At 75.5% G+C, this 41,228-nt stretch carries 45 protein-coding genes; 32 read left to right on the forward strand and 13 right to left on the reverse strand.

The annotated features are described in order from the left end of the window. The first annotated feature begins 57 nt into the window (after positions 1–57). Complete coding sequence (locus ACI78U_RS17295; RefSeq protein WP_456876621.1) at positions 58–1,182, forward strand: DNA recombination protein RmuC; 1,125 nt, start codon at positions 58–60, stop codon at positions 1,180–1,182. 156 nt (positions 1,183–1,338) lie between these two features. Beyond that, positions 1,339–2,172: a DUF6542 domain-containing protein gene (locus tag ACI78U_RS17300; protein WP_456876622.1), complete on the forward strand. Its 834-nt coding sequence runs from the start codon at positions 1,339–1,341 to the stop codon at positions 2,170–2,172. A 175-nt stretch (positions 2,173–2,347) separates the two neighbouring features. Here ACI78U_RS17300 and ACI78U_RS17305 read toward each other — a convergent pair whose 3' ends face one another. After that, positions 2,348–3,319: a 4-hydroxy-3-methylbut-2-enyl diphosphate reductase gene (locus ACI78U_RS17305; protein ID WP_456876623.1), complete on the reverse strand. Its 972-nt coding sequence runs from the start codon at positions 3,317–3,319 to the stop codon at positions 2,348–2,350. 145 nt (positions 3,320–3,464) lie between these two features. Between ACI78U_RS17305 and ACI78U_RS17310 the strand changes: the two genes are divergently transcribed. Genes ACI78U_RS17310 through ACI78U_RS17320 form a run of 3 tightly spaced genes read left to right on the forward strand, consistent with a single transcriptional unit; the run spans position 3,465 to position 6,364 of the window. Beyond that, positions 3,465–4,877 (forward strand): hypothetical protein, encoded by a 1,413-nt coding sequence (locus tag ACI78U_RS17310; protein WP_456876624.1) that lies wholly within the window; start codon positions 3,465–3,467, stop codon positions 4,875–4,877. 51 nt (positions 4,878–4,928) lie between these two features. Then, complete coding sequence (xseA, locus tag ACI78U_RS17315) at positions 4,929–6,149, forward strand: exodeoxyribonuclease VII large subunit (RefSeq protein ID WP_456876625.1); 1,221 nt, start codon at positions 4,929–4,931, stop codon at positions 6,147–6,149. Beyond that, complete coding sequence (locus ACI78U_RS17320; RefSeq protein WP_456876626.1) at positions 6,146–6,364, forward strand: exodeoxyribonuclease VII small subunit; 219 nt, start codon at positions 6,146–6,148, stop codon at positions 6,362–6,364. The genes xseA and ACI78U_RS17320 overlap by 4 nt, the downstream gene beginning before the upstream one ends. Before the next feature lie 3 nt (positions 6,365–6,367). On the opposite strand, the gene ACI78U_RS17325 is transcribed toward ACI78U_RS17320, so the two are convergent. Next, positions 6,368–6,991 carry a DUF4245 domain-containing protein gene (locus tag ACI78U_RS17325; protein ID WP_456876627.1) on the reverse strand — a complete coding sequence of 208 codons (624 nt, stop codon included), beginning with the start codon at positions 6,989–6,991 and terminating at the stop codon, positions 6,368–6,370. A gap of 131 nt (positions 6,992–7,122) precedes the next feature. Between ACI78U_RS17325 and glpX the strand changes: the two genes are divergently transcribed. Further along, complete coding sequence (gene glpX, locus ACI78U_RS17330; RefSeq protein WP_456876628.1) at positions 7,123–8,187, forward strand: class II fructose-bisphosphatase; 1,065 nt, start codon at positions 7,123–7,125, stop codon at positions 8,185–8,187. Between the two features lie 52 nt (positions 8,188–8,239). Here the strand turns inward: glpX and ACI78U_RS17335 are convergent, their stop codons facing one another. Beyond that, on the reverse strand, positions 8,240–9,280 hold the full coding sequence (locus tag ACI78U_RS17335) for a hypothetical protein (protein ID WP_456876629.1): 1,041 nt from the start codon (positions 9,278–9,280) through the stop codon (positions 8,240–8,242). A 139-nt stretch (positions 9,281–9,419) separates the two neighbouring features. Then, on the reverse strand, positions 9,420–9,965 hold the full coding sequence (locus ACI78U_RS17340) for a hypothetical protein (protein WP_456876630.1): 546 nt from the start codon (positions 9,963–9,965) through the stop codon (positions 9,420–9,422). A gap of 205 nt (positions 9,966–10,170) precedes the next feature. Between ACI78U_RS17340 and ACI78U_RS17345 the strand changes: the two genes are divergently transcribed. The 4 genes from ACI78U_RS17345 (at position 10,171) to ACI78U_RS17360 (ending at position 15,221) form a co-directional block, all read left to right on the forward strand. Next, entirely contained in the window at positions 10,171–11,565 is a 1,395-nt protein-coding gene (locus ACI78U_RS17345; RefSeq protein ID WP_456876631.1) for a class II fumarate hydratase, read from the forward strand. 93 nt (positions 11,566–11,658) lie between these two features. Beyond that, the gene (locus tag ACI78U_RS17350; RefSeq protein ID WP_456876632.1) at positions 11,659–12,975 is read left to right on the forward strand and encodes a citrate synthase; all 1,317 of its coding nucleotides are present in this window, start codon (positions 11,659–11,661) and stop codon (positions 12,973–12,975) included. Positions 12,976–12,986: 11 nt separating this feature from the next. Further along, positions 12,987–13,178 (forward strand): hypothetical protein, encoded by a 192-nt coding sequence (locus ACI78U_RS17355; protein ID WP_456876633.1) that lies wholly within the window; start codon positions 12,987–12,989, stop codon positions 13,176–13,178. A gap of 162 nt (positions 13,179–13,340) precedes the next feature. Further along, entirely contained in the window at positions 13,341–15,221 is a 1,881-nt protein-coding gene (locus ACI78U_RS17360; RefSeq protein WP_456876634.1) for an NlpC/P60 family protein, read from the forward strand. A gap of 72 nt (positions 15,222–15,293) precedes the next feature. On the opposite strand, the gene ACI78U_RS17365 is transcribed toward ACI78U_RS17360, so the two are convergent. The 9 genes from ACI78U_RS17365 to ACI78U_RS17405 form a co-directional block, all read right to left on the reverse strand. Beyond that, positions 15,294–16,058 (reverse strand): hypothetical protein, encoded by a 765-nt coding sequence (locus tag ACI78U_RS17365; RefSeq protein ID WP_456876635.1) that lies wholly within the window; start codon positions 16,056–16,058, stop codon positions 15,294–15,296. Further along, positions 16,055–16,396, reverse strand: coding sequence for a hypothetical protein (locus ACI78U_RS17370; protein ID WP_456876636.1), 342 nt, complete (start codon positions 16,394–16,396; stop codon positions 16,055–16,057). Before ACI78U_RS17370 ends, ACI78U_RS17365 begins: the two co-directional genes overlap by 4 nt. A 148-nt stretch (positions 16,397–16,544) precedes the next feature. Beyond that, complete coding sequence (locus tag ACI78U_RS17375; protein WP_456876637.1) at positions 16,545–17,639, reverse strand: flagellar biosynthesis protein FliA; 1,095 nt, start codon at positions 17,637–17,639, stop codon at positions 16,545–16,547. Between the two features lie 38 nt (positions 17,640–17,677). After that, a complete protein-coding gene (locus tag ACI78U_RS17380) occupies positions 17,678–18,079 on the reverse strand; it encodes a hypothetical protein (protein ID WP_456876638.1) in 402 nt (133 codons plus the stop codon). 215 nt (positions 18,080–18,294) lie between these two features. Continuing rightward, positions 18,295–18,600 carry a carbon storage regulator CsrA gene (gene csrA, locus ACI78U_RS17385; RefSeq protein WP_456876639.1) on the reverse strand — a complete coding sequence of 102 codons (306 nt, stop codon included), beginning with the start codon at positions 18,598–18,600 and terminating at the stop codon, positions 18,295–18,297. A gap of 72 nt (positions 18,601–18,672) precedes the next feature. Then, positions 18,673–19,077, reverse strand: a complete 405-nt coding sequence (gene fliW / locus ACI78U_RS17390; protein WP_456876640.1) for a flagellar assembly protein FliW — start codon at positions 19,075–19,077, stop codon at positions 18,673–18,675. After that, complete coding sequence (gene flgL, locus ACI78U_RS17395; RefSeq protein WP_456876641.1) at positions 19,074–19,952, reverse strand: flagellar hook-associated protein FlgL; 879 nt, start codon at positions 19,950–19,952, stop codon at positions 19,074–19,076. Before flgL ends, fliW begins: the two co-directional genes overlap by 4 nt. 5 nt (positions 19,953–19,957) lie before the next feature. Continuing rightward, positions 19,958–21,388 carry a flagellar hook-associated protein FlgK gene (gene flgK / locus ACI78U_RS17400; RefSeq protein WP_456876642.1) on the reverse strand — a complete coding sequence of 477 codons (1,431 nt, stop codon included), beginning with the start codon at positions 21,386–21,388 and terminating at the stop codon, positions 19,958–19,960. After that, positions 21,385–21,879, reverse strand: coding sequence for a flagellar protein FlgN (locus ACI78U_RS17405; RefSeq protein ID WP_456876643.1), 495 nt, complete (start codon positions 21,877–21,879; stop codon positions 21,385–21,387). Before ACI78U_RS17405 ends, flgK begins: the two co-directional genes overlap by 4 nt. Positions 21,880–22,049: 170 nt before the next feature. Here ACI78U_RS17405 and ACI78U_RS17410 point away from each other — a divergent pair, with 170 nt between their 5' ends. From ACI78U_RS17410 to ACI78U_RS17515, 22 genes are all read left to right on the forward strand, one after another. Then, on the forward strand, positions 22,050–22,982 hold the full coding sequence (locus ACI78U_RS17410; protein WP_456876644.1) for a sigma-70 family RNA polymerase sigma factor: 933 nt from the start codon (positions 22,050–22,052) through the stop codon (positions 22,980–22,982). 129 nt (positions 22,983–23,111) lie between these two features. Next, a complete protein-coding gene (locus tag ACI78U_RS17415) occupies positions 23,112–24,290 on the forward strand; it encodes a flagellin N-terminal helical domain-containing protein (protein ID WP_456876645.1) in 1,179 nt (392 codons plus the stop codon). Between the two features lie 128 nt (positions 24,291–24,418). Beyond that, positions 24,419–25,768, forward strand: coding sequence for a flagellar filament capping protein FliD (fliD, locus tag ACI78U_RS17420; protein ID WP_456876665.1), 1,350 nt, complete (start codon positions 24,419–24,421; stop codon positions 25,766–25,768). Between the two features lie 52 nt (positions 25,769–25,820). Beyond that, positions 25,821–26,204 (forward strand): flagellar export chaperone FliS, encoded by a 384-nt coding sequence (gene fliS / locus ACI78U_RS17425; RefSeq protein ID WP_456876646.1) that lies wholly within the window; start codon positions 25,821–25,823, stop codon positions 26,202–26,204. Then, complete coding sequence (locus tag ACI78U_RS17430; protein WP_456876647.1) at positions 26,201–26,545, forward strand: hypothetical protein; 345 nt, start codon at positions 26,201–26,203, stop codon at positions 26,543–26,545. Before fliS ends, ACI78U_RS17430 begins: the two co-directional genes overlap by 4 nt. A 350-nt stretch (positions 26,546–26,895) precedes the next feature. After that, on the forward strand, positions 26,896–27,243 hold the full coding sequence (locus ACI78U_RS17435; RefSeq protein ID WP_456876648.1) for a flagellar basal body rod protein FlgB: 348 nt from the start codon (positions 26,896–26,898) through the stop codon (positions 27,241–27,243). Beyond that, complete coding sequence (gene flgC, locus ACI78U_RS17440; RefSeq protein WP_456876649.1) at positions 27,240–27,644, forward strand: flagellar basal body rod protein FlgC; 405 nt, start codon at positions 27,240–27,242, stop codon at positions 27,642–27,644. The genes ACI78U_RS17435 and flgC overlap by 4 nt, the downstream gene beginning before the upstream one ends. A 2-nt stretch (positions 27,645–27,646) precedes the next feature. Then, entirely contained in the window at positions 27,647–27,976 is a 330-nt protein-coding gene (fliE, locus tag ACI78U_RS17445) for a flagellar hook-basal body complex protein FliE (protein WP_456876650.1), read from the forward strand. Next, a complete protein-coding gene (fliF, locus tag ACI78U_RS17450; RefSeq protein WP_456876651.1) occupies positions 27,976–29,568 on the forward strand; it encodes a flagellar basal-body MS-ring/collar protein FliF in 1,593 nt (530 codons plus the stop codon). The genes fliE and fliF overlap by 1 nt, the downstream gene beginning before the upstream one ends. Further along, on the forward strand, positions 29,565–30,644 hold the full coding sequence (gene fliG / locus ACI78U_RS17455; protein ID WP_456876652.1) for a flagellar motor switch protein FliG: 1,080 nt from the start codon (positions 29,565–29,567) through the stop codon (positions 30,642–30,644). The genes fliF and fliG overlap by 4 nt, the downstream gene beginning before the upstream one ends. Beyond that, positions 30,628–31,452, forward strand: a complete 825-nt coding sequence (locus tag ACI78U_RS17460; protein WP_456876653.1) for a FliH/SctL family protein — start codon at positions 30,628–30,630, stop codon at positions 31,450–31,452. Before fliG ends, ACI78U_RS17460 begins: the two co-directional genes overlap by 17 nt. Next, the gene (locus tag ACI78U_RS17465; protein ID WP_456876654.1) at positions 31,452–32,750 is read left to right on the forward strand and encodes a FliI/YscN family ATPase; all 1,299 of its coding nucleotides are present in this window, start codon (positions 31,452–31,454) and stop codon (positions 32,748–32,750) included. The genes ACI78U_RS17460 and ACI78U_RS17465 overlap by 1 nt, the downstream gene beginning before the upstream one ends. Before the next feature lies 1 nt (position 32,751). Next, positions 32,752–33,216 (forward strand): flagellar export protein FliJ, encoded by a 465-nt coding sequence (locus ACI78U_RS17470; RefSeq protein ID WP_456876655.1) that lies wholly within the window; start codon positions 32,752–32,754, stop codon positions 33,214–33,216. After that, positions 33,204–34,169, forward strand: coding sequence for a transglycosylase SLT domain-containing protein (locus tag ACI78U_RS17475; protein ID WP_456876656.1), 966 nt, complete (start codon positions 33,204–33,206; stop codon positions 34,167–34,169). The genes ACI78U_RS17470 and ACI78U_RS17475 overlap by 13 nt, the downstream gene beginning before the upstream one ends. Further along, the gene (locus ACI78U_RS17480) at positions 34,166–35,491 is read left to right on the forward strand and encodes a flagellar hook-length control protein FliK (protein ID WP_456876657.1); all 1,326 of its coding nucleotides are present in this window, start codon (positions 34,166–34,168) and stop codon (positions 35,489–35,491) included. The genes ACI78U_RS17475 and ACI78U_RS17480 overlap by 4 nt, the downstream gene beginning before the upstream one ends. A gap of 12 nt (positions 35,492–35,503) precedes the next feature. Further along, positions 35,504–35,923: a flagellar hook assembly protein FlgD gene (locus ACI78U_RS17485; RefSeq protein ID WP_456876658.1), complete on the forward strand. Its 420-nt coding sequence runs from the start codon at positions 35,504–35,506 to the stop codon at positions 35,921–35,923. A gap of 42 nt (positions 35,924–35,965) precedes the next feature. Beyond that, positions 35,966–37,201 carry a flagellar hook protein FlgE gene (locus ACI78U_RS17490; RefSeq protein ID WP_456876659.1) on the forward strand — a complete coding sequence of 412 codons (1,236 nt, stop codon included), beginning with the start codon at positions 35,966–35,968 and terminating at the stop codon, positions 37,199–37,201. A 285-nt stretch (positions 37,202–37,486) separates the two neighbouring features. Continuing rightward, on the forward strand, positions 37,487–37,777 hold the full coding sequence (locus ACI78U_RS17495) for a flagellar FlbD family protein (RefSeq protein WP_456876660.1): 291 nt from the start codon (positions 37,487–37,489) through the stop codon (positions 37,775–37,777). Positions 37,778–37,780: 3 nt separating this feature from the next. Further along, on the forward strand, positions 37,781–38,551 hold the full coding sequence (locus tag ACI78U_RS17500) for a motility protein A (protein WP_456876661.1): 771 nt from the start codon (positions 37,781–37,783) through the stop codon (positions 38,549–38,551). Next, positions 38,548–39,453: a flagellar motor protein MotB gene (locus ACI78U_RS17505; protein ID WP_456876662.1), complete on the forward strand. Its 906-nt coding sequence runs from the start codon at positions 38,548–38,550 to the stop codon at positions 39,451–39,453. Before ACI78U_RS17500 ends, ACI78U_RS17505 begins: the two co-directional genes overlap by 4 nt. Then, on the forward strand, positions 39,450–39,926 hold the full coding sequence (locus tag ACI78U_RS17510) for a flagellar basal body-associated FliL family protein (protein ID WP_456876663.1): 477 nt from the start codon (positions 39,450–39,452) through the stop codon (positions 39,924–39,926). Before ACI78U_RS17505 ends, ACI78U_RS17510 begins: the two co-directional genes overlap by 4 nt. A 178-nt stretch (positions 39,927–40,104) precedes the next feature. Further along, positions 40,105–41,073, forward strand: coding sequence for a flagellar motor switch protein FliM (locus ACI78U_RS17515; RefSeq protein ID WP_456876664.1), 969 nt, complete (start codon positions 40,105–40,107; stop codon positions 41,071–41,073). Positions 41,074–41,228: the final 155 nt, after the last annotated feature.

Below are 41,228 nucleotides of genomic sequence, written 5' to 3' on the forward strand. Positions count from 1 at the left end.
GGCACCTCCTGGAGGTGCCGACATCGCGACAAGGGCACTGCCTCCCGGGAGATGTCGGTGGCGTCCTGCACGCTGCTCGCCGTGGACGCCGCCTCCCTCCTGCTCGGCCTGCTGCTCGGCGCGCTGCTGGGGGCCGCCGTCGCGCTGGGCGTCGTCGCGCTGGTGTCGCGCCGCCGGCCGGCCGACGACGGGCTCGAGCCGGTGCACGAGTCGCTCGACCACCTGCACCGGCTGCTGGCCGGCATCGAGCGGGACCGGGCCACCGCCCACGGCGAGCTGCGCGAGCAGATGGGCGCCGTCGGGCAGACCAGCGCGCTGCTGCGCCAGGAGACGGCGGCGCTGGTCACCGCGCTGCGCACCCCGCACGTCCGGGGCCGCTGGGGCGAGGTGCAGCTGCGCCGCGTCGTCGAGGTGGCGGGCCTGCTCGAGCACTGCGACTTCGTCGAGCAGCCCTCGTCCACCAACGACGAGGGCGCCGGCGTCCGGCCCGACCTCGTGGTCACCCTCGCCGACGGCCGGCAGGTCGTGGTCGACGCGAAGGTGCCCTTCACCGGCTACATCGAGGCGGTGCAGGCCACCGACGAGGCCGTCCGCGTCCAGCGCGTCGCGGCGCACGCCCGCCAGCTGCGCGCGCACGTCGACGCGCTGTCCGCCCGCCGCTACCCCACCGCGTTCCGGCCCGCGGCTCCGTTCACCGTGCTGTTCGTCCCCTCCGACGGCTTCCTCACCACGGCGCTGGAGGCCGAGCCCGCGCTCCTGGAGTACGGCTTCGGCCGCGACGTCGTCATCGCCACCCCCAGCACGCTGCTCGCCCTGCTGCGCACGGTCGCCCACTCGTGGCGGCAGGAGCGGCTGGCGCGCGACGCCGACCAGGTCATCGAGGTCGGCCGCCGGCTGCACGCCCGCCTCACCACGCTGTCGGGGCACCTGACCCGGCTGGGCGCGGCCCTGGGCACCACGCTCACCCGCTACAACGAGACGGTCGGCTCCTACGAGCGCTCCGTCCTCGCCGCCGCCCGCCGCTTCGACGACCTCGGCGTGGGTGAGACGGCGGTGCCGTCCCCGCCCGAGGTGGAGGCGGTGGTCCGGCAGCTGCGCCCGGCCACCGACGACCCGGACGACGACGCCGCCCCCGCCGTCGACGACGTCCCGCTGCGCTGGCGGCTCACCGACGGCGGCTGACCGGCCGGAGCACGTGGCGGCCGGCGTCCCGGCGGTCGCTGTGGACCCCTCCGTCACACCGACCCCACCCCTGCACCAGAGTTGCCAAATCGACACGGCGACCTGTCGTGGATCGACACCGCGCGGTGCCCCTGCGGGCGGGGTCCCCTCGCTACCGTGAGCACGACACCGGCCCGGCACGGGCAGGCCGGACCGAACGGGGAGGTGGCCATGGCCTCGGCGAGCGCAGCCGACACCTGGCACGACAGCGGGAGCCGCCGCCAGCGCCCCCTCGCCGGCGCACCGGCCCCGCGCCCGGACCTGCCGCGGCTGGACGCGACGCCCGCCCGGGCCTCCCGCATGTCGCTGCCGCCGGTGCCCCCGCCGCACCCGCGCGGCCGCCCCGCAGGACCGGGCCACGGCGCGGGCGCCGGTCACGGGCGGCCGGTGCCCGACGGGCGGCCCCCGGCGGCCCGCCCGTCCCAGCGCGTCCCGGTCCCCGTGCCCCCGGTCGCCGACCGTGACGCCGTCGCGGCCCCGCCGCGCCACGGCCGGCCGGCCGACCCCGCACCGGCCCGCGAGCCCGGCCGCGCCGGGGGCCCCGCCCGCGGTCCGCGCGGCTCGTCCCGCGGCACCCCGCCCGACGCCGGTCGCGCGAGCGGGTTGCGCGGCAGCCTCGCCGTCCTCGGCGTGTTCGTCATGACGCTGGCCGGCGGCGCCGTCGACTCCTTCCTCGCCGTCGGGCTCGGCACGCTGACGCTGGTCACCCTGGTCGCGGCCGCCGCCGTCGGCACGCTGCTGGTGCGCCGGCGCGACCTGCTGACCGTGGTCGCCTGCCCGCCGCTGGTCTTCGTGGCGGTCGCCGCGGTCAACATCGGCCTGGCCCCGTCGGCCACCTTCAGCGTGCCGACGATCGCCACCGTCCTCATCCGCGGCTTCCCCACCATGGCCGTCGCCACCGCCGTCGCCGCGGTGCTCGCCGTCATCCGCTGGGCCGCCCGCGGCCGCTGACGGCCCCGGACACGAGAAGGGGGCCCGCCGCCCCCCCCCGCGGGGCGCCGCCGTGCGCGCGCGGGTGGGCGCGGCGGTCACCCCCCGCCCTGCCCGGCCCTCCCCCCCCCCCCCCCCCCCCCCCCCCCCCCCCCCCCCCCCCCCCCCCCCCCGCCCCCCCCCCCTTCTCGTTCGCTCAGCGGGTGGGACGGGCGGACTCGCCGCGCCGTGGCCGCAGCTCGTGCGGCAGCGCGAACACCAGCCGCTCCTCGGCGGCCTTGACCGTCTCGACGTCGGGGTAGCCGCGCTCGGCCAGCCAGTCGAGGACCTCACCGACCAGCACCTCGGGCACCGACGCGCCGCTGGTGACGCCGACCGTGGACACGCCCTCGAGCCACGCCGGGTCGATCTCGCTGGCGTAGTCGACCAGGTGCGCGGCGCGGGCGCCGGCCTCCAGCGCCACCTCGACCAGGCGCACCGAGTTCGACGAGTTGGTGGAGCCGACGACGACCACCAGGTCGCAGGCGGGCGCCATCTGCTTGACCGCCTGCTGCCGGTTCTGCGTGGCGTAGCAGATGTCGTCACTGGGCGGGGACTGCAGCCCCGGGAAGCGGGTCCGGAGCTGGTCGACCGTGGCGAGCGTCTCGTCGACCGAGAGGGTCGTCTGCGACAGCCAGACGACCCTCTCCGGGTCGCGCACCTGCACGTCGGCCACGTCGTCGGGACCGTCGACGAGCTGGATGTGCGACGGGGCCTCGCCCGAGGTGCCCTCGACCTCCTCGTGGCCGCGGTGGCCGATCAGCAGGATGTCGTAGTCGTCGCGGGCGAAGCGCTTGGCCTCCTGGTGCACCTTGGTCACCAGCGGGCAGGTGGCGTCGATGGTGCGCAGCTGCCGGGCGGCGGCCTCCTCGTGGACGGCCGGGGAGACGCCGTGGGCGCTGAAGACGACGACCGAGCCCTCGGGCACCTCGTCGGTCTCGTCGACGAAGACCGCGCCCCGCCGCTCGAGCGTGGCCACCACGTGCTTGTTGTGGACGATCTGCTTGCGGACGTACACCGGGGCGCCGTGGATCTCCAGCGCCCGCTCGACGGCCACCACCGCCCGGTCGACACCGGCGCAGTAGCCCCGGGGATCGGCCAGCAGGACCCGTCCGCGCTGATCAGCCATGCCCCGATGGTATGCGGCTCCCGGCCGCCGCCCCGGCTCCCGCGGGGACCGCGGACGAGACCCCGGACACGCCCACCCGCCCGACCGGGTGGCAGCGGCCGGGGCCGTGGTGCCGACGCAGACCGGCTGGGGCAGGCTGGGGCGCATGTCCCGTGAGATCCCCGAGCCCGTCCGCGCCACCGTGGGGCTGGCCGCCACCGTCATCGACGACGTCCGCAGCCTCCCCCGGACGCTGCCGGGCCTGCCGGTGCGCCTCGTCGGCATCGCGCTGCAGGCGGCGATGAAACTGCAGCAGCAGTGGTCGGGACTGGTGGCCCGCGGGGACGAGGTGCTCACCGGGCTGCGCGGCGAGCGGGAGCCGGGCCTGGCCACCTTCGACGACGACGAGGACGAGCAGCCGGCCGGCGCCGGGCTGGTCGCGCAGCCGATCGACGTGCTGCGCGACTCCGCCTTCGACCGCGCCCCCGACGTCGACACCGTCGGGGACGGCATCTCCGACGACGAGGTCGCGACCCTCCCCGGCGACCCGGCAGCCGACGCCGTGGTGGCCGCCGTCGAGGACACCGCCGCCGCCCTGGCCGAGCCCGACTCGGTCACCGAGCTCACCGAGGTCGACGTGATGGAGGTCGACGTCGACACCGACGCGGCCGGCCTGGTCGACGACGAGCTCGCCGGCCTGCCGCAGGACCCGTCGCCGGCCGCCGTGGTGGCCGCCGTCGAGGACGTCACCGACCAGGTCCTGGGCGCCGAGGAGGCCGAGGCGGCGCTCGGCGCCGCCGACTCCGCGCTCACCGCCGAGGACGCGCTGGAGAGCGCGCTGCTCGAGGCCGAGGGCACCGGCGCGGCGCCGGCCACCGACGACGCACCGGCGGCCAGCGACCCGGGCGGCTCCCCGGTCGGTGAACTGGCCGGCGCGCCCGACGTGGGCAGCGACGACACGGCGACGCCCGACGCGGCCGACTCCGGCACCGCGGACACCGACATCGGGCTGGCCGACTCCGCCCCCGACGCCGGCCGGGACACCGACGGGGCCGCCGAGGTCGACGTCGTCACCCCCGACGGCCAGGTCACCACGGTCGAGGGCACGGTGACCGACGAGGGCGTCGTCGCGCCCGAGGCCGGTCCCGGCGAGGACTCCGGTGCCGCCACCGAGGACACCGCCGTCGACGAGGGCGGCACCCCGGTCGCGGCCGCCACCGGCGTGCGCACCGACGTCGGCGAGACCGGCACCGCCGAGGAGGACGCGGCCCGCGCCGAGGGCGCCGCGGTCGACGCCGTGGGCGGCGGGTCCGACGCCCCCACCGACGACGCCCAGGGCGGCAGCGACGTCTCGGGGTCGCAGGCGGCCGGGACCGCGCCGGTCGAGGGCTACGACTCCTTCACCATCGCCCAGCTGCGCGGGCGGCTGCGCGGCTACCAGCTCGCCACCGTGCAGGACCTGCTCGCCTACGAGGAGGCCACCCGCAACCGGTCGCAGTTCGTCACGATGCTGCGCAACCGGCTGGAGAAGCTGGAGCAGCAGGCGGTCGACGCCAGCCCGCTCCAGCCCAGGGGCTAGCGCCCGGGGGGCCGGGCGGAGCCGTCGGTCCCGCCTGGCACAGTCGCGGGCATGACCGCCCCCTCCACGCCCGAGGCGCCCTGGCCGGTCCGCACGGTGGCCCGCAAGGTCGCCGAGTGGATCGGCCGGCTCGGTGAGGTGTGGGTCGAGGGGCAGGTCGCCCAGTTGTCCCGGCGCGGTGCGGCCACGGTCTTCCTGACCCTGCGCGACCCCGCCGCCGACCTGTCGGTGCCGGTCACCTGCGCCCGCGACGTCGCCGACCGGCCCGGCCTCGAGCTCACCGAGGGCGCCCGCGTCGTCGTGCGGGCCCGGCCCGACTACTACATCGCCCGCGGCTCGTTCTCCCTCCGCGCCACCGAGATCCGCGCCGTCGGCCTGGGCGAGCTGCTGGCCCGCATCGAGCGGATCCGCCGGCTGCTGGCCGCCGAGGGCCTGTTCGACGCCGCCCGCAAGCGCCCGCTGCCCTTCGCGCCCGCCGTCGTCGGCCTGGTCACCGGCAAGGACTCCGCGGCCGAGCGCGACGTGCTGGTCACCGCCCGACGGCGGTGGCCGGCGGTGCGCTTCGCCGTGCACCACAGCCTGGTGCAGGGGGTGAACGCCGCGGCGTCGGTGATCGACGGGCTGCAGCGGCTCGACCGCGACCCGGAGGTGGAGGTCATCGTCCTCGCCCGCGGCGGCGGGTCGGTCGAGGACCTGCTGCCCTTCTCCGACGAGGGCCTCGTCCGCGCCATCGCCGCCTGCCGCACCCCGGTGGTCACCGCCGTCGGCCACGAGACCGACACCACGCTGGTCGACCACGTCGCCGACGTCCGCGCCGCCACCCCCACCGACGCCGCCCACCGGGTGGTCCCCGAGATCGGCGAGCAGCGGCGGCTGGTCGACGGCCTGCGCGCCCGCGCCCGGCACCTGCTCACCGTCCGGGTCGAGCAGTCCGAGCGGTGGCTCGACAGCGTCCGCAGCCGGCCGGTGCTCGCCGATCCCGAGCGACTGCTGCACGGCCGGGCCGACGACGTCGCCGCGCTGCGCGACCGGGCCCGCCGCACGCTCACCCACCGGGTCGAGACCGCCGAGCGCGACCTCGAGCACGCCCGCGCCCGGGTCGCCGCCCTCTCGCCGCAGGCGACGCTGCAGCGCGGCTACGCGCTGGTGCAGCGGGCCGACGGTGCGCTGGTCCGCGACCCCGGCGAGGTGGCCGACGGCGAGCGGCTGGCGGTGCGGGTCGCGGGTGGGCGGCTGGCCGTCCGGGTCGACGGGCAGGATGGGGAGCCGTGAGCGAGCCGACGACCGAGCAGCCGACGCAGACCTACGAGCAGGCCCGCGAGGAGCTGGCCGACGTGGTGCGCCGGCTGGAGGCCGGCGGGCTCACCCTCGAGGAGTCGCTGGCGCTGTGGGAGCGCGGGGAGCAGCTGGCCGAGCTGTGCCGGCACTGGCTCGACCGCGCCCGCGAGCGGCTGGCCGCCGCGAGCCCCGGCGACCGGGAGGAGTAGGGCTCAGCGCACCACGACGGGGGCGAGCGAGGCGGCCACGGTCTCCAGCTCCTCGTCGTCGGCCGAGCCGGTGACCAGCGTGGTCACCCCGTCCTCCTCCCGGGACAGCACCGTCTCGCCGCGCGTGCTGGTCGACCGGGTCCAGGTGCGGCCCGCGAGGTCGACGCTGCCGTCCTCCTCGGCGCCGTCGAGCACCGCGGTCAGCCGCTCGGCGCGGGGGTCGTCGGTGGTGAGGAACCCCGCGTACTCGTCCGACGGCGTCACGTAGCCCACCTCGAGGGTCACCGGTGCGCCCTCGCCGGCGTCCCCGGCGTCGGTGCGGGCGCTGGTGGGCCGGTAGCCGTCGGGCAGCCCGGTCGGCGCCTCCACGGTGTAGCCCGCGCGGGACGCGGCCAGCTGCACCGAGCTGCTGGGGTCGATCGGTCGGACCGGGTCCACCTCCCCCTGCCGGAAGGCGACCCAGCCCACGACGAGCAGGCAGATGACCACCAGCGGCAGCAGTGACCGGACCATGTTCGCCGCGCTCATCCGGTTGGCCCGCTCGACGGCCGACGGCGCCGGCGGCGGCTGCTCCGGCGGGGACTGCTCCTCGGGGGCCTGCCGGCCCGACGGCCCGGTGGTGGTCATGCCCCTAGGATCGCAGCACCGATCCAGAACCCCGCTGCCCCGCACCCGGCGCACCCGCCCGCCCGACCGGCACCGGGGCCGGGTCGCCGGGACGGTGGGGACCCGGCAACGACGCCGACGTTGGAGGTCCCGTGATCCTTCCCGTACCCGACGGCCCCGTACCCCCGGCCCCCCGCCCGAGCACCTTCCGCACCGACCGCCCGGCGCCCGACCGGAACCTGGCCCTCGAGCTGGTCCGGGTCACCGAGGCCGCCGCGATGGCCGCCGGCCGCTGGGTGGGGCGCGGGGACAAGAACGGCGGCGACGGCGCGGCGGTCGACGCGATGCGCGCGCTCATCGGCACCGTGACCATGCGCGGCGTCGTCGTGATCGGCGAGGGCGAGAAGGACGAGGCGCCCATGCTCTACAACGGCGAGCAGGTCGGCGACGGCTACGGGCCCGAGTGCGACGTCGCCGTCGACCCCATCGACGGCACCACGCTGATGGCCAAGGGCATGCCCAACGCGATCGCGGTCATGGCGGTGGCCGACCGGGGCGCCATGTACGACCCGTCGGCCGTCTTCTACATGGAGAAGATCGCCACCGGTCCGGCCGCCGCCGACGCCGTCGACATCACCGCCCCGGTCGCGGAGAACGTCCGCCGGGTCGCGAGGGCCAAGCACAGCTCGGTCGCCGACGTCACCGTGTGCATCCTCGACCGGCCGCGCCACGAGCAGCTCGTGCACGAGGTCCGCGAGGCCGGCGCCCGGATCAAGTTCATCTCCGACGGCGACGTCGCCGGCGCCATCGCCGCGGCCCGGGAGGGCACCGGCGTCGACCTGCTCATGGGCATCGGCGGCACGCCCGAGGGGATCATCGCCGCCTGCGCGCTCAAGTGCATGGGCGGCACGCTGCAGGGCCGGCTGTGGCCCAAGGACGACGAGGAGCGGCAGAAGGCGGTCGACGCCGGCCACGACCTCGACCGGGTGCTGCAGATCGACGACCTGGTGCGCGGCGACGTCTTCTTCGTGGCCACCGGCATCACCGACGGCGAGCTGCTCCGCGGCGTGCAGTACCGGGCGGGGGGTTGCACCACGCAGTCGCTGGTGATGCGCTCCCGCTCGGGCACCATCCGCTCCATCGACAGCCTGCACTCGCTCGAGAAGCTGCGCGCCTACTCCGCGGTGCCCTTCGACCGCTCCTCCGAGGAGGAGTGAGCACGGGCCCGGCACCCCGAGGGGTGCCGGGCCCGCGCCCGCCGGACGGGGTTCAGCCCAGCCGGTCCTCGCAGGTGCCGAGGTCCTCGTAGGGCAGGCGGCCGGCGCAGGTGCCGGCGTACTGCTCGTAGGGCGAGCCCGACGGCGTGTCGCGCCACAGCTGGTCGCAGGCCGTCCAGTCACCGGTGAAGCAGCTCTGGGCCAGCGGCTGGAAGGTCGGGTCGTCGCCCAGGCCGGTCGGCGCGGTGGGGTCGGCCGGCGTCGTGCCGCCGGTCCCCCCGCCGTCGCCGAGGCGGGCCTGGCAGGTGCCGCCGCCCTCGTACTCGACCCGGCCGGCGCAGGTGCCGGCGTAGTCCTCGTAGGGCGAGTCGACGGGGGTCACGCGCCACAGCTCGTCGCAGGTGGCGAGGTCCCCGTCGAAGCACGACTGGGCCAGCGGCTGGAAGGTCGGGTCGTCGCCCAGGCCGGTGGGCGGCGCCGGCGCCGCGGGCGACCCGCCGCCGCCCGGGGACGACGGGGCCGACGGGCTGGAGGACGACGGGCTCGAGGAGCGGGACGACGAGGTCGCCGACGAGCTCGCCGAGGAGGACGGGGACGACGACCTCGTGGCGCTGGTCGTGGTGGCCGGGTCGGCGACGGTCGAGCCGCCGTCGTCGCGGAGGAGGAAGAACAGCAGGGCGCCGACGCCGGCGAGCACGAGCACCCCGACGACGCCCAGCACGACCGCGAGGTTCTTGCTCTTCTGCCGCGGGGGCGGGCCGCCGTAGCCGGGCTGCTGGCCGTACGGCTGCCCGTACTGCTGGGCGTACTGCTGGCCGTAGGGCTGGTTCGGGTCGTAGCCCGGCTGCTGCCCGTACTGCTGGGCGTACTGCTGCCCGTACTGCTGGTTCGGGTCGGGCTGGGCGAAGGGTGCGGTCGGGTCGCGCTGCTCCCCGCCGGGCTGGCCGTACTGGCCGGGCTGGAACTGGGTGGTGGGCGGGGCGGGCTGACCGAGCTGCTGCGTCGGGTCGTCGGACTGCCCCCACCCCTGCTGCCCGGGCTGCTGGCCCGAGGGGTCGTTGCCGCCCTGGGGCGGGTACGGCGGCTGGGACATGGCGGGAGCTCCTCGGGTCAGGTCACTGGCGCAGGTCAGGCTAGGTCCGGCGGGGAGGGGGGAGAAGCACGTTCGGGTCACGGGACGGCGGCGCGACGGCTCCTCCGTCCCAGGGCCCACGGCAGCCGCGGGCGGCGCCTCAGTCGAGGTCGGTGCAGTACGGGACCGCCCAGGCCTTGACCCGCCCGCCGCAGGAGAGCCCGTACTCCTCGTACTCCGACAGCGGCGGGGACTCGACGTACAGGTCGTCGCAGGACTGCAGGTCCCCCTCGAAGCACTGCTGGGCGTACCCGTCGAGCACCGGGTCGGGCCCGAGCTCCCCGGGCGGCACGGGGGCGGACTGCTCGACCTCGCCGAGGCCGCCGCCGGCGGCGAGGGGGTCGGCGAAGCCGCCGGAGAGCCCCTCCGACACCGACTCGCCCACGGCCTCCCCGGCCTCCCGGCCGGCGTCCAGCACCGCACCGCGGACCAGCACCCCGCCGACGACGGCGGCCAGGACCAGGCCGAGCACCAGCCCGGCGGCGACGAGCGCGGCGCCGCCCAGACCGGACCGGGCCGGCGGCGGTGGCACGGGAGGCGCCGGAGCCAGGGACGGCGGCTGCCCGGCGGCCGGGTCCCACGTCCCCCAGGGCGTCCAGCCCCCCACGGGGACCGAGCCGGGTGCGGGGTCGTGCGGGTGGGTCACGGGGCCTCCTGGGACCGGGGTGTCCGGCGCACGCTGGGTCCGCGCCCGGCCCCGTCCCGGTTCCCACCCCGGGCCTGCTCCAACTGCTCCACCGGCGGCCCCCTCGCAGGGGCCCGCCGCGAGCATGCGAGCGGCGGGGGGCGAGGGGGTCCTCTTAGGGTCACGCGTGCAGCACCGATCCCACCGACACCACACGGGAGCCAGCGTGGCCACCGAGCAGGACCACCGCATCGAACGCGACTCCATGGGGGAGGTCCGCGTCCCCGCCTGGGCCAAGTGGCGGGCCCAGACCCAGCGCGCCGTCGAGAACTTCCCCATCTCCGGCACGCCCGTCGAGCGCGAGCTGATCGCCGCCCTGGCCGCCATCAAGGGCGCCGCGGCGCGGGTCAACGCCGACCTCGGCGTCCTCGACGGCGACGTCGCCTCCGCCATCGCCGACGCCGCCGCCGAGGTGGCCGCCGGGAGGTGGGACGAGCACTTCCCCATCGACGTCTTCCAGACCGGCTCCGGGACGTCGAGCAACATGAACACCAACGAGGTCATCGCGACGCTGGCCACCGAGGCCACGGGCACGTCGGTGCACCCCAACGACCACGTCAACGCGTCGCAGTCGTCCAACGACGTCTTCCCCTCGGCCATCCACGTGGCCGCCACCCGCGCGATCGTGCGCGACCTGGTCCCGGCGCTGCGGCACCTTGAGGCCTCGCTGTCGCGCAAGGCCACCGAGTTCGCCGAGGTGGTCAAGAGCGGCCGCACCCACCTCATGGACGCCACCCCGGTCACCCTGGGCCAGGAGTTCGGCGGGTATGCCGCGGCGATCCGGTACGGCGTCGAGCGGCTGGAGGCCTCGCTGCCGCGCATCGGCGAGCTGCCGCTGGGCGGCACCGCCGTGGGCACCGGGATCAACACCCCGCCCGGCTTCGCCGCCGCGATCATCGACATGCTCGCCGCGGAGCTGGACCTGCCGCTCCGCGAGGCGCGCGACCACTTCGAGGCGCAGAGCTCGCGCGACGGCCTGGTCGAGGCCTCCGGCCAGCTGAAGACGATCGCCGTCGGCCTGGTCAAGATCGCCAACGACCTGCGCTGGATGGGCTCGGGCCCGCGCACCGGCCTCGGCGAGATCCAACTGCCGGACCTGCAGCCGGGCAGCTCGATCATGCCCGGCAAGGTCAACCCGGTGATCCCGGAGGCGGTCATCCAGGTGGCCGCCCAGGTGATCGGCAACGACGCCGCGGTCACCTACGCCGGCACCACCGGCGTCTTCGAGCTCAACGTGACGCTGCCGCTCATGGCGCGCAACGTGCTGGAGTCGATCCGGCTGCTGGCCAACGTCAGCCGGATCCTCGCCGACCGCTGCGTCGACGGGATCGTCGCGAACGTCGAGCAGTGCCGGACCTACGCCGAGTCCTCGCCGTCGATCGTGACCCCGCTGAACCGGTACATCGGCTACGAGGAGGCGGCCAAGGTGGCCAAGCAGTCGCTGGCCGAGCGCAAGACCATCCGCCAGGTGGTGCTCGAGCGCGGCTACGTCGACCAGGGCAAGCTCACCGAGGCCCAGCTCGACGAGGCCCTCGACGTCCTCTCGATGACCCACCCCTGAGGTCCCGCGGGGTGGGCCCGGACCGCCGGTCCACCCCGCGGCAGGACCGTCCGTGTCGTCTGACGGGCCCGACGCCAGTAGCGTCGGACCACCATGACCGAGACAGCCACCGCCGCCGCTGACAGCACGCCCGAGGTATCTCTCCGGCACCCGGGAGGTGAGCTGCCGATGCGCGTGGTGCCCGCGACGGAGGGGTCCGACGGGCTCGACGTCTCCAAGCTGCTGGCGACCACCGGGCAGGTCGCCCTCGACATCGGCTTCGTCAACACCGCCGCGTGCACCTCGGCGATCACCTACATCGACGGCGACGCCGGGATCCTGCGCTACCGCGGGTACCCGATCGACCAGCTCGCCGGGAAGGCGAGCTTCCTCGAGGTCACCTACCTGCTGATCTTCGGCGAGCTGCCCACGGCCGACCAGCTGGCCGAGTTCGACGCCCGGCTGCGCCGGCACACGCTGCTGCACGAGGACCTCAAGCAGTTCTTCCAGGGCTTCCCGCGCGACGCGCACCCCATGCCGGTGCTGTCCTCGGCGGTCAGCGCGCTGTCGACCTTCTACCAGGACTCGCTGGACCCCTTCGACCCGCGCCACGTGGAGATCTCCACGATCCGGCTGCTGGCCAAGCTCCCGACGATCGCCGCCTACGCGTACAAGAAGTCGGTCGGCCAGCCGTTCCTCTACCCGGACAACTCCCTCGGCCTGGTCGAGAACTTCCTGCGCATGACCTTCGGCTTCCCCGCCGAGCCCTACGAGGTCGACCCCGACCTGGCCGCGGCGCTCGACATGCTGTTCGTGCTGCACGCCGACCACGAGCAGAACTGCTCGACGTCGACGGTGCGGCTGGTCGGCTCCTCGCACGCCAACCTCTTCGCCTCGGTGTCGGCCGGCATCAACGCGCTGTTCGGCCCGCTGCACGGCGGGGCCAACCAGTCGGTGCTGGAGATGCTGGAGTCCATCCAGCGCGAGGGCGGCGACATCCCGGCGTTCGTCGAGCGGGTGAAGAAGAAGGAGCCCGGGGTCAAGCTCATGGGCTTCGGCCACCGGGTCTACAAGAACTACGACCCGCGCGCGGCGATCGTGAAGCGCACCGCCGACACCGTGCTCGACAAGCTCGGCGGGGACAACCAGCTGCTCGACCTGGCCCGCCAGCTCGAGGAGATCGCGCTGTCCGACGACTACTTCGTCGAGCGCAAGCTCTATCCCAACGTCGACTTCTACACCGGGCTGATCTACCGGGCGATGGGCTTCCCGACGCGGATGTTCACCGTGCTGTTCGCCCTCGGCCGGCTGCCCGGCTGGATCGCGCAGTGGCGGGAGATGATCGAGGACCCGTCGACGAAGATTGGCCGGCCGCGGCAGGTGTACACCGGCGAGACCGAGCGGCCGTTCGTCCCGCTCGCCGAGCGCTGACGACGGCGTCGATGGGCAGCGAGCCGGCCGAGGACGTCCTGGTCCTCCCCCCGATCCCCCTGGCGACCGGCCGGCTCCTGCGCGACGACGACCGGGCGCTGGTGATCACCGCCGTCGAGCTGGTCGTCTCCACCGCGGACGGGGGCGAGCACCGCATCGCCCTCGTCCCGCGCCACGGCGCCTGGTGGCCCCCCGACCGCTGACCCCTCCCGGGCACTTCCCCGGAAGTGCCCGGCGCCCCTCCCCCGGAGGGGTGAGACCCGCTCCCGCGTCCCTCCTCCGGGTCCCCCGGACGGTCGATCTGACGGCGAGCGCTCCGCACCGGAGCGCGGCCAGCCGACCGCGACCGTCCGGGGGACCCCGCCGTGCCCGCACCACGCACGCCCGCTCCCCGCCGTCCGCTCACCGCCCGCGAGGCCGAGGCGCTGCGCGCCCTGCTCGCTGCCCGCGCCGCCGCCGGCGGTCCCGGGTCCCCGCGCCCGGCTCCCCGCCGGGCCGCGCGATCGAGGAAGCCCGCCCGCCGCACCCGGCGCGCACCCGCCCGGCGCCGGGCGGCCGCCCGCCCGCACCCGCGCGGTCCGTGGCGCACCCGGCTGCTCGTCGTCGGCCTGGCCACGCTGCTGGTGCCGGTACTGACCGTGCTGCTGGCTCCCGCCACGTCCGCCCCCGGCGCGGCGACCGTCGCCGGCGACCCGGCCGGCCTGGCGCTGGCCGCGCGCAGCACGCTGCTGCAGGACGCCGACGCCTACCGCCGCGTGCAGGCCGAGGTCGGCACCCGGCAGGCCGAGCTCGCCGCCGCCGTCGCCGACGAGCAGGCCGCCCGGGCCGCCCTCGCCGCGGAGCAGGCCACCGTCGGCGCCGCCGCGGCCGACCTCTACCGGACGCCGGCCACCGGGCGGATGCCGGTGCTCGCGCTGGACGCCGGCACGCCCGGCACCACCTCCGACGTCCTGTACCGGCAGGCGCTGGCCGACCGCGCCGCCGGGGAGCGCGAGACCGCCGTCGTCCGGGCCCAGCGCGCCGCGGCCGCCGCCGAGGCCGCAGCGGACCGGGTGGCCGCGGCACGGGCCGCCGTCGACACCGCGGCCGCGCACGCCCGCACGCTGCTGGCCGGGGTCCGGGAGAGCGCCGGCGACCTCGGGCTCGACGTCGCCGCGCAGCTGGCCGCGCTCGGCACCGTGCCCGCCGCCGGTGCGGAGCAGCAGCGCAACGCCGCGGCGCTGCAGCGCTGGCAGGGGTACCTCGCCGAGCTGGCCTCGGCCGGGATCGAGCCGGCACCGGCGGCCGACCTGGCCGATCCGGGCCGGCTGCCTGAGGGTCTCTCCCCCGCGCTGGACGCCGCGGGCCAGGCCGTGCCCGGCGTGGCGTGGGCGGTCGCCGGCAACCGGCCGGTGACGGTGCTGCCCGCCGAGACGGTGACCGCGGTCAGCAGCGCGCTGGCGCAGGCCGGCCGCCCCTACGCCGCCGGCGCGACCGGACCCGACAGCTTCGACTGCGGCGGGCTCACCGCGGCGTCGTGGCTGCTGGCCGGGTACGACCTGCCGGTCACCGCGGCCGGGCAGTGGTCGGCCGCGGCGGTCGTGCCCGCCACCCAGCTGCAGGTCGGCGACCTGGTCGTCTCCGACGGCGGCTCGGACGTCGGGGTCTACGTGGGCGACGGCGAGGTGCTCGGCGCCTCCGCCGCCACTTACCGGGTCGGCGTCCGGTCGGTGCCCGAGGACGCCCGCGCGGTGCGGGTCACCCTGCCGGCCCCGGCGCAGCCGAACGCGCCGCTGCCGGCGACGGCGTCGGGCCGGGGTGCCTGCGGCGCGCCCCCGCCACCGGCCGGGCCGGTGAGCCCCGCGTGGGGCGGCTGGGGCAACGGCCGGATCCCCGCCGACGCGCTGTGCCCGGTCGCCCGCGGCCACGCGCTGCGCTGCGACGCCGCGGCCGGCTACACCGCGCTGGCGGCGGCGTACGAGGCGGCGTTCGGCAGCCCGCTGTGCATCACCGACTCCTACCGGTCGATCGCCGCGCAGGTCGACGCGTTCCGCCGCAAGCCCGCCCTGGCCGCGGTGCCGGGCACGTCGAACCACGGCTGGGCGCTGGCGGTGGACCTGTGCGGCGGCGTCCACGTCGCCGGCACGCCGCAGTGGACGTGGATGACCGAGCACGCGGGCCGGTTCGGCTTCGTCAACCCCGCCTGGGCCCGACCCGGCGGCGAGAAGCCCGAGCCGTGGCACTGGGAGTACGGCGACCTGCTCTGAGGTGTCCCAGGCATTGGAAGCTCTACGCACCTCCTGCGGGTCAGGACGTGCGTAGAGCTTCCAATGCCTCGCTCAGAGCCAGCGCAGGGCGGGGAGGCCGGCCCAGGGCAGGCGCACGCAGGCCTCCCCCGTCAGGCCGGCCAGGCGGTCGGCCACCCCGGGCACGGCACAGGCCAGCGGTCGCATCGGCGTGACCACGACGTGCGGGTCGCGCAGGGTCAGCCCGGCGTCGGCGATCCGCCCCAGCAGCCGGTCGGGGGCGGCCAGCGCCGCGCTGGCCAGCATCGGCGCGCCGGGGTGCGACCACAGCGCCACCGGGCCCTCGACCCGCAGCACGCCGCCGGCGTCCGCGGCCCGGGCCGTCGCGCCGCTGCGGGTGCGGTCGACCACCGCGGCGTCGGCCCGGTCCGACGGCGTCCAGGCGACGGTGCGCTCACCCCGCCGGACGACGACCCGCCAGCCGACGGCGGACCGCCCCGCGTCGGTCCAGTCGAGGACGGCGACCCCGGCGCGCGCGGCGGCGGCGTCGCTGACCGGGCGCCCGGCCACGACGGCGGTCAGCGCGGCGGCGACAGCCTCGGCGGTGGGCGCGACGCCGGCGTCGGTCATGTCCTCGGCGAGGTCGCGCAACGACAGCCGGGTGCGGCGCTCGTCCTCGGCGAGGACCAGCACCGGACCGCGGGCGGGGTCGGTGAGCACGGCGGCGCGCAGGCCCCCGGTGGCCACCGCCGGGAGCACCGCCGCCGCGGCGGCGCGGACGTCGTCGACGCCGACCGCCGCCGGCCGCAGCCGCGACAGCAGGGCGGCCGCCGCGCGCGGCGAGCGCTGGGGCATCACGGGCGGCGCCCGGACAGGGCGGTGCGCAGCGGGGCCGGCAGCGCGGGCAGCCCGAGCACGCTGTCGAGCTCGGCGGCCGAGAGGCGGACGGGCAGGACGTCGTCGGACCAGCCGGTCACGCGGCGGACGCGGGCGGCGGGGGCGGGCCAGACGGCGTCGCGGGCGGCCGCCACGTGCAGCTCGGTGAGCACGTCGGCGAGGCGGACGGCGGTGACCGGGTGCACGCCCGGGGCGGCGAGGCCGGCCCGGACCGCGGTGGCCAGCGCCTCGCGGTCGGCCTCCGACAGCCAGTGCGGCAGCAGGACGACGGCGGGATCGCCCGCGGGCAGCACGCTCACCGCACACCTCCCCCCGTCGGTGCCTCCGGTCCCGGTCCCCCGGCGGCGGCGCTGCGGCGGGGACTCGCGGTCACGTCCTCGGTATCGGCAGGCCGGAGCCGCGATGGACCCGTCGGTAACGGACTCGTTCCGGCCGTTTACTCCCCCGTCACTCGGACAGCTCGGTCAACCGGTCCTTGAGCGCCCGCTCGACGCGGTCGGCGTGCACGTTCATGTTGCGGACCGAGGTGCCCAGGTCGGCCGACACCTGCGTCTTGGTCTGCCCGCCCCAGGTGGTCAGGTACCAGGTGGCCCAGCCCAGCACGTTGGGCTGGGCGGCCCGCTGGCCGCGGGCGGCGGTCGGGTCGGGCGCGCAGGCGGCGGTCAGCGCGTGCGACAGCAGCGTCTGCTCGGCCTCGTCCATGATCAGGTCGGGCGCCTCGGTGGAGTCGGGCACCAGCACCTCGGCCGCGTCCGGGCCGCCGTCGAGGGACTGCAGGTTGCGCAGCCCGTTGAGGGTGGCCACGGTCTGCGAGTTGCGGCGCAGCGTCGCGACGCTCTGGCCCATGTAGTCGGCGAGCTCGCGCTCGGTGGGCCGCCTCTGGTGCTCGGCCTGGAAGGCGGCCAGCGCCTTCTGCTGGCGGTTCTCCGTGTCGGCCGCTGTCCGGCCGTGGGCGCTGCGGCCCAGGTCGTGCACCCACTTGGACAGCTGGGTGGCGAGGAAGGCCCCGAACGGGACGCCCTTGGTCTCGTCGTACTGGCCGACGGCCTTGAGGATCCACTCGGCCACCTGCTGGTGCAGGTCGTCGGGGTCGGGCACGTGCAGGCGCAGCGTGCTCGAGTTGCGCTGCAGCCGCTTGAGGCTGACCGGGTGGTAGTGCCGGCACAGGTCCTCGAGGAAGGCCTTCGGCAGGTCCCGCGGCGCGCGGCGGCGGACGCCGGCCTCCGCGCGCAGGCCCACCGTGGCGCAGCCGCGGTCGGCGCACCAGGCGCGGATCCAGTCGGCGAGGACCTGGCCCTGGCCGCACGGGCCGTCGACCCGGTAGAGCCCCTCGCCCTCGTCGTGGCTGACCGTGACGCCCGTGGGCAGGTCGGCGCGGAACTCGGCGAGCGGCAGGTCCCGGTCGACGCGGAAGTGCACCCGGTCGCGGGCGGTGATCGGGACCGCGGCGAAGCCCTCGGCCTCGGGGATGCCGCCGAAGACGAGTGGCGCGCGGCTGCCGGCGTCGGCGGCCGGGTCGGCGGTCGGGGGGCTGGAGGTCACCGGTGCTCCTGGTCGATCACGGGGGAGGCGACGGCGCCTCAGGCGGGGACGGGCACGGCCGGGGACTCCACGGCGCCGACGGCGACGTCGACACCGGAGCCCAGCAGCGCCTCGGCCGCGGCGCGCTCACCGGCGGCCGGCTCGGTCGCGTAGACCGGCATGTGGTCGTAGAGGACCGTGAACAGGTCGCTGACGAAGGCGTAGGCGGCCTGCGCCTGCGGCGAGAACCGGGCGATGCCGGCGCGCGGACCGAGCTCGACGCCGACGGTCACGCGGACGACGCGCTCGTCCTTGCCCAGCCCGGTGACCGAGAAGGCGACCGAGGGGTGCACGGCGGCCAGCGCGGCCAGCTCGGCCAGGCAGCGCCTGGTGGACCCGCGCCGCGGCCGCAGCTGGACGTGGACGACGACGGTCTCGTCGGCCTGCTGGGTCGCTGCCATCACGCTGTGCTGCATCTCCATCGCCCCCTGTGTCGTGCTCGGGGGCAACTCTGTCGCATGAGCGGACAGTGATGGGCACACAACTCGCCGTGCCCTTCGCAATCTGCCGGCCGACCTTCGTCAGGTCTTGCCCGTGCGGAGGAGCCAGCCGATCCGGCGGGCCCGCGCTCCGGCAGGAGTTGCCGAGGTGCGGGCCCGCCGTCCGTGCGAGTCGCTCAGCGGCTGCGGACCTCCGGCGGGGCGGAGCGCACGGGCCGGCCCGCGGCGAGGCCGGTGGGGGGCGCGGCGGGGCCGGCGGCGGGTGCGAAGGCGGCGAGGGCGCCGAGCGTGTCGGCGGTGACCTGGGCGGCGAGCAGGTTGGCCTCGGCGATCTGCCGGTAGACCTCCTCGCGGTGGATGGTCACCTCGCGGGGGGCCGTGAAGCCGAGCCGGACGGTGCCGCCGCGCACCTCGACGACGTGCACCTCGATGTCGTCGCCGATGCGGATGGTCTCGCCGACGCTGCGGGTCAGTGTGAGCACGGGTACCCCTCCATGGGTGTGTGGTGGCCGTCCTGGCACGGGCCCCGTCCCGACGAACGGGGCCCTCCTCTCCTATCGGCGAAGGGGACGCCGGATCGGATGACGGCCGTCGGGCAGGACCACCTGGGTGGCCCGCCAGTTCGCCGGGTTGAGCACGACCGGGGCCCGCAGGTTCGCCGTCGCGGCCGCGACCCCCTCGGCCGGGACGGTGACCAGGCAGAGCAGCTGGGCGTCGGCGGCGTCGGCGAGGTCGAGGTCGGCGAGCACCTGGCGCGGCAGGGACGGGGCGTAGTCCGGGAAGTACCGGGCCGGGGGGATGGCCAGGAACCGCGGACCGTCGGCGTCCATCGACTGCAGCCAGAACAGCAGGCCGTCCCCGTCGGCCGTGACGAGCACGTAGTCACGGAAGTCGGGGAACCCGGGCAGCGGCGACACCATGCCGAGCAGCGGCAGGGTGACCACGGGAGCGAGGGTCACCGCAGGAAGTCCAGGAGCGTCGGCTGGATCGCCTTGGCCGTCGCCGCGAGCGCCGTCTCGTAGCCGATCTGCTGCATCTGCAGCTTCATGATGGTGTTCGGCAGGTCGATGTTCTCGACCTCCGACAGCTGCGAGGACAAGGAGAGCGCGCGGTCGGTGCCGATCTGCTCGAGCCGCTCCACGCGCGTCCCGCGCACACCGACGCTGGAGAGCGCGTCGAGCATGCCCTCCATGACGTCGTCGAGCGCCTGCAGGTGACCGGACAGCGCCGCGGGGTCGGCGGTCGCGTCGGTGGCGATCGCCTGGACCACGCTGAACAGGTCGTCGGGCCCCGCGCCGAAGGCCACCGGCCCGGTCACGTTGACCGCCATGACCTCGTCGTCGGACACCCGCCGGTTGATGTCACCGGCGGTGCCGACGTAGGTCCCGTCAGCGTCGTAGGCGGCCGGCCCGGACGTGGTGCCGCCGAAGAGCGGCCGCCCCTGGGACCGGGTGTTGGCGAGGGCGACGAGCCCCTCGCGCAGCGAGGCGACCTCGATGGCGATGGCCTGGCGGCCGGTGGCGGACAGGGCGCCGTCGTTGGACGCCTGGAGCGCGAGGTCCCGCACCCGCTGGGTGTGCTGGACCATCGTCTGCAGCGTCGAGTCGGTCTGCTGCAGCCAGGCCCGCGCGTCGGCGAGGGCCCGGGACTGCTGGCCGACGGCGGCCTGGCTCGACCGGATCTGCATCGCGCGGTTGGTGCCCGTGGGCGAGTCCGACGGCGCGCTGATCTGCCGGCCCGAGGTGAGCTGCTGCTGCAGCCTGCCGATCTGGTCGAGGTTGCGGTTGAGGCCCTGGAGGCTGGTGGCGGCGACGGCGCGCTGGGTGACCCTCATGCCGCTCACCGGCCCACGACGCCGGTGCGGTTGATGAGCTGGTCGAGCATCTGGTCGATCGTGGTGACCAGCCGGCCCGCGGCGGCGTACGCGTGCTGGTACGAGAGCATGTTGGTCATCTCCTCGTCGAGGTTGACGCCGGCCACGGAGTCGCGCGCCGCGTCGACCTGCGCGGTCACGACCTCCTGGATGTCCAGGGCGCGGGCCGCCACCGACGTCTGGACGCCGAGGGCCACCACCGTCTGCCGGTAGGACGCGTCGACGCCGGCCGGCGAGAGCCGCAGCTGGGCGATCCGGTCGGCGACGTCGTTGTCGAGCGAGGGGACACCGCCGGTCGGTGCCTCCCCCGAGGCCGCGATCCGGCGTGGGTCGGTGACCAGCACCCGCAGCGAGGCGGCGGTGACCGGCCCTCCGCTGGAACCCAGCAGCGGCGTCCCGGGCCGGCCCTCCAGGTCGTAGGCGCCGGTCGTGTGCACGGCGTTGAGCGACGTGGCCAGGTCCACGGCGAGGTCGTCGAGCGCGTCCCGGTACCGGGGCAGGACGCCGGTGAGGGCGTCGAGCTGCCCGCCGGCGGTGCCGCCGGGGACGACGACGAGGTTGCCGCGCGCGGTCTGGATGCGCGGCGGGTCGGCGGGCGGCACGACGTCGGGGTCGATCCCGGCCGGGTCGTCGGTCCCCACCACGGTGAGCTCGGTGACGGTCGCGCCGGAGACGAGGACGATCCCGCCCACCGAGACGTCGACGACGCCGTCGGCCCTGCGCTGCACGCTGGCACCGACCTGGTCGGCGAGGTCCATGACCAGCAGGTCGCGCCGGTCGGTCAGCTCGTTGACCGGCAGCCCGCTCTGCGCCGACCGCTGGATGGCCTGGTTGAGCTCGGCGATGGTGGCGGCGGCGGAGTTCACGTCGGCGACGAGGACGCTCAGGTTCTCCCGCGTGCGGGACCACTCCGCGTCGATCGCACCCTGGCTGGTCCGGATCCCGTCGACGAGCGTGTCGAGGCGCTCGAGGACCTGGCCGCGCACCGCGGTGTTGTCGGGGCTGATCGCGAGGTCGTCCCAGCCGGCCCACATGTCCGACAGCAGGCTCTGGATGCCGGTCTCGCCGGGCTCGCGCAGCGCCTGCTCGACCTGGCGGAGCGCCTCGGTCTCGGCGGTCAGCCGGGCCTGGGTGCCGTGCTCGGTGTGGCCGCGGGCCTCGAGGAAGGCGTCGCGGATCCGCAGCACCTCGTCGGCGGTGACCCCGCCGGTCAGCCCCCTGTCCACCGAGTGCACGGCAGGGACGGCGGTGCCGCCCATCGCCTGCAGGTCCACCCGCTGGCGGGAGTAGCCCTCGGTGTTGACGTTGGCGATGTTCTGCCCGGTGACGTCCAGTGCGCGCCGCTGCGCCCAGAGGGACGTCGAGGCGGTGTTCAGGCCGCCGAACGTGCTGCTCACAGGGCACCGTCCAGGGTCACCGCGCGGGAGGAGCCGGCCTCGGAGCGGCCGGTGGCGCCGTAGGTGCCGGCGGAGGGCTGGCGGACCGACAGCAGCGCGTCGCCGATCGCGCTCAGTCCGCCCTCGATGAGCTCGCGGTTGGCGTCGGACAGGCTGCGCAGGTCGGTGACCAGGACCAGCAACGCCTCGTGGTGCCGGGCCAGCAGGTCGTTCCACGGCGCCGGGGCGGCCTCGGCGAGCTGGCGCAGCGACGGGTTGACCCCGGTCCCCAGCCGGACGGCGATCGCCTCGGTGGCCGCGGCGCGCTCCACCTCGAGGGTCCGCAGCTGGTCGAGCACGACCTCGATCTCGTGGGCGATGCGCGCCAGCCAGCGCGTCTTGCCCGACAGGATCAGGTACTGCTTCTCCTCCGCCTTGAACAGCAGCAGGTCGAGCAGCTCCTGCTCGCGCCACAGCAGCGTCGACAGGTGCTGGTAGTCCACGTCCGCCACCGCCTCCCTCGTCTCCCGGCGGGGAGTCCCCGCCGTCCGCGCCATGCGCCCAGACGGTCGGCAGCGGGCAACGGCCCCTCAAGCCGAGATCGCAGGATTGGCAGGAGTTGTGCGTCCGGGCCGACCGGTTCCCTGCCGAGGAGGGGACCGTGCCCGCTGCCCGTCCCCCGGTGACCGAGCGACCCGTCGCCGCACGCTCCGCTCCCCCGCTGCCCACCGCCGCACCGCGGGCCGAGGCCCTGCGACCGGAGACCGAGGTCGAGGCGCTCGTGACCGAGCACCTGCCGCTGTGCTCGTTCGCGGTCAACGCGGTGGCCTCGCGCATCTCGCTGCCCGGCCACGTCAGCCGGGAGGACCTGCTCTCCTGCGCGAAGGTGGCGCTGGTCGAGGTGGCCCGCCGGTTCGACCCGTCGGCCGGCGCCACCTTCGCCACCTACGCCCTCCCCCGGCTGCAGGGCGCCGTCCTCGACGAGCTGCGCTCCGGCGACTGGGCCAGCCGCTCGGTGCGGGCGGCCGCCCGGCGCACCGACGCCGCGGCCGACGCGCTCACCATCCGCCTGGGCCGCCCACCCACGCGCGAGGAGCTCGCCGAGGAGATGGGCGTGCGCCGCGAGGAGCTCGAGGCGCTGCAGGTCGACGTGCACCGTGCCGTGATGGTGAGCATCGACGCCGAGACCGGCAGCGAGGGCGGCACGCTCGACCTGCCCGACCCCGGCGAGTCGCCCGAGCGGGCGGTCCTGCGCGGCGAGCGGGCCAGGTACCTGCAGGACGCCATCCACGCGCTGCCCGACCGGCTCGACGAGGTCGTGGAGCGCAACTTCTTCGGCGGGGAGTCGCTCACCGACATCGCGGCCGACCTCGGGGTCACCCTCTCCCGCGTCTCGCAGATGCGCGCCCGCGCGCTCACCCTGCTGCACGCGGCGATGAGCGAGGTGTGGGAGGGCCGGTCGGTGCCGGCCGACGGCGGGGTCCGCGCGCGCAACCAGCAGCGGCTCTACGTCGACCGGGTGGCCGGGCGCGTCCCGGCCGAGCGCACCGTCCCGTCGCTCCCGCGTCCGCGGACGGGCTGGCAGGCGGCCTACGGCGCGGCCCGCCCCGCCTGAGCGAGGTCGCCGCGAAAAAGGTCGTGGTTCGCCTCAAGACCCGTCCCGCCCCAGCCGTAACACCCAGTGCAAGCCCGCAGCACGGATGCAGCGGGAGAACCGGAAGACCCGATTCCAAGGAGGAACACCGTGGGTCTGCGCATCAACCAGAACATCGCGGCGATGAACTCGTACCGCAACCTCTCGGCGACGGACACCCAGATGTCCAAGAGCCTGGAGAAGCTGTCGAGCGGCTTCCGCATCAACCGTGCTGCCGACGACGCCGCTGGTCTGGCGATCTCCGAGGGCCTGCGCTCGCAGGTCGGCGGGCTCAAGGTCGCCGTCCGCAACGCCCAGGACGGCATCTCCGTCGTCCAGACGGCGGAAGGCGCCCTGACCGAGGTCCACTCGATCCTGCAGCGCGTCCGTGACCTCGCCGTCCAGGCGGGCAACGACAGCAACAACGCCGACTCGCGGGCCAACATCGCGACCGAGGCCACCAGCCTCGTCGCGGAGCTGGACCGGATCGCCTCCTCCACGAACTTCAACGGCACCAAGCTGCTCGACGGCAGCGCCGGCGAGCTGAAGTTCCAGGTCGGTGCCGACGGCGGCCAGAACAGCCAGATCAAGGTCGACCTGGGCCTGGCCAACGTCAAGTCCGTGGCCCAGACCCTGGCCGGCGGCAGCCTGTCGACCACCGGCACCTCGTTCACCATCGCGGACCGCACCGCGCTGACCACGGGTGCTGCCACCTTCACGTCGACGCAGGGCGGCGTGACCACCACGGTCGTGACCGGAACGCTGAGCGACACGGCCGGGGGCGCCGGTTTCCAGAGCGTCGAGGAGTACGCGGCGGCCCTGCGGGCGGACGCCAAGTTCGCGGCCAACTTCTCCGTCTCGGTCCAGAAGGACTCGAACGGCGCGGGCACCGGGATCGTGGTCTCGGCGCTCAACGGTGGAACCGTGGGCACCACGGCCCCCGGCACCGGCATGGCCGCCGGCACCGCGGGCACCGCGCTGACCGGTGGCGTCAAGTTCGACACCGCCGCCAACGCCCAGGCCTCCATCACGCTCATCGACGCCCAGATCAAGACGGTGTCGACCGCGCGCGCCGGCCTCGGCGCCCTGCAGAACCGCTTCGAGCACACGATCAACAACCTGAACGTGTCGGTCGAGAACCTGTCCGCGTCGGAGTCGCGCATCCGTGACGCCGACATGGCCCAGGAGATGATGCAGTTCACCCGCAACCAGATCCTGTCCCAGGCCGGCACCGCGATGCTGGCCCAGGCCAACCAGGGTTCGCAGGGCGTCCTGCAGCTGCTCCGCTGATCCCCGCCCAGGGACGGCTGACGCATTAGCGCCACGGCACCACCCGGTGAGGGGGGAGGTCTCCGGACCTCCCCCCTCACTGGCATCCACCCCACCCCGAGCGACCGGGAGGCACCCGCGTGGCAGGCATGAGCGTCGACGGCCTGATCTCGGGGCTGGACACCACCAGCCTCATCAGCCAGCTCGTCCAGGCCGAGGCCGCACCGCAGGCCCAGCTGAAGACCAAGCTGTCGACCACCACGGCCTCGGCCACGGCCTACCGGGCGGTCAACACCCGCTTCGACGCCGTCCGCACCGCCGCCGAGGCGCTCACGAGGTCCGAGACCTGGTCCTCGGCCAAGGCGACCAGCTCCTCCCCCACCGTGACGGCGACCGTGGGCACGGCCCCGCAGACCGGCTCGGTGACGTTCGCGGTCACCCAGCTGGCCGCCGCCCACTCCGTGCGCAGCACCGGCACCTGGTCGGCGACGACGGCCGACTTCGGTGCCACCTCGGTCACCGTGACCGCCGGGGGCGCCACGACCGCGATCGCGCTGGACACCGACGGCAGCGGCACCGCGACGCTGGCCGAGGCCGCCGCCGCAATCAACAAGAAGACCGAGCTCGGGCTGACCGCCACGGTCCTGCAGACCGGCCCGTCGGAGTACCGCCTCCAGGTGACCACGAAGACCTCCGGGGCGGCCGGCACCTTCTCCCTCTCCGGCAGCGGGGTCCCCTTCACCGACCTCACCAAGGGCCAGAACGCGGTCCTGCGCATCGGGTCCGCGACGGACGGGTTCGACGTCACGTCGACCACCAACACGTTTCCCGACCTGGTCCCCGGCACCTCCATCACGGTGAGCAGGGCCGACAAGGACGCGGCCGTGACCGTCGACGTCGCCGCCGACCCGCAGGCCGTGGCCGGCAAGGTCAAGGCCCTGGTGGACGCCGTCAACAACGCGCTGAGCGGCATCAAGACCTACACCGCAGCCGACGGCGGACCCACCGCCGTCCTCAAGGGCGACTCCGGCCTGTCGGCGCTGGCGGCCACCCTGCGCTCGGCGGTCTCCTTCGGCGTCGGCGACGACGGTTCCCCCAACCGCGCAGGCATCCAGCTGACCAAGGACGGCACGGTCGCCTTCGACCAGGAGCGGTTCGTGGCGGCGCTGGAGGCCGACCCCGGCCTCGCCCGCCGGATCGTCGACGGCTCGTCCGCCGCCGGCACCACCGTCGCCGTCCCCGGCGTCGCCGACCGCGTGCTGGAGCTCGCCACCAAGGCGACCGACACGACGACCGGCACGCTGACCATGCTGGCCAAGGGTCGTGACTCGTTGGCCAAGGACATCCAGGCCCGCATCGACGCCTGGGACCTCCGGCTCGCCCAGCGCAAGGCGACGCTGACCCGCCAGTTCACCGCGATGGAGACGGCGCTGAGCAGCATGAAGAACCAGTCGAGCTGGCTGGCCGGACAGATCGCCTCGCTGCCCAGCTCAAGCTGACCCCGCGCCGTCCGACACTCCCTCTGACCCCGCTTCCCCAGGAGACAGCTCGATGAGTGCCGCTTCCCTCCGCGCCCGTTACGTCGGCGACGCCGTCACCACGGCCTCCCCCCAGCGTCTGCTGGTCATGCTCTACGACCGGCTCGCCCTGGACCTGGAGCGGGCGCTGACCGCGCTGGGGGACGGCGACCGGCAGGCTGCCGGCTCCCAGCTGCAGCACGCCCAGGAGATCGTCCTGGAGCTGCAGTCGAGCCTCCGCGTCGACGCGTGGGAGGGCGGCCCCCGGCTGGCGGCGCTCTACAGCTGGCTGCTCACCGAGCTCGTGCAGGCGAACGTGCGCGGCGACCGCAACCGGGTCGCCTCCTGCCTCCAGGTCGTCGAGCCGCTGCGTGACGCGTGGCGGCAGGCCGCCGCGAGCCTGGCGGGCACCGCATGACCGGCGGCTCCTCCTCGGACCACCAGCGGCGCGCCGAGTGGGCCGCCGTCCTCGAGGAGATGGAGGGCGAGGTCCTCGACGCCGAGCGCTCGATCCGCGGCGAACGCGCCGAGGAGATCGCCGCCTGGGGCCGGCGGATGGAGGACTGGACGCCGCCGACGATGCTCGGGCCACTCCCGCCCGACCTCCGTGAGCGGGCCGCCCGGCTGCTGCAGCACCAGCTCGCCGTCGCCGAGGAGCTCGTCGAGCGGATCACCCAGTCCCAGCGGCAGCGTGACGTCGCCGCCCGCATGGCCTACCGCCCCCGCCCGGTCGCCGCGTTCGTCGACAGGGCGCTCTGACCGCTCCTGGCAGATCTGCACGAACCCCGACCCGGCCGGGTCCGCCTCACCGCGGGCCCGGCCGTCGTCGTCCCGCCCCCAGGAGTGCCGACATCGCGACAAGGGCACCTCCCCGGGCACGGAGGCCCTCCCCTGGCTCGTCCTCCCCGATCGCTCCGCCCGTCACACCCACCCCCTCCGCCCCGGACGGTGGTCAAGGTCTGACGAGGCGCTGCCGATGACGGCCCTGCACGGACAGCACCACTCTCGCCACGGATCGGCGGCCCCTCCCACGCGCTCGCGCGCGCGGGTCCCCGACGTACCCGGAGGCACCTCGTGTCCTGCCGTCCTGCCCACCGGCGGTCAGCCCCGTGATCGGCGACGTGACCACGGCGACGCTGCACGCGGCACTGACCGGCCTGGCCCAGCGCAGCCGCGTGACGGCGGACAACATCGCCAACGTCCAGACGCCGGGCTTCCTCGCCGGCCGGACCGACTTCGAGTCCTCGCTGCGCACGGAGCTGCGCCAGGGCCGGACGCCCACCGCCTCCGGCGGCGCGATCGCCCGCTCCCTGGAGCCCACCCGCACGGACGGGAACAACGTGAACCTCGACAGCGAGACCGTCATCGCCACCGAGACCGGCCTGCGCTACCAGCTCGCGCTCACCGCCCTCGACGGCAAGTACAGCGGTCTGCGCACGGCCCTCAGGACGGCGTGACCGTGTTCGACAGCATCGACATCTCCGGGTCCGGCCTGTCGGTCCACCGCCGCTGGATGGACGCCGTCTCGGACAACATCGCCAACATCAACACGGTCAGCGCGACCGACGGCGAGGCGTTCAAGGAGCGCATGGTCGTCGCGCAGGCCGTGGACTACGGCTCCGGCGAGGGCGGCGTGCGCATCGCCCGGGCCGAGTTCGGCAGCGGCGAGGGCCGGCTGGTGCACGAGCCCGACCACCCGCTGGCCGACGCCGAGGGCTACGTCCGCTACCCCGACATCGACCTCGGTGACCAGATGACGCAGCTGATCATGGCCCAGCGCGGCTACCAGGCGAACCTGGCGTCCCTGGAGCGAGCGACCAGCGCCTACCAGGCCGCCCTCCAGCTCGGGAGGGGCTGACCGTGACGTCCCCGATCGGCGGCATCTCGCTGCCCACCGTCCCCACCGTCGGCGCCCTCGGCGGCCCGGCCGACGCCGGCGCGGTCGTCCCGGCCGCCGCTCCCGGCTCGGGTGCCGGCTTCGCCGCGGCGCTCACCGGCGCGCTCGAGCAGCTCGGCGGCCTGCAGGCGAACCGTGACCGGCTGGCCGTGCAGGCCGCCACCGGCGACCTGCGCGACGTGCACGACTACATGATCGCCGCCCAGGAGTCCTCGGTGGCCACCGAGATGGTCGTGACCATCAAGAACAAGGCCGTCGAGGCCTTCACCGAGATCATGAGGATGCCGGTCTGATGCCTGACGCACTGGCGGGGCCGCTCGCGAAGGTGCGCGGCACCCTCGCCGCGATCAGCCTGGGCCAGAAGGTCGTCATCGGCCTGCTGGTCGCCGGGCTGGCGCTCGGCGGCTTCTTCTTCTACCGCTGGATCACGACGCCGACCATGGCGCCGCTGTTCTCCAACCTGGCCTCGACCGACGCCTCGGCGATCGTCGACGAGCTCAACGCCGGTGGCGTCGCCTACGAGCTCGCCGACGGCGGCCAGACGATCCTGGTGGCCAACGAGTCGGTCTACGACCTGCGGCTGCAGATGAGCGGCAAGGGCCTGCCGGCCGGGTCGGACACCGGCTACGCGCTGCTCGACGAGCAGGGCATCACCACCAGCGAGTTCCAGCAGCAGGTGCAGTACCAGCGCGCCATCGAGGGCGAGCTGGCCAACACCCTCGAGGCGCTCGACGGCGTCTCGCAGGCGGTCGTGCACCTCGCGCTGCCCGAGGAGGAGGTGTTCGCCTCCGACGAGGGCGAGCCGACCGCCTCGGTGCTGCTCGACCTCGAGCCCGGGACGCAGCTCGCCGGCGAGCAGGTCCAGTCGATCACCAACCTGGTCTCCTCCAGCATCGAGGGGATGGACTCCGAGCAGGTCACCGTCACCGACTCGACCGGCCAGCTGCTCTCGGCCGCCGGGTCGGGGCTCACCGCGGCCGCCGGCGACGCCCGCTCCCAGATGGAGTCCGACTACGAGCAGCGCCTGGCGGCCAACGCCCAGGCGATCCTCGACCGCGTCCTCGGCCCCGGCCACGCGCAGGTCTCGGTCCGCGCGGACCTGGACATGAGCCAGCGGGACAGCACCGCGACCAGCTACCAGTACACCGAGGGCACCCCGCCGATCTCCGAGCAGACCTCGCGCGAGACCTACACCGGCACCGGCACCGCCGTCGGCGGCGTCCTCGGCCCGGAGAACGAGGGCGGTCCGACCGGCACGGGCGGCGACTCGCAGTACGAGACCGAGTCGACCACGGTCAACAACCCCGTCGGGGAGACCGTCGAGAACACCGTCACCGCGCCCGGCGAGGTCAACCGGCTCACCGTCGCCGTCGTCATGGACGACACCGTGGCCGGCGACCTCAACCAGGCGCAGGTGCAGGAGCTGGTCAGCAACGCGGTGGGCCTCGACGAGGCCCGCGGCGACGACATCAGCGTCGCCTCGCTGGCCTTCGACACCCGGGCCGCCGACGAGGCCGCCGCGGCGATGGCCGCCGCCCGCGAGGCCGAGCAGCAGGCGCAGATGTGGTCGCTGGTCCGCACCGGCGGCATCGCCCTCGGCATCGCCCTCCTGGTGCTCGTCGTCTGGCTGCGCTCGCGTCGCCGCGACGACGACGAGGAGGACGCCGACGACGAGCTGCTGGAGATCGACGACGGCCTCATGGCCGAGCTGGAGCGGCTGCGGGTGGCCAGCTCCCGCGACGACACCGCCGTCCTGGACAACCGGGCCCTGGAGCTGGAGGCCGCCGAGCGCCAGCGCGTGCGAGGGGAGATCGCCTCGATGGTCAGCGAACGTCCCGACGAGGTGGCGCAGATGCTGCGCGGTTGGCTGAGTGACGTGCGATGACCCTGGCATCGGTCGAGCAGCTGGTCGGCACGGGCGGGACGAACCTGCCCGCCCTGCCGCCGGCTCCCCCGCGCCCGGAGATGCCGGGCCTGCGCAAGGCCGCCGTCTTCCTCGCCCAGATGAGCAAGGAGGAGGCCGGGCTGCTGCTGTCCAAGCTCAGCGCCCGCGAGGTCGAGGCCCTCACCCGCGAGATCATGAAGCTGGGCACGGTGGAGCCCGACGACGTCGACGGCGTCCTGTCGGAGTTCCACACGATGATGGCCGCGCAGCGCTACGTCGGCCGCGGCGGCGTCGACTTCGCCCGCGAGATCCTGGCCGCGGGCCTCGGCGAGGACAAGGCCGAGGGCATCCTCGCCCGGCTCAACGTCGTCTACACCGAGGTGCCCTTCGCCTCGCTGCGCAACGCCGACGTCCGCCAGCTGGTCACCTTCCTCAAGGACGAGCACCCGCAGGTCATCGCGCTGGTGCTCGCCCACCTGTCGGCCGGCCAGTCGGCCGAGGTGCTCTCCGGCTTCGGCCCCGAGCAGCAGGCCGAGGTCGCGCACCGGATCGCCACGATGGACCGCACCTCGCCGGAGATGGTCCGCCTGGTCGAGGAGGAGCTCAGCCGGCGCATGGGGTCGCTGCTGGCCCACCAGGACATGTCGACCGTCGGCGGCGTCGAGACCCTCGTCGAGATCATCAACCGCTCGCCGCGGCCCACCGAGCGCTCCATCCTCGAGTGGCTGGACTCCTCCGACCCGGAGCTGGCCGAGCAGGTGCGCGCGCAGATGTTCGTGTTCGAGGACATCGTCACCATCGACGACCGCTCCATGCAGCTGGTGCTGCGGGAGGTCCAGTCCAACGACCTGGCCACCGCGCTCAAGGGCGTGCGCCCCGACGTCCGCGACAAGGTCGTGCGGAACCTCTCCGAGCGCGCCGCCGAGAACCTCGCCGAGGAGATCGAGCTGCTCGGCCCGGTGCGCGCCCGCACCGTCGAGGAGTCGCAGGGCAAGATCGTCGCGGTCATCCGCACCCTCGAGGAGCAGGGCGTGCTGACCATCTCGCGCGGCGGGGACGATGAGTTCGTCTCCTGAAGGGCGGCGGGAGTCGGTGCTGCTGCGCGGGCCCTCGGCCAGCGCGGCGGCCCCCTACCGGCAGGTCGCGGGGACGACGGTGCCACCGCGGCCACGTCCCGAGGCGCCGCCCGCCGGCCCGTCGCCCGTGGTCGCCACCGCCCCCGAGGTCACCGTCGAACGCCGCACGGCCCGCCGCCGCGCCGCCGACGTCCCGGTGCCCAACGGCCGCGGCGTGCTGCGGCTCGGCGACGTCTACGCCGAGGAGCTGACCCGGCTGCGGGAGTTCGCCCGCGGGGAGGGCTTCGCCGCCGGGCACGCCGAGGGCGTGGCGTCCGCCGCGCAGGTCGTCGCCGAGGCCGAGGCCGCCGCGGCCGCCCGGCTGGCCGACGTCCAGGCCCGCTGGGAGCGCCGCATGGCCTCGGCCACCGCGGCGCTCGGTGCCGCCGTCGCCGCGCTGGAGGCCGCCGCCGTGCCCACGGCCGACGACGTCCGCGACACCCTCCTCGACGGCGCGCTGACCCTGGTGGAGGACCTGCTCGGCCGCGAGCTGTCGGCCTCGACCACCGCCGGCCTCGACGCGGTCCGCCGCGCGCTGACCCTCGTCCCCGCCGACGCCCCCGCCGTGGTGCGGCTGCACCCCGACGACCTCGCCGAGGTCCCCCCGCACGCCCTCGCCGCGCTGCCCCCGTCGGTCACCGTCGTCGCCGACGACACGGTCGAGCGGGCCGGCGCGGTCGCCGAGTGCGGCCCGCGGCGGGTCGACGCGCAGCTGTCGACGGCGCTGGCCCGGGTGCGGGCGGTCCTGGCGGGCGGGGGCCCGGCCTGATGTCCGCGGCCGCCGTCCTCTCCCGCGCCCGCCTGGCCGCCCGCCCGCAGCTCACCGGCTCCGTCGTCGGCGCCATGGGGCTCACGCTCACCGTCGAGGGCGTCGTCGCCGCCGTCGGGGACCTGGTCGAGGTCGGCTCCGGCCTGCTCGCCGAGGTCGTCGCCGTCTCCCGCGACCGGCTGACCTGCATGCCGCTGGGCGAGATCTCCGGCGTGCACGCCGGCGCGCCGGTGCGCGCCACCGGCATGCCGCTGCAGGTGCCCGTCGGGCAGGCGCTGCTCGGCCGGGTGCTGGACGGGCTGGGCCGGCCGGTCGACGGGCACGGCCCGCTCGGGCCCGGGGTCGACTGGGTCGACCTCGCCAGCGAGACGCCGCACGCGCTGTCGCGCCGCCGGGTGGAGGAGCCGCTGCCGGTCGGCGTCCGCGCGCTGGACACCCTCGTGCCGGTCGGCAAGGGCCAGCGGCTGGGCATCTTCGCCGGCTCCGGCGTCGGCAAGTCCACGCTGCTGGCGCAGATCACGCGCGGCACCGAGGCCGACGTCCGGGTCATCGGGCTGATCGGCGAGCGCGGCCGCGAGGTCAAGGAGTTCCTCGAGGAGAACCTCGGGGCCGACGGCATGGCGCGCACGGTCGTCGTCGTCGCCACCTCCGACGAGCCGCCGCTGGTGCGGCTCAAGGCCGCGTTCGTGGCCACCCGCATCGCCGAGGGCTTCCGCGACCAGGGCCGCGACGTGCTGCTGCTCATGGACTCCATCACCCGCACCGCGATGGCCCAGCGCGAGGTGGGGTTGTCGGCCGGGGAGCCGCCGGCCACCCGCGGGTACCCGCCGAGCGTCTTCGCGATGATGCCGCGGCTGCTGGAGAAGGCCGGCCCCGGCGCCACCGGGTCGATCACCGGCCTCTACACGGTGCTCGTCGAGGGCGACGACCACAACGAGCCGATCGCCGACACCGCCCGCTCCATCCTCGACGGGCACGTCGTGCTCACCCGGCGGCTGGCCACTGCCGGCCACTTCCCCGCCGTCGACGTCCTCGAGTCGATCTCCCGCGTCGCCGGCGCGGTCACCGCCCCCGCGCGGATGGCCGACGCCCGCGAGATGCGGCGGCTGATGGGCGCGCTGCGCGACGTCAAGGAACTCGTGGAGATCGGCGCCTACCAGGCCGGCAGCGACCCGCTGGTCGACCGCGCCCGTGTGCTGTCGCCCGCCATCGACGCCTTCCTCCGCCAGGCGCTGGAGGACACCACCTCGCCCGACGACGCCTGGGCGATGCTGCACCGGCTCGTGACCGCGGGCTGACGTGGGCGAGCGCGCCGGCTTCCGGCTCGAGCCGGTGCTGCGGGTCCGCGCCGCCGCCGAGGAGGCCGCCTCCCGGGCGGCGGCCGAGGCCGACGCCGGCGCCCGCGCCGCCGCCCGCCGCGCGGAGGAGCTCGCCGGCGCCCTCGCCGGCCGGGTGCCGCCCGCCTCCGCACCCGCTCCGGTCTTCCTCGCCGCGATGGTCGCGTCGGCCGCCGCGGCTGCCGATGAAGCAGCCGCACGGTCGACGGCGCAGGCCTCGGCCGAGCAGGCGGACCTGCTGCGGCAGCGGTGGACCGCCGCCGCCCAGGAGACCCGGGCGCTGGAGAAGCTGCGCGAGCGGCACCTCCTCGCGCTGCGGGCCGCCGAGCTGACCGCCGAGGAGCGCGCGGTCGACGACCTGGTCACCCGCCGGCACGCCGTGCGGGCCGCCGCCGAGGACGGGGAGGAGGAGCCGTGGAGGGCCTGACCGCGGTGCACGGCCGCATCGCCGAGATCCAGAACCGGATCCTCACCCTGGCCTCGGCGACGTCGTCGTCGACGTCCGCGGCGTGGTCGAGCGCCGCCGCGGCCGCCGGGCTCACCGGCACGGCCCCGGCTCCGGCGACCGGCACGACCCCCGCCGCCGGCAGCGGTCCCGAGGCGCAGGTGGTGGCCGCCGCGCAGCGCTACCTCGGCGTCCCCTACGCCTGGGGCGGCACCGACCCGTCGGTGGGCCTGGACTGCTCGGGCCTGGTGCAGCGGGTCTACCGCGACCTCGGCATCGACCTGCCGCGCACCAGCTCCCAGCAGGCCACCGCCGGCACCGCGGTCGCGAGTCTCGGCGAGGCCCGCCCCGGCGACCTGGTGTTCTTCGACCACACCCCGTCGCGGCCGGGCATCGACCACGTCGGCATCTACGTCGGCGACGGGAAGATGATCGCCGCGCCGCAGGCGGGCGATGTCGTCCGCGTCCAGGACGTCGGCGACCCCGCGCTCATCCGCCGCGTGCTCCCCGCCTCCGCCGCGCCCGCGCCGGCCGCCGCGACCGGCACCGGCCTGGCCGGTGTCCCCTACGCCGACCTGTTCGCCGCCGCCGGCGCCCGCCACGGCGTCGACCCCGCGCTGCTGGCCGCGGTGGCGCAGGTCGAGTCCGGCTTCGACTCCGCCGCCGTCTCCCCCGCCGGCGCCACCGGGCTCATGCAGTTCATGCCGGCCACCGCGGCCGGCCTCGGCGTCGACGCGTCGGACCCCGCCTCCGCCGTCGACGGCGCGGCCCGCTACCTGCGCCGGCTCACCGACCGCTTCGGCTCCACCGAGCTCGCCCTCGCCGCGTACAACGCCGGGCCCGGCGCGGTGGCCCGCGCCGGCGGCGTCCCGCCGTACGCGGAGACCCAGTCCTACGTCCGCAAGGTCACCAGCGCCGCGGAGGCGTACTCATGACAGCTCCCGCCCTCCCCGCCGTCCTCCCGGGCGGCGCGCCGTCGGCCGCGCCGTCGGCGCCGTCGTCCGGCCCGTCCGTGGCGTTCGCGTCCGCGCTCGACAGCGCGGTGGCCGGCCGGGGTGCAGCCGACCGTCCCGCCGACGGTCCCGCCGACCGGGCGCCCGGCCGCGACGGCGACCGTCCCGGCCGGGCCCTCGGCCGCGACGGCGAGCCCGGCCGTCCCGGCCCGACCGACGACGACGCTCCCGCGGCCGGCGAGGAGGCTCCGCCGCTCCCCGCCGCGGCCGGCGGCCTGCCCGCGGGCTGGGCGCTGGCGCTCGCGCTGGGCACCGCGGTGCCCGCCGGCGCGCCCGGCGCCCCGGCCGCGCCCGGTGCCGCCGCCGCGCACGGCGCGGTCGCCGACGGCACGGTCGCGGTCTCCGGCCTCGCGACCGGGCTGCCCACCGGAGCGGCACCCGCCCTGCCCGAGGGCGCCGCGGTCCCGCCCGGCACCGTCCCCGCCCCGACGGCCCCGGTCGCCGCGACCCCGGACGCCGCCGTCCCGGGCCCGGCTGCCGCTCCGCCGACGACGACGCCGACGGCGGCCGCGGCTCCGGCCGGGCTGCCCGCCGGGCTGGTGGTCCTGCCCGCCGCCGACCCCGCCGCGCCCGTTCCGGCGCCGCCCGTGGTGACGACCGTGCTCCCCGAGGCCGCACCGGCCCCCGCGCCGGCCGCGGCCGCGCTGCCGGACCTCCCGTCCCCCGACCCCGCCGAGGCGACCGGCCCGGCTCCCGCCGCCACCGCTGCCGTCGCTGCGCCGGCGCCCGCTCCGGCCCCGGTCCCCACGGCCGGAGCCGCCGCGCCGCGGACCGACGTGCCGCCGCCCCCGGTCGCCGGTCAGCTCGCCCCCGCCGTCGCCACGCTGGCCTCGGGCGCCGACGGCACGCACACGATGACGCTGGTGCTCACGCCCGAGACGCTCGGCGAGGTCGAGGTCCGGGTCACCGTCGCCGACGGCGCGCTGGACCTGCGGCTGCGCGGCGTCTCCGAGGCCGGCCGCGCCGCGCTGCTCGACGCGCTGCCCGACCTGCGCCGCGACCTGGAGTCCTCCGGCCTGACCTGCTCGCGGCTGCAGGTCGACCGCGAGCAGGCGGGCTCGGGCCAGTCGCAGGCCCAGGCCGGCTGGGAGCAGGCCCGCGGGCAGGCCGACCAGCGCGGCCGCGGCTCCGGCAGGGGCGCCGACGAGGCGGGCGGCCCGTGGCCGCGCACCACCGACCCCGACGGGAGCCGACCGGCTGCCGCGACCCACCCCGCGTCGGGCGTCCTCGACGTGCGGGCCTGAGAGGAGCCGACGATGACCGCACCCGTGGGCGGCGTGGGCAGCACCACCCCCCCGACCGCCGCCACCAGCTCCGTGGACCGGGCCGACCAGATGGGCAAGGACACGTTCCTGCAGCTGCTGGTCGCGCAGATGAGGTACCAGGACCCGAGCAGCCCGACGAGCACGACCGAGTTCATGTCGCAGACCGCGACGTTCACCCAGGTCGAGAAGCTCGAGGAGATCGCCTCGCAGAACGCCGCGCTGCTGTCGCTGCAGCGCTCGCTGTCGGCCGGCGCGCTGGTCGGGCACGCGGTCAGCTGGACCGCCGAGGACGGCACGACGCAGACCGGGACGGTGTCCTCGGTCCGCTTCGGCGACGACGAGCCCACCGCCGTCGTCGGGGACCAGGAGGTCCCCCTCGGCCGACTGACCGAGATCTCCCTGCCGGCCTGACCCGGCCCCCGCCCCCGCTCCCCTCCCGAGAGGACCCTCCCCGTGCTGCGCTCGATGTTCTCGGCCATCTCCGGCCTGCGTGCCCACCAGACCAAGCTCGACGTGACCGGCAACAACATCGCCAACGTCAACACCGTCGGCTACAAGAGCTCCCAGACCGTGTTCGAGGACACCCTGTCCCAGGTCATCCGCAACGGCTCCGCCCCGACCGACCAGACCGGTGGCACCAACCCGGCGCAGGTCGGCCTCGGCGTCAAGGTCGCCGGCATCACCACCAACTTCGGCCAGGGCTCGACCCAGAACACCGGCCGCTCGACCGACTTCATGATCAGCGGCGACGGGTTCTTCGTGACCCGCGCCGGCAACGAGAACCTCTACACCCGCGCCGGGTCCTTCGACTACGACGGCGCCGGCAACCTCGTGACCCCCGACGGCGCCCAGCTGCAGGGCTGGATGGCCGACGGCGGGCGGGTCGACACCAACGGCGCCCTCGGTCCGCTGACCATCCCGTTCGGCCAGGTCATGCCTCCCACCCCGACCCGCACCGGCACGATCAGCGGCAACCTGTCGACGTCGTCGGTCGCCTACTCGGCCGGGCCGCCGGTGGTCGAGGCGACGGCGGTGCAGACCCAGGTCACCGCCTACGACTCGCTGGGCACCGCCCACCAGATCGCGCTGACCTTCACCAAGACCGGGGCCAACCAGTGGGACGTGGCCGCCAGCGAGGGCGGGACGCCCATCGGGGCGCCGCAGCGCATGACCTTCAGCCCGTCCACCGGGCAGCCCCTGACCGGCAGCACCTTCACGGTCCCGGTCGCCAGCGCCAGCTGGCCCGGCGGCATCGCCGTCGACCTGTCCGGCATGACCGAGTTCGGCGGCAAGACCGCGCTCGCCCCGAGCGGCGTCGACGGCAACGCCATGGGCACGCTGCAGTCGATCTCGCTCAGCGGCGACGGCACGATCATGGGCGTCTACTCCAACAGCCTGCGCGAGCCGATCGGCAAGCTCGCCCTGGCCACCTTCGCCAACCCCGGTGGCCTGTCGAAGGCCGGCAACACCAGCTACCGGATGGGCGACAACTCCGGCCAGGCGGTCATCGGCGAGGCCGGCACCGGCGGCCGGGGCTCGCTGACGGCGGGCGCGCTGGAGATGAGCAACGTCGACCTGGCCGAGGAGTTCACCGGCCTGATCGTCGCCCAGCGCGGGTTCCAGGCCAACAGCCGCGTCATCACCAGCTCCGACGAGGTGCTGCAGGACCTGGTCAACCTCAAGCGCTGACGGTCGATCAGGCCACCAGCCCGCGGCCCGGCACCCGTTCCCCGGGGTGCCGGGCCGCGCCCCATGTGCCTTTGTCGCGCTATTGGCACCTCTCCCGGGCCGCCCAGTGGTGCCTTTGTCGCGCTATTGGCATCTCTCCCGGGGCGCGTGGGACGCACGGGGAGGCGGTGCCGGGTCACCCGCCGGGGTGGCGCGGCGGCCCCGGTTCGGCTCAAGCACCTCCCGCGCAGGACCGATGGTCCCTACAGCCCCTCCCCCTCCCCACACGAGCAGAAGGACCGACCCGTGATCCGTGTGACGCGCCTGAACGGGGAGCACTTCGCGCTCAACCCCGACCTCATCGAGCGGGTCGAGGGTCACCCCGACACCGTGGTGTTCCTCGTCGACGGCACGAGGTACGTCGTCAGCGAGGGCGTCGACGAGGTCCTCGACGAGATCCGCGAGTACCGGGCGAGCATCCTCGCCACCGCCTACGCGATGGACCGCGGCACCTACCGCACCACCAGCGGCCCCACCGCCGCCGACGACACCACGACGGCCTCCGTCGTCCCCTTCCCGGCCCGCGAGGAGCGCTGACCCGTGGACCCCGCCACCCTCATCGGGTTCGTCATCTCGATGGTCGCCCTGCTGGTCTTCATGGTCATGGAGGGCGCCGACCCGTCGTCGCTGCTCTTCCTGCCGGCGATCATCCTGGTCATCGTCGCCACCTTCGGCGCCGCCATGTCCGGCCAGACCATGGACGACCTCAAGAAGATGGGTGGCTGGTTCAAGCTGGCCCTCGTGCCGGCGAAGGTCCCGCCGGCGACCGAGCAGATCAAGGTCCTGGTGAGCCTCGCGGAGAAGGCCCGCAAGGAGGGCCTGCTCGCGCTCGAGGCCCAGGTCAAGGCCATCGAGGACCCGTTCCTCAAGCGCGGCCTGCAGATGGGCATCGACGGCACCGACCCGGAGGAGCTGCGCGCGGTCCTGGAGAGCGAGATCGCCGCCAAGAAGGCGGAGGACAAGACCGCCGCCAAGTTCATGACCACGATGGGCGGCTACGCCCCGACCATCGGCATCGTCGGCTGCATCGTCGGCCTGATGAACGTCATGGGGAACCTCAGCAACCCCGAGTCGCTCGGGCCGATGATCGCCGCGGCGTTCGTCGCCACGCTGTGGGGCGTCATGGCCGCCAACTTCTGGTTCCTGCCGATGGGCGCCAAGATCATCCGGGTCAGCGAGCTGCAGGCCGCCCAGATGGAGCTGCTCGTCGAGGGCATCGCCGAGATCCAGGCCGGCACCAGCCCGCGTGCGGTCCGCCTGAAGCTTAACTCCCTCATCCCGCCCAGTGAGGTCGCCAAGGAGGCGGCGTGAGCTCCGGCGGCCACGGCGGCCGCCGGCGCGGCAAGAAGCACGAGGAGGAGGAGCACGAGAACCACGAGCGGTGGCTGGTGTCCTACGCGGACATGATGACGCTGCTCCTGGTGCTCTTCGTCGTGCTCTTCGCCATGAGCCAGGTCGACAAGGAGAAGTTCGCCGCCCTGGCCAGCGGGCTGTCGGAGGCCTTCGGCGCCCCGGTCACCGCGATGCAGGGGTCGGCGAGCAACCCCGAGCCCTCGGTGCTCGACTCCCTCGACGCCGCCGTCGACGTGCAGATCCCGCCGGCCCCTGCCGCGCAGGAGTCCGTGGACGCCGCGGCCGCCGAGGCCGCCCGGCAGGAGGCCCAGCGGATCGCCGCGGAGGCGCGCGCGGAGTACGACGAGCTCGCCGCCGTGCGCGCCGCGATCGATGCCGCGCTCGCCGCCGCCGGCCACGCCGGCACGGCGCGCTACGAGATCGACGAGCGCGGCCTGGTCGTGCACATCGTGTCCGACCCGGTGCTGTTCGGTCCCGAGGAGGCCGACCTGCGGCAGACCGGCCGCGGTGTCCTCGGCGCCGTCGCCCCCACGCTCGCCGGCCTGCCCAACCAGCTCGCCGTCGAGGGGCACGCCAACTCCCTCCCGGTCACCCCGGGCGGGCCGTGGCCGTCGAACTGGGAGCTCTCGGCCTACCGCGCCACCACGGTCGTCCGCTTCCTCGCCGCCGAGGGCGTCCCCCAGGAGCGCCTGCAGGGCACCGGCTACTCCGACACGCGGCCGATGGTGCCCGCGTCCGACCCCGCCGCCCTCTCCCTCAACCGCCGCGTCGACGTCGTCGTGCTGTCCGACGCCTCCGCCGAGGCCCGGGAACTGCTGCCCGGCCTCGACGCCCCCGCACAGGAAGGCACCCCCGAGTGAGCACCAGGTCCAAGGCCAAGGAGAAGGACGCCGCGACGGAGGGCGAGGAGGCGACCGGCGGCGGCAGGAAGAAGCTGTTCCTCGTCCTCGCCGTCCTGCTGGTCGCCGCCGGTGCCGCCGCCTACTTCTTCCTGTTCACCGGGGAGGCCGAGGCCGAGGAGCCGGTGGCCGGCGAGGTCGTCGCCCTCGAGCCGGTCACGGTCAACCTGGCCGGCGGCGGCTACCTGAAGATCGGGATCAGCCTGCAGACCACCGAGGACGCCGCTGCCGGTGGCCACGGCGGCGGCGCGGTCGACGGCTCCAAGGCCCTCGACCTGGTCATCTCCACCTACTCGCAGGCCCAGCCCGCCGACGTCACCGGAGCCCGCGAGGCGCTCAAGGAGGCGCTCGAGCAGAGGATCGTCGAGGCCTACACCGAGCACGAGGTGCCGATGGTCATGGGCATCTACTTCACGGAGTACGTCACCCAGTAGCCCCGGCGGAGGGTGTGCGCGCGGGCCGCGTTCCCGGCACCGGAACCCGGCGCCGGCGCACACCCTCCGGGTCTCCCAGTGACCTCCCGGCACACCAGGAGTCACACCCTCCCCGGCTGACCGGCGGCGCCCCGCGCCGCCGGTCAGCTCGCGTTCCGGGCCCGCCGATGAGGAGGGCGTGACCCGCCCCGAGAACGCGACCGTGCCCGCCGGGCACGGGCCGCAGTCGCCGGCCGTGGGCGGCCGCAGCCGGCGCGGTGCACCCCGCACCTACGACTTCCGCCGCCCGACCAAGCTCTCCCGCGAGCACGTCCGGGTGCTGCAGATCGCCCAGGAGGCGTTCGCCCGCCAGGCGACGACGGTGCTCACCACGATGCTGCGCACCGGCGCGCGCATGGAGCTGCTGGGCATCGAGCAGCACTCCTACGACGACTTCGTCGCGACGCTGTCCGACCCGTACTTCCTGGCGACGTTCAGCATCGACCCGCTGGCCGGCAAGGGCCTGCTCGCCTACCCGCTGGACATCGCCATGGCCGCCGTCGACCACATGCTCGGCGGCTCCGGCGCCGCCCAGCAGCCCGAGCGGCCGATGACGGCGATGGAGACCACCATCACCCACTCGCTGCTCACCCGGCTGCTGCAGGAGTTCACCGCCGCCTTCGCGCACGTGAGCGACCTGCAGCCGGAGATCGACGGCATCGAGTACAACCCCGCCCTGGCCCAGGCCGCGGCCGGCTCGGACACCGTGATGGTGGCCCGCTACACGCTCTCGATCGGCAGCCGCGAGGGCGCCGCCTCGCTGGTGCTGCCGTTCGCCTCCTTCGCGCCGGCGCTCAACAACGCCGCCTCGCCGCAGCTGTCGGAGTCCGCGCAGCGCAAGCGGCAGCGCGCGGCCGAGCTGCTCGCCGAGCGCCTCGAGCTGGTCCCGGTCGACGTCAGCGTCCGGTTCGCCCCGCTCGAGGTCTCCTCGGAGGACCTGCTCTCCCTCGCCGTCGGCGACGTCCTGCTGCTGCGCCACCCCCGGGACGCGCCGCTGGAGGTCACCACCAACGACGCCGTGTTCGCCCACGCCATCGCCAGCAACCACCGTCGCCGGCTGGCCGCTGCCATCGTCCCCGCCCCGTCCGCCGAGAAGGACCCCGCATGACCGCCACGCTCGACCACACCCAGGCCTCGGAGGCCATCACCAGCGTCGTGGGGGGGGGGGGGGGGGGGGGGGGGGGGGGGGGGGGGGGGGGGGGGGGGGGGGGGGGGGGGGGGGGGGGGGGGGGGGGGGGGGGGGCGGGGGGGGGGGGGGGGGGG

It is taken from the genome of Geodermatophilus sp. SYSU D00710 (genome assembly GCF_054050195.1).

Bases quoted from the DNA above. Each gene is read 5' to 3' on its own strand.
- ACI78U_RS17335 (WP_456876629.1), bottom strand. From the start codon at position 9,280: ATGTCCCAGCCGCCGTACCCGCCCCAGGGCGGCAACGACCCCTCGGGC.
- ACI78U_RS17350 (WP_456876632.1), top strand. From the start codon at position 11,659: ATGACCGAGACAGCCACCGCCGCCGCTGACAGCACGCCCGAGGTATCT.
- ACI78U_RS17430 (WP_456876647.1), top strand. From the start codon at position 26,201: ATGACCGGCGGCTCCTCCTCGGACCACCAGCGGCGCGCCGAGTGGGCC.
- xseA (WP_456876625.1), top strand. From the start codon at position 4,929: ATGACCGCCCCCTCCACGCCCGAGGCGCCCTGGCCGGTCCGCACGGTG.
- ACI78U_RS17480 (WP_456876657.1), top strand. From the start codon at position 34,166: ATGACAGCTCCCGCCCTCCCCGCCGTCCTCCCGGGCGGCGCGCCGTCG.
- ACI78U_RS17485 (WP_456876658.1), top strand. From the start codon at position 35,504: ATGACCGCACCCGTGGGCGGCGTGGGCAGCACCACCCCCCCGACCGCC.
- fliS (WP_456876646.1), top strand. From the start codon at position 25,821: ATGAGTGCCGCTTCCCTCCGCGCCCGTTACGTCGGCGACGCCGTCACC.
- fliD (WP_456876665.1), top strand. From the start codon at position 24,419: ATGAGCGTCGACGGCCTGATCTCGGGGCTGGACACCACCAGCCTCATC.
- fliF (WP_456876651.1), top strand. From the start codon at position 27,976: ATGCCTGACGCACTGGCGGGGCCGCTCGCGAAGGTGCGCGGCACCCTC.
- ACI78U_RS17325 (WP_456876627.1), bottom strand. From the start codon at position 6,991: ATGACCACCACCGGGCCGTCGGGCCGGCAGGCCCCCGAGGAGCAGTCC.
- ACI78U_RS17305 (WP_456876623.1), bottom strand. From the start codon at position 3,319: ATGGCTGATCAGCGCGGACGGGTCCTGCTGGCCGATCCCCGGGGCTAC.
- ACI78U_RS17310 (WP_456876624.1), top strand. From the start codon at position 3,465: ATGTCCCGTGAGATCCCCGAGCCCGTCCGCGCCACCGTGGGGCTGGCC.
- ACI78U_RS17460 (WP_456876653.1), top strand. From the start codon at position 30,628: ATGAGTTCGTCTCCTGAAGGGCGGCGGGAGTCGGTGCTGCTGCGCGGG.
- ACI78U_RS17380 (WP_456876638.1), bottom strand. From the start codon at position 18,079: ATGGCAGCGACCCAGCAGGCCGACGAGACCGTCGTCGTCCACGTCCAG.
- flgL (WP_456876641.1), bottom strand. From the start codon at position 19,952: ATGAGGGTCACCCAGCGCGCCGTCGCCGCCACCAGCCTCCAGGGCCTC.
- ACI78U_RS17355 (WP_456876633.1), top strand. From the start codon at position 12,987: ATGGGCAGCGAGCCGGCCGAGGACGTCCTGGTCCTCCCCCCGATCCCC.
- ACI78U_RS17465 (WP_456876654.1), top strand. From the start codon at position 31,452: ATGTCCGCGGCCGCCGTCCTCTCCCGCGCCCGCCTGGCCGCCCGCCCG.
- fliG (WP_456876652.1), top strand. From the start codon at position 29,565: ATGACCCTGGCATCGGTCGAGCAGCTGGTCGGCACGGGCGGGACGAAC.